Origin of the sequence: Flavobacterium sp. FlaQc-30, from assembly GCF_044005885.1 — a bacterium.
Classification (GTDB): domain Bacteria; phylum Bacteroidota; class Bacteroidia; order Flavobacteriales; family Flavobacteriaceae; genus Flavobacterium.
In genome coordinates, this window is the sequence record NZ_JBIPCO010000005.1 from 173,015 (window position 1) to 230,685 (window position 57,671).

General features: G+C 32.4%; 47 protein-coding genes and 1 tRNA gene (2 of these 48 running past the window's edge). 28 read left to right on the top strand and 20 right to left on the bottom strand.

The genetic code is table 11. From position 1 onward, the window contains the following. A protein-coding gene (locus tag ACHRV0_RS12990) for a SusC/RagA family TonB-linked outer membrane protein (protein WP_395441126.1) crosses the window boundary here: on the bottom strand, positions 1-240 show its start. Its footprint begins 2,787 nt before the window's first position; only the first 240 of its 3,027 coding nucleotides appear in the window; its start codon is at positions 238-240; its stop codon lies beyond the left edge, outside the window. Between the two features lie 575 nt (positions 241-815). On the opposite strand from ACHRV0_RS12990, the gene ACHRV0_RS12995 reads away from it, so the two are divergent. The 7 genes from ACHRV0_RS12995 to ACHRV0_RS13025 all read left to right on the top strand — a co-directional run bounded on the left by ACHRV0_RS12995 (position 816) and on the right by ACHRV0_RS13025 (position 12,503). Next, positions 816-1,142, top strand: a complete 327-nt coding sequence (locus ACHRV0_RS12995; protein WP_395441127.1) for a hypothetical protein — start codon at positions 816-818, stop codon at positions 1,140-1,142. A gap of 138 nt (positions 1,143-1,280) precedes the next feature. Continuing rightward, positions 1,281-3,026: a DNA phosphorothioation-dependent restriction protein DptF gene (dptF, locus tag ACHRV0_RS13000; RefSeq protein ID WP_395441128.1), complete on the top strand. Its 1,746-nt coding sequence runs from the start codon at positions 1,281-1,283 to the stop codon at positions 3,024-3,026. Continuing rightward, positions 3,023-4,492: a DNA phosphorothioation-dependent restriction protein DptG gene (gene dptG / locus ACHRV0_RS13005; RefSeq protein WP_395441129.1), complete on the top strand. Its 1,470-nt coding sequence runs from the start codon at positions 3,023-3,025 to the stop codon at positions 4,490-4,492. The genes dptF and dptG overlap by 4 nt, the downstream gene beginning before the upstream one ends. Continuing rightward, on the top strand, positions 4,473-9,638 hold the full coding sequence (dptH, locus tag ACHRV0_RS13010) for a DNA phosphorothioation-dependent restriction protein DptH (RefSeq protein ID WP_395441130.1): 5,166 nt from the start codon (positions 4,473-4,475) through the stop codon (positions 9,636-9,638). Before dptG ends, dptH begins: the two co-directional genes overlap by 20 nt. A 23-nt stretch (positions 9,639-9,661) precedes the next feature. Continuing rightward, complete coding sequence (locus tag ACHRV0_RS13015) at positions 9,662-10,087, top strand: hypothetical protein (RefSeq protein WP_395441131.1); 426 nt, start codon at positions 9,662-9,664, stop codon at positions 10,085-10,087. Between the two features lie 12 nt (positions 10,088-10,099). After that, the gene (locus tag ACHRV0_RS13020) at positions 10,100-11,302 is read left to right on the top strand and encodes a DGQHR domain-containing protein (RefSeq protein ID WP_395441132.1); all 1,203 of its coding nucleotides are present in this window, start codon (positions 10,100-10,102) and stop codon (positions 11,300-11,302) included. A gap of 112 nt (positions 11,303-11,414) precedes the next feature. Beyond that, complete coding sequence (locus ACHRV0_RS13025) at positions 11,415-12,503, top strand: HNH endonuclease domain-containing protein (protein ID WP_395441133.1); 1,089 nt, start codon at positions 11,415-11,417, stop codon at positions 12,501-12,503. Here the strand turns inward: ACHRV0_RS13025 and ACHRV0_RS13030 are convergent. The 4 genes from ACHRV0_RS13030 to ACHRV0_RS13045 all read right to left on the bottom strand — a co-directional run bounded on the left by ACHRV0_RS13030 (position 12,475) and on the right by ACHRV0_RS13045 (position 16,751). After that, complete coding sequence (locus ACHRV0_RS13030; RefSeq protein ID WP_395441134.1) at positions 12,475-12,870, bottom strand: DndE family protein; 396 nt, start codon at positions 12,868-12,870, stop codon at positions 12,475-12,477. The two genes, ACHRV0_RS13025 and ACHRV0_RS13030, sit on opposite strands and share 29 nt — an antisense overlap. Then, entirely contained in the window at positions 12,854-14,956 is a 2,103-nt protein-coding gene (gene dndD, locus ACHRV0_RS13035) for a DNA sulfur modification protein DndD (protein ID WP_395441135.1), read from the bottom strand. Before dndD ends, ACHRV0_RS13030 begins: the two co-directional genes overlap by 17 nt. After that, on the bottom strand, positions 14,953-16,317 hold the full coding sequence (dndC, locus tag ACHRV0_RS13040) for a DNA phosphorothioation system sulfurtransferase DndC (RefSeq protein ID WP_395441136.1): 1,365 nt from the start codon (positions 16,315-16,317) through the stop codon (positions 14,953-14,955). Before dndC ends, dndD begins: the two co-directional genes overlap by 4 nt. Before the next feature lie 257 nt (positions 16,318-16,574). After that, positions 16,575-16,751: a histone H1 gene (locus ACHRV0_RS13045; RefSeq protein ID WP_395441137.1), complete on the bottom strand. Its 177-nt coding sequence runs from the start codon at positions 16,749-16,751 to the stop codon at positions 16,575-16,577. 419 nt (positions 16,752-17,170) lie between these two features. On the opposite strand from ACHRV0_RS13045, the gene ACHRV0_RS13050 reads away from it, so the two are divergent. Next, positions 17,171-17,341 carry a hypothetical protein gene (locus tag ACHRV0_RS13050; RefSeq protein WP_395441138.1) on the top strand — a complete coding sequence of 57 codons (171 nt, stop codon included), beginning with the start codon at positions 17,171-17,173 and terminating at the stop codon, positions 17,339-17,341. Then, positions 17,338-18,888 carry a recombinase family protein gene (locus ACHRV0_RS13055; RefSeq protein WP_395441139.1) on the top strand — a complete coding sequence of 517 codons (1,551 nt, stop codon included), beginning with the start codon at positions 17,338-17,340 and terminating at the stop codon, positions 18,886-18,888. The genes ACHRV0_RS13050 and ACHRV0_RS13055 overlap by 4 nt, the downstream gene beginning before the upstream one ends. Here ACHRV0_RS13055 and ACHRV0_RS13060 read toward each other — a convergent pair. Beyond that, positions 18,854-18,927, bottom strand: a tRNA-Arg gene (locus ACHRV0_RS13060). The genes ACHRV0_RS13055 and ACHRV0_RS13060 overlap by 35 nt on opposite strands. Positions 18,928-19,042: 115 nt before the next feature. On the opposite strand from ACHRV0_RS13060, the gene ACHRV0_RS13065 reads away from it, so the two are divergent. After that, positions 19,043-19,555 carry an adenine phosphoribosyltransferase gene (locus tag ACHRV0_RS13065; protein ID WP_370432043.1) on the top strand — a complete coding sequence of 171 codons (513 nt, stop codon included), beginning with the start codon at positions 19,043-19,045 and terminating at the stop codon, positions 19,553-19,555. An 81-nt stretch (positions 19,556-19,636) separates the two neighbouring features. On the opposite strand, the gene pheT is transcribed toward ACHRV0_RS13065, so the two are convergent. After that, complete coding sequence (gene pheT, locus ACHRV0_RS13070; RefSeq protein ID WP_395441140.1) at positions 19,637-22,057, bottom strand: phenylalanine--tRNA ligase subunit beta; 2,421 nt, start codon at positions 22,055-22,057, stop codon at positions 19,637-19,639. 275 nt (positions 22,058-22,332) lie between these two features. On the opposite strand from pheT, the gene ACHRV0_RS13075 reads away from it, so the two are divergent. The 3 genes from ACHRV0_RS13075 (at position 22,333) to ACHRV0_RS13085 (ending at position 25,392) form a co-directional block, all read left to right on the top strand. Further along, entirely contained in the window at positions 22,333-23,838 is a 1,506-nt protein-coding gene (locus ACHRV0_RS13075; protein ID WP_395412214.1) for an aldehyde dehydrogenase family protein, read from the top strand. A gap of 78 nt (positions 23,839-23,916) precedes the next feature. Next, positions 23,917-24,951 carry an alcohol dehydrogenase AdhP gene (gene adhP / locus ACHRV0_RS13080; RefSeq protein ID WP_089055647.1) on the top strand — a complete coding sequence of 345 codons (1,035 nt, stop codon included), beginning with the start codon at positions 23,917-23,919 and terminating at the stop codon, positions 24,949-24,951. Between the two features lie 66 nt (positions 24,952-25,017). Further along, positions 25,018-25,392 carry a DUF779 domain-containing protein gene (locus ACHRV0_RS13085; protein ID WP_089055648.1) on the top strand — a complete coding sequence of 125 codons (375 nt, stop codon included), beginning with the start codon at positions 25,018-25,020 and terminating at the stop codon, positions 25,390-25,392. A gap of 126 nt (positions 25,393-25,518) precedes the next feature. On the opposite strand, the gene ACHRV0_RS13090 is transcribed toward ACHRV0_RS13085, so the two are convergent. The 5 genes from ACHRV0_RS13090 to ACHRV0_RS13110 form a co-directional block, all read right to left on the bottom strand. Beyond that, positions 25,519-26,442: an AraC family transcriptional regulator N-terminal domain-containing protein gene (locus ACHRV0_RS13090; protein ID WP_395441141.1), complete on the bottom strand. Its 924-nt coding sequence runs from the start codon at positions 26,440-26,442 to the stop codon at positions 25,519-25,521. A 71-nt stretch (positions 26,443-26,513) separates the two neighbouring features. Further along, a complete protein-coding gene (locus ACHRV0_RS13095; RefSeq protein ID WP_129022491.1) occupies positions 26,514-27,377 on the bottom strand; it encodes a bestrophin family protein in 864 nt (287 codons plus the stop codon). Between the two features lie 25 nt (positions 27,378-27,402). Continuing rightward, positions 27,403-28,713 carry a TolC family protein gene (locus ACHRV0_RS13100; protein ID WP_395441142.1) on the bottom strand — a complete coding sequence of 437 codons (1,311 nt, stop codon included), beginning with the start codon at positions 28,711-28,713 and terminating at the stop codon, positions 27,403-27,405. 67 nt (positions 28,714-28,780) lie between these two features. Then, entirely contained in the window at positions 28,781-31,879 is a 3,099-nt protein-coding gene (locus ACHRV0_RS13105) for an efflux RND transporter permease subunit (protein WP_395441143.1), read from the bottom strand. A 121-nt stretch (positions 31,880-32,000) separates the two neighbouring features. Next, on the bottom strand, positions 32,001-33,059 hold the full coding sequence (locus tag ACHRV0_RS13110) for an efflux RND transporter periplasmic adaptor subunit (RefSeq protein WP_129022488.1): 1,059 nt from the start codon (positions 33,057-33,059) through the stop codon (positions 32,001-32,003). A 576-nt stretch (positions 33,060-33,635) separates the two neighbouring features. On the opposite strand from ACHRV0_RS13110, the gene ACHRV0_RS13115 reads away from it, so the two are divergent. The 3 genes from ACHRV0_RS13115 (at position 33,636) to ACHRV0_RS13125 (ending at position 35,845) form a co-directional block, all read left to right on the top strand. Further along, a complete protein-coding gene (locus tag ACHRV0_RS13115) occupies positions 33,636-34,235 on the top strand; it encodes an AhpC/TSA family protein (protein ID WP_395441144.1) in 600 nt (199 codons plus the stop codon). A 28-nt stretch (positions 34,236-34,263) separates the two neighbouring features. Further along, positions 34,264-35,118 (top strand): hypothetical protein, encoded by an 855-nt coding sequence (locus tag ACHRV0_RS13120; RefSeq protein ID WP_395441145.1) that lies wholly within the window; start codon positions 34,264-34,266, stop codon positions 35,116-35,118. A 124-nt stretch (positions 35,119-35,242) separates the two neighbouring features. Continuing rightward, positions 35,243-35,845: a PAS domain-containing protein gene (locus tag ACHRV0_RS13125; protein ID WP_089055655.1), complete on the top strand. Its 603-nt coding sequence runs from the start codon at positions 35,243-35,245 to the stop codon at positions 35,843-35,845. Positions 35,846-36,081: 236 nt separating this feature from the next. Here ACHRV0_RS13125 and recG read toward each other — a convergent pair whose 3' ends face one another. Then, positions 36,082-38,190, bottom strand: a complete 2,109-nt coding sequence (gene recG / locus ACHRV0_RS13130) for an ATP-dependent DNA helicase RecG (protein ID WP_129022485.1) — start codon at positions 38,188-38,190, stop codon at positions 36,082-36,084. Between the two features lie 235 nt (positions 38,191-38,425). On the opposite strand from recG, the gene ACHRV0_RS13135 reads away from it, so the two are divergent. Together ACHRV0_RS13135 and ACHRV0_RS13140 are read left to right on the top strand one after the other, a co-directional pair. Continuing rightward, a complete protein-coding gene (locus ACHRV0_RS13135) occupies positions 38,426-38,860 on the top strand; it encodes a hypothetical protein (protein WP_395441146.1) in 435 nt (144 codons plus the stop codon). A 157-nt stretch (positions 38,861-39,017) separates the two neighbouring features. Beyond that, positions 39,018-39,560, top strand: coding sequence for a DUF1697 domain-containing protein (locus tag ACHRV0_RS13140; protein ID WP_395441147.1), 543 nt, complete (start codon positions 39,018-39,020; stop codon positions 39,558-39,560). Between the two features lie 114 nt (positions 39,561-39,674). Here the strand turns inward: ACHRV0_RS13140 and ACHRV0_RS13145 are convergent, their stop codons facing one another. Then, a complete protein-coding gene (locus tag ACHRV0_RS13145; RefSeq protein ID WP_395441148.1) occupies positions 39,675-40,418 on the bottom strand; it encodes a diphthine--ammonia ligase in 744 nt (247 codons plus the stop codon). 95 nt (positions 40,419-40,513) lie between these two features. Between ACHRV0_RS13145 and ACHRV0_RS13150 the strand changes: the two genes are divergently transcribed. The 3 genes from ACHRV0_RS13150 to ACHRV0_RS13160 all read left to right on the top strand — a co-directional run bounded on the left by ACHRV0_RS13150 (position 40,514) and on the right by ACHRV0_RS13160 (position 44,350). After that, positions 40,514-42,574: a M1 family aminopeptidase gene (locus ACHRV0_RS13150; RefSeq protein ID WP_395441149.1), complete on the top strand. Its 2,061-nt coding sequence runs from the start codon at positions 40,514-40,516 to the stop codon at positions 42,572-42,574. A 100-nt stretch (positions 42,575-42,674) separates the two neighbouring features. Continuing rightward, positions 42,675-43,574 carry a patatin family protein gene (locus ACHRV0_RS13155; RefSeq protein WP_089057842.1) on the top strand — a complete coding sequence of 300 codons (900 nt, stop codon included), beginning with the start codon at positions 42,675-42,677 and terminating at the stop codon, positions 43,572-43,574. A gap of 47 nt (positions 43,575-43,621) precedes the next feature. Beyond that, positions 43,622-44,350: an SIMPL domain-containing protein gene (locus tag ACHRV0_RS13160; protein ID WP_395441150.1), complete on the top strand. Its 729-nt coding sequence runs from the start codon at positions 43,622-43,624 to the stop codon at positions 44,348-44,350. 71 nt (positions 44,351-44,421) lie between these two features. On the opposite strand, the gene ACHRV0_RS13165 is transcribed toward ACHRV0_RS13160, so the two are convergent. Beyond that, on the bottom strand, positions 44,422-44,943 hold the full coding sequence (locus ACHRV0_RS13165; protein ID WP_089057840.1) for a hypothetical protein: 522 nt from the start codon (positions 44,941-44,943) through the stop codon (positions 44,422-44,424). A gap of 126 nt (positions 44,944-45,069) precedes the next feature. Between ACHRV0_RS13165 and ACHRV0_RS13170 the strand changes: the two genes are divergently transcribed. The 4 genes from ACHRV0_RS13170 to ACHRV0_RS13185 all read left to right on the top strand — a co-directional run bounded on the left by ACHRV0_RS13170 (position 45,070) and on the right by ACHRV0_RS13185 (position 50,426). Continuing rightward, positions 45,070-45,837, top strand: coding sequence for a sulfite exporter TauE/SafE family protein (locus ACHRV0_RS13170; RefSeq protein WP_395441151.1), 768 nt, complete (start codon positions 45,070-45,072; stop codon positions 45,835-45,837). Positions 45,838-46,208: 371 nt separating this feature from the next. Continuing rightward, positions 46,209-48,545 (top strand): ATP-dependent helicase, encoded by a 2,337-nt coding sequence (locus ACHRV0_RS13175; protein ID WP_395441152.1) that lies wholly within the window; start codon positions 46,209-46,211, stop codon positions 48,543-48,545. 142 nt (positions 48,546-48,687) lie between these two features. Then, on the top strand, positions 48,688-49,308 hold the full coding sequence (locus tag ACHRV0_RS13180; RefSeq protein ID WP_089055666.1) for an L-threonylcarbamoyladenylate synthase: 621 nt from the start codon (positions 48,688-48,690) through the stop codon (positions 49,306-49,308). An 80-nt stretch (positions 49,309-49,388) separates the two neighbouring features. After that, entirely contained in the window at positions 49,389-50,426 is a 1,038-nt protein-coding gene (locus ACHRV0_RS13185; RefSeq protein ID WP_395441153.1) for a carboxypeptidase-like regulatory domain-containing protein, read from the top strand. 243 nt (positions 50,427-50,669) lie between these two features. Here the strand turns inward: ACHRV0_RS13185 and ACHRV0_RS13190 are convergent, their stop codons facing one another. The 3 genes from ACHRV0_RS13190 to ACHRV0_RS13200 are packed head-to-tail and all read right to left on the bottom strand — an operon-like array spanning position 50,670 to position 53,033. Next, positions 50,670-51,503, bottom strand: a complete 834-nt coding sequence (locus ACHRV0_RS13190; RefSeq protein WP_129022476.1) for a flagellar motor protein MotB — start codon at positions 51,501-51,503, stop codon at positions 50,670-50,672. 34 nt (positions 51,504-51,537) lie between these two features. After that, positions 51,538-52,557 carry a glycosyltransferase family 2 protein gene (locus tag ACHRV0_RS13195; protein ID WP_395441154.1) on the bottom strand — a complete coding sequence of 340 codons (1,020 nt, stop codon included), beginning with the start codon at positions 52,555-52,557 and terminating at the stop codon, positions 51,538-51,540. Positions 52,558-52,586: 29 nt separating this feature from the next. Then, positions 52,587-53,033, bottom strand: a complete 447-nt coding sequence (locus ACHRV0_RS13200) for a type I restriction enzyme HsdR N-terminal domain-containing protein (protein ID WP_089055670.1) — start codon at positions 53,031-53,033, stop codon at positions 52,587-52,589. Positions 53,034-53,133: 100 nt separating this feature from the next. Between ACHRV0_RS13200 and holA the strand changes: the two genes are divergently transcribed. The 3 genes from holA to ettA all read left to right on the top strand — a co-directional run bounded on the left by holA (position 53,134) and on the right by ettA (position 56,145). After that, on the top strand, positions 53,134-54,138 hold the full coding sequence (holA, locus tag ACHRV0_RS13205) for a DNA polymerase III subunit delta (protein WP_395441155.1): 1,005 nt from the start codon (positions 53,134-53,136) through the stop codon (positions 54,136-54,138). Positions 54,139-54,204: 66 nt separating this feature from the next. Continuing rightward, positions 54,205-54,387: a CAL67264 family membrane protein gene (locus tag ACHRV0_RS13210; RefSeq protein ID WP_071637907.1), complete on the top strand. Its 183-nt coding sequence runs from the start codon at positions 54,205-54,207 to the stop codon at positions 54,385-54,387. Between the two features lie 66 nt (positions 54,388-54,453). Beyond that, the gene (ettA, locus tag ACHRV0_RS13215) at positions 54,454-56,145 is read left to right on the top strand and encodes an energy-dependent translational throttle protein EttA (protein WP_089055672.1); all 1,692 of its coding nucleotides are present in this window, start codon (positions 54,454-54,456) and stop codon (positions 56,143-56,145) included. Positions 56,146-56,226: 81 nt separating this feature from the next. On the opposite strand, the gene ACHRV0_RS13220 is transcribed toward ettA, so the two are convergent. Together ACHRV0_RS13220 and ACHRV0_RS13225 are read right to left on the bottom strand one after the other, a co-directional pair. Next, positions 56,227-57,486: a mechanosensitive ion channel family protein gene (locus ACHRV0_RS13220; RefSeq protein WP_395441156.1), complete on the bottom strand. Its 1,260-nt coding sequence runs from the start codon at positions 57,484-57,486 to the stop codon at positions 56,227-56,229. Beyond that, a protein-coding gene (locus ACHRV0_RS13225; protein ID WP_089055674.1) for a DUF3817 domain-containing protein crosses the window boundary here: on the bottom strand, positions 57,479-57,671 show its 3' portion. The gene runs 95 nt beyond the window's last position; only the last 193 of its 288 coding nucleotides appear in the window; its start codon lies off the right edge, out of view — the gene reads right to left on this strand; it ends in the stop codon at positions 57,479-57,481. The genes ACHRV0_RS13220 and ACHRV0_RS13225 overlap by 8 nt, the downstream gene beginning before the upstream one ends.

Below are 57,671 nucleotides of genomic sequence, written 5' to 3' on the forward strand. Positions count from 1 at the left end.
GTACTGTCCGTTGTAGTCTGAAATAGCCGCATTATTTTTTTTGCTTTTAATTGCAAGTGTTACACCGGGCAGGGGGTTGGTGCCATCGGTGACAGTGCCCTGAACCTGATGCTGTTGGGAAATAGATTTGAAATGCCGTTTTAGATTTCCAGCAATTGAATGGGAGAAAGACAGCAGAAAGCCAGTAAATAATAGGCAATAAACCGCTTTCCCATCCTTGTAAAATGAAAAATAATTCATAATATTGGGATTGGTTAGTTAAATGGATGTTTGATTAGCTAAGGTCCTCTGCTAAAGTTTAGTCGCTACTGCAGAGGGCCATTTTTTTATAAAATTGAGATCTTAAATGTGACTCAATTTGATTGTTTCATAGGCATTTGTTTTAAAAGATAAAGGATTGGAAGTAATATTTCTGTTTCTATGATAGGAACGGTCAATCCTTTTTCTATGTAATTAAATTTAAAGTTGTTGCTATATGCAAATCTTTATAAAAACCAGAAGTAGCTTTGAGAAGTTGAGATATATCCAAAAAAGGAGGCGTGGGGTGTTCTCAACTTATACACTAGAAGGATTTACTGGACGACCTTGCGCGCATAAGTGAGCCCACGCCATTTATGGCGTGAGCATTTACACTTATCTTCTTGCGCGCGTTTGAAAAAGTGTCCAGTTTTTTCTAGTGCAAGATTCAAAGCGAATGCTTCAAAAATTTTGTATGAAGTATCGCAAATATATATAATCAATTGCAAATATACTAAAATATCACAAAACTGTCACTATCGTGACAAAAATATTTGTAAATAATTTCTTTTTTTGTTATGATGGCTAAGAAAAGCAGAGATAGGGAAATAATACAAGAAGCAAGTAAGGTATTTTTACTTGATAAGTTTGTATGCAATTTTATTTCTAGTAATTGGATTGACAATAAAAAATCAATTAATAAACAGAGTAAAGAATTGGGAGTCCACAGGCATATATTAACCAAAATAAAAGATGTGGATGGATATAGAATTCCTATGTCAACTTTGGCGATAATGTGTTTTTATAAGAAGATTTCTCTCTCAGATTTTTTTAGACTAATTGAAGAAAAGCATGGTTCAAAAATCAATGATGATTTTGTAGCGAAATCTAAGGATATAGTATAGTTTATAAAATGTCATTTCCAGAAGGATTTTGAAATGCTAACCCCAAAATTAAATTACAATAACTTAATGATTTTTTTCTACTCTCCAAGAAATTCATGGTGAAAAATGAATTTGTTGTTTGATTGAAAACTTGCTACAATGATAAATAACCCATTTATAAAAGAGCTTAGAAAGCTTAAGGAATCTTCCCGCCACGCAATTGCACAGGGAGACAAACGTGATTTAGACAGCTTTAAAAAATATTTGCATATCGAGAGGGATGTCGAAAAAAAACTAAAAGATAGAATCATTTTAAGCAACACATGCAATCACGCACAGTTAGTCTTGGTTTGCGGGAATGTTGGTGATGGGAAATCGCATGTTTTGTCCTATCTGCATGATGAATTAAATGATATCATTTCTAATTTTACAATTCATAATGATGCAACAGAGTCCCATAACCCTAATGAATCATCCAATGAAACATTGTATAAATTATTGCAAGGGTTTAAAGATGATACAATCGCTGAGTCGAAAGATAAAATCATCCTTGCAATCAATTTGGGTACTTTGAGCAAGTTTATAGAAGAGTTTGGAGATGAGTTTAACAGCCTAAAAGCATATATTATCTCAAGTAAAATTTTGGACTCTGATATAATTCATGATGATGAATTTGATAACAAAAGTAATTTTCATCATGTGAATTTTACAGATTATCATATGTATTCATTAACTGAAAACGGACCAGTTTCTAAGATCATATCTACTCTTTTTGAAAAAATAATTTCTAATGATGAAGCAAACACCATATACAAGGCATACTTAGAATATAAAGCTTCAAGTGCAACTACCTTTTACTGCCCAATACTATATAACTATGAATTTCTTTTTAAAGAAAATAATAGAAATATTATAACACAGCTTATTATCAAGGCAATAATCAAGGGAAAAGAAATTATCTCAATTCGTACATTATTAAATTATGTCTATGATATTATTGTTCCTGTTGATCTTTCAGTTTTTGTAGAAACGGATTATCTAAAAAAAATGGAAAGGATAAATTGTTCTGAGTATTTATCCAATTTAATTCCAAACTATTTATTTGAGCATCCGGAATTATCCAGCTTGTTTGAAAAAATTGAACATTTAGATCCTTGCAACAATAGGGATGTAAAAACTGATAATGTTTTATTGACTTTAATAAATGCAGAGAATACATTTGATGTTTTCTCGAAGCATATTGAAGATGACTATTTTGAAAAAATAATGACAAAACTAAATACGGCCGCAATTTCAAAGCTCGAATTGTCTCGCTTTTTTATTAGATTAAATTACTTCAGCAATTTCTTCGAAAATGATTATTTAAAAGATTTTGATTATGATGAATATCTAATTTGGCTGTTTCATTACAATAATCACAATGTTAATTGTTTGAAAAAGATATATAGTCTTGTCGAAAACGCAGTTAGGAATTGGAATGGAGACCCGAAAACTAATGGGAAAGTTATTATTAATGTAGGCAAAAAACAGACTCAGTTTAGAGTATTTAAAGATTTTGAAGTAATTCCAAATGTGAAGCCAATAAAAGAAAAGAAGGAAGAGCTAATTAATAAATTTACTCAAGAATTTTCATTGTCTTTTAAAATTAACAATGAGACAGACTTTGTAAAAATACATGTGGATTTCAGTTTGTTTAAAATACTGAGAATGATTTCACAGGGCTATAGGCCTAATAAAAAGGATAATAATAATTATGTTTATTTTGTTAATTCTATTAATACCTTAATCAATCAAAACAACAATAAAGCCTCATTATATATTGATGAAGTAAATATAGGAAAACCAGTTGACTACAAGTTTTCAAAAGATACATTTGGTGGTTATAAATTTCAATTAACAAAATGAAGATAGAGTTAAAGAAAAGCGGAAGCAATGGCTTGGATTCTATATATCTCACTAAGAATAAAGAATTCAGAGGACATTATACAGGGAATCAAATAAAATTATTGCCATTCAAAACTAATCCAAGTGGCGACAATTTCACTGATGATTTTAAATCGTTTCAAGGAGTGATAGGAGAATTGTTTCGAATTTTTAATTCCAAACATCAAATTAGTGCAGACAAAACCGATGGCTCATTTAAAGTTGGACTTAAAGAAAGCATCTTAAAAAATGCGATCGAGATGGTTGAAACTGAAAATGTCGCCGAGTTTAAAAATATGCTGAGCAAACTTTTTTTTGATGAAGAATCCGGTTTGGTAAAATTTAATATCAAGACCTTATCTTATATGAATTTTATCAATTCGGATAATGCTATTAAAGAGGTTTCAAAGTTTATTTTTGATGTCTTTTTAAGTGATGATTTTAATCATGCCGATTTGCTTGAAGCTACTGACGGTGAAAACTTATTGCATCAGTTAATACTTCAAAGCCTCCCAGAATTGCCAGATTCAGTTAATAAATCAAAAGTTTCATCATATTGTAATTTATTTCCCGAACTGAAAGATCTATTTTTAAGAGATTTTGATTTTTTAAAAACCAATAATACGTACTTATTAAAACATATTGAAGATTTTTTTAAATACTACTATTTTCAGTATTTAAGCCAATTGGTAATCAATTTTAACAGCTATGGCAATGGATTAAAAAAAATCAAGCCCATTTATTTTACAATGGATTGGGAGACTTTATCAGAGTCAAGATTATCAAACCACACCATTGGCTGGAAACAGTTAAAGAACTATTCGCCATTCATATTTGCACATGTAAATACTTTAGAGTTTTTAAATTATATACATATTGATGATAAGCCTCTTGGCAGCTATAATGATATTGTAACTGTTTATGACGCATTAAATAATGAGGAAAAAGAAAGGTTTGACGATTGTTTAAATGAACTAGTTTTATTTTATAGGACCAATATTTCTCTAAAAACCGGCAGTTGGGAAGAGTGCGAAAAACATTTAAGCCTAAGTACTGCAACAAAGATTTTTGATAGTCCAGTAAGCAAAGAAATCTATAGGCTTTGGTATACCATAAATTATCAATTTATGAATACTGATCGTAAAAATGCAGATGTAAAATATGGGAAATGGTTTTATCAATTAGGAAGTTTAAATTATACTAAGAATAGGGGCCGAATGGGAAATACAACAGTTTTGTCTCAAGAACTCTTACTGTTTTTAACAAGAGTGTGCATTGGCACGGAAGAGAAAATCACGCTAAAAACATTATGGGATAAATTTAGAGATCGCGGTATTTTATTTGATGAGATGACGAAACTTGAAATTACCAAATTGTTTGAAAAAATTAATTTAATAGAGAAAAAAAGTGATAGCGGAGATGCCCAATATGTCAAGTCAACTATATAAGTATGTTTCGAATTTAATAATAGCATATTTTAAAACTAATAAAATTCAGCCTGGAGATCGTTTCAATATATATCTAGAGGAAAACAAGGATATTGAATTCCTATATGAGGCCTTAAAGTCCAGTTCAGCAGTTTCTATTGAACCGTTTTTCTATGTGCATCCAGAAGGTGGCCAAGAATACAGTACCTTTAGTATGGTGTTTGAAGAAACCAGAGTAATCATTGCTTCAAGCGTTTTTGCCTCTGAAGATTATTTTACAATGCTCAGAAATAAAGTAGCAGATCAAAATGATATTTTTGAAGGAACGGCAATATTGATTTTATTTAGCGGAAAACTGGATAGCTTATTAGGAGGCAGTGGGAGTTTGATAAAGGAAGGAATGCCATTGCATAATTCAAGATTTAAAAATCAAATAGAGCTGGATATCGAACACAATACGACTTTAAAAAAATTTGAGAAATCAATATTAAGGGCGGTATTAGATAGAAAAAACAAAAGTGTTGTTGAAGACAATAATTCCATTTTTGATTATGAACAAGTTATCAATTCATTAGAAAAAGGTACTATCAATGAAAAGGATTATCGCCTTTTAGGGCTCTTTCATCAGCAAGAATTAAGTAGTAAGAATGGGGATATTTCAAAAGACTTGATAAGTAATTTTAATCTTTTTGAAAAATTTGAAAACATTTTTTTAAATGGAAATCCTGTTTCTGATTTGGAGCAAGATTTGCCAGAAGCTGCCCTAGCGAGAATTATAAAGGAAGACTGGCGCGATTTTGATTATTCTGAAATCGTAAAGTGGATGGATAAGGAAAGGCAAAAAACACCACCTGTATTTCAGAATATAGAAGGAGATAATCTACTTCAAACTGTCTGGTTGAAAGCAGATGGTGATTCGGTGTCTAAAAAACGCAGTCTAAATCTAATAGTATTCAATCCATCTTTGGAGCTTCCTTTCAAAATAAGCGTAAAATATGACCAGTTTATAAAAAAGGATGGGATTAATATTAAAGAAGGTTCTAAAAATATTGCCGTTACCAATAGTGGATACAGTATAGTAATTGAATTTAAGGAATTTGATGCCAGCAATTTATTTAGTTTAGTTGAATATAGAGATTCGGAAACAGAGAAAAGGTACGTTATCAAAATTTTGCATCTGCCATTTAAATCAAATATCCTTTCCCAATTTGAAGGTTATTTTCAACTTAACATTCAAAAATCAAATTCTTATCTTCAAATAAAGGAGAGTTCATCTTTAATTTTTAATCCTGAAGCAGAAATGCCTCAGGTAGAGACCTTAAGTTTAAATACAACATTCAAATCGGCAAAAGATCAAAAATTGATCCTAAACTATGACTATTCACTGGCTCAGGAAGATCTGATTCATTTCAACGTTGATTTGTTTGATATTGTAATTCCAATTGCTATAAAAACAGATTTTGAGGTGCCTAAGCCAATTACGGGACTGGATGTTTGGAAGGAAAAAAGGGTTAATGGCCTTGATTTTAAATATATAAAGGAAGGTGCTACAATAAAGTTATTGTTTAAAAATAACGAAAAAACAGTAAGCGGCGAATTTAGAAATAACTTGATTCAGGAAGAGCAAATAATAAATTCTGGAGGTTATTCGTGGTTTTTAGGAACTGAAAATGCCATTTATAATAATGAAATAGAATTAAATGATGATGTAAAGTCCGCTTTTGACAAGCTTAGATCTTATTACAAATCGAAACAAACCCAGCCTAGTTTAGCTTATCTGAATAAAGAGGTTAGACAAATAGCATTAGAATATATAAATTGTTTTATAAAACAGTTAGAGCAATTGGAAGAAAACAAATCTCTATCCCTTAGAGAAAAGAATCTCTTGTGGCTTGGTGTTGTCAAAGAACAGAATGGAGAGGAAAAAATCAAGTTCAGCCCTTTGCATCCGCTTAATGTAGCTTATCAGCTTCAATTAAACGAGGATTTAAATAATGAAGAGATTTATAATGCTGTTTTAAAGCGTTTAAGTCCTTATAATTTGATTCCTTACATTGAAGGAAAAAGAAATGAAATTTATATACCGATTGAATCAAGTCATTCTCCAGAATGGCTGTATTATACAGTGTATTTAAATTCTGAACAAGCAGTTCCGAAAAGTTTTGTGTCGAGTCTGGTCAATGATAAAATAAAAGATTTTACCACTAATTTTGGAATCCTTTTTGATCAGTCAAAAAAATCTCCAATAAAAATCAATGTGATAAACCTTGGTGATTGCAGAGAAGTTGTAAATGGCATATTCGAATATTACAGAAAATACCTAAATAATGATTTAAGTAAAAAGCTAAATGATCTTCTGCCTGTTGAAGTCAGTATTTATGGATCAGAAAAATTGGTTACCAAGTTTGAAGAGCTAACTTTTTATGAAAGTGTCGATGACATTGAAAAGCATCTACAGATAGAATTAAAAACAAAAAACTTTGAAAAAGAGGATCTTTTAAATATTTTTCTTGATCGAGTAAAGTTTTATACCAAAAAGCAACCTAAAAAATCAGAGAAGTATGAATATGCACATATTACGTTTTATCAGTTTGATGTGACTAAAACTGAAAGGTCTTATGATGAAATGAGTATGGTAAAAACAGGCATTTCCTTTAATGGATTAATGGCTGATGTCTCTTCAACACCTCGAGCTCAAAACTACAGGACCGGCTTTGGAATTTTAGATTTTCCAGACAATCCAACTCCTTTGATTAATCTTTCCCTTTTGTTCAATGCTTTTGTGAGAGTAGCCTCTAATGGGGACCCTTATGAACATAATAAAGCGCTTTGTACAACCATCAATTATGATGTAAAAGAACAATTAGAACAATTATATATTGATTCACAGTGGGTAACTTATATTGATCCTAAGGTTGATTTGGACTTTTTCAAGGAAAATCAGGATTTGGTAATTATTCATTACAGCGATCAATATAATAATTCCAATGGATACGATGCTATTACAGTCAGTAGAAAAACTAGCCAGTATGAATTTGTAGTCAAAGAATTTTTAGAAAAGCATGCTGTTGATTTTGATGCGTCTACCGACACCATTAATATTATTAATTTTTTCAATGCAATCAATGGAGAATGGTTATTAAAATTAATTCGCCAGCATAGCCAATTTCCTAGAGAAAAATTAAGCCTTTTATCAGGGATTAAAACTTCATTGGCATTTCTCTATCATCCCAATATTGTTTGGATTCCAATCTCTTTGGAAGAAATTTTAAGAGTTTCAGGGAATGCAGGGCTAAATATGGGGGAAGGGCTGTTTTCAGCTAAAAATCTTGGCGCGGTGGGATCCTTCAGCGATGATTTGTTATTTGTTGGTTTAGAGGAACTCGAAGGCGAGCTATTGATGCATTTATACCCTATTGAACTTAAAATAGGAGGACTGGGAATTGTCAAAAAAGGCATGGATCAAGGGAAAAAAACTTTCCACCTGCTCTATGAACATCTCAATAAAGGAGGTTTTTTAAGTAAGTTTTATAAAAATTTCTTTGCAAAAATAGCATTGACAAACGCTGAGAAAATGCAGCTATTTCATGTTTGGGATAATCAAAATTGGAATTTAATCACTGAAAATTACCGTAGCAATCTTTTAAACAACAATTTTACTATCAGCAACCGATTAAATTCAGCTATTGGAACTTTCGGATTAATCCACTTCGGGAATGATGTTTTCAAGCGACAAATAACCATTACGGATGAATATATGAAAGTTGATTTTCAAGAAGCTGATGGATATAACTTTCTTGTAGAATCTATTGATGATCTAATCCATCTTTTTCACGAAACAGAGACAACTATTGATAAAAATAGCCTATTAGCCAATACTTTTTCCAATGCCAGCCTGGAGGTGTTTACAGCTGTGAAACCCTTTATTCAAGAGAATGTTGAATTAGACAAAAATGATCCTATTGAAGATGAGTCTGTAGAAACTCATGAGTATAATGATCAAGCAGATGACTTAATTTCATATTACAATAGTGGAGAAGGGATTGAAATTATTTTTGGCACTGATCTCAATAGTGGAAAAAGCGTAATCTGGGAGCCGAACAACACTGATAAGGTGATGCACACCAATACAGGCATTATTGGTACGATGGGTACAGGAAAGACACAGTTTACAAAATCCCTTATTGCGCAATTAAACGATAATTCAAACAGGAATATAGGACGTGAAAAACTCGGCATTTTAATTTTTGACTATAAGGGAGATTACATAAAAGAAGATTTTGTAAGCAAAACTAATGCAAAGGTATTTGAACCGTATCATCTGCCATATAATCCATTGTCTTTAGAAGCTGGAGAGCACTCAAAACCAATGCTTCCGCTTCATACAGCCAATGATTTAAAAGAAACTATTTCCAGCGCTTTTAATCTGGGTAATGTCCAAAAGCAAAGATTGAGAGATGTAATTGTTGAAGCGTATGAAGATAAAGGAATACAAAAAGCAAGTAAACAGACTTGGACAAGAATCCCGCCAACATTAGCCGATGTTTGCAATGTATACTTACGCAGCGAGAATTATTCACAAGATAGCTTGTATTCTGCCATTTCTAATCTCTCGGAGTTTGAAATATTTGAGCCTGATTCAGCCAAGACAAAATCGCTCTATTCTTTAGTTGAAGGTGTCGTAGTCATCAATTTATCCGGATATGATGAATCTATCCAGAATTTAATTGTTGCAATAACCTTGGATGCTTTCTACACGCAAATGCAGCGTCACGGGCATAGTGCTATAAATGGGCATAGTCGTGAGATTAAGAAAATGATACTAGTAGATGAAGCGGATAATTTCTTAAGCAAAAATTTTACCTCCATTCGAAAAATATTGAAAGAAGGTCGAGAATTTGGGGTTGGAACCATTCTTTCGACACAATTCTTAAATCATTTTGCTACTAGTGAAAATGAGTACTCAAATTATATTTTGACCTGGGTAATTCATCGAGTAAATGAAATAAAAATTAAAGAAATAGATTCACTGTTTTCGCTGGAAACCAAGCAACAGCGTGAAAACCTTGTCAAAACTATTAAAGGATTAGAGAAACATCAAAGTATTGTAAACTTAGCAGGTTCAGGGCCTATTCTCGTTAAAGACAAAGCGTTTTGGGAATTATAGAACATAATTAAAAATGAATTTTAATGAAAAAGACAATAAAAAATAAATATTTTTTCTGGGCGATAGTCTTCTTCGGAATGTTAGGGATTTATATGCCCATTATTGTTAGAATATTTCAGAAAAGCAACAATATACTAATTCTTGATGAAACGGTATTTAATATTGTTACCTATTCAATTTCGATTCTTGTTACCTCAATCTATACTTTAATAATTAATTCATCTGATGGTTCTGAAAATTTTATGAGTAAACTATTTGATCACATTGGTTATATAATTGGATCAATTGTTTATGTATTAGTCATAAATTATATAGTCACACTTGAATCAAAATTTTGGTGCTATTGGCTTCCGATTATTTTAAGTCTTATTGGATGTTTCGTTTCTTGGAGAATGTGGTTTTTAGCTAATAAAGATGAATTTTTCGGTACAGGTGCATTAGGTAATTAAATAAAAATAAAAATGGAAAAGATAAAATTAAGAGCTTTAAAAGTTTCCCAGCCTTTAGGTAATTTTTTTGTAATTAGTATAAAGGCAAGTATTTTAAAGACAATTTCATTCTCTGAGCCATTAACATATTTGTCTGAAGATGGCACTTTAAAAGGGAATCAAAGGCCAATTAATGAGAAAAGGCTGAGCGAGATAGGTAAATATATAGATACCGCAGAAATGACATTTCCTAATAGTATAATACTTTCTGTTAATAATAATGAAGATGGCTCTATAATTGAAGATATAAATAATCGTTGGGAATTGATAAGTGAAGATGGTGAATATTTTTTAGAATTTCCTGGAAATATAAAATCAGCATCAATTATCGATGGACAACATAGATTAAATGGATTTAACTATATAAAAGATGAATCAAGACTAGAAATGGAATTATTATGTTCAATATTTTTCGATTTACCAAATCCATATCAAGCGTACTTATTTGCAACCATAAATGGAAATCAAAAAAAGGTTGACAAAAGTTTAGCTTTGGAACAATTTGGCTATTTTATTGAGAAAGAAGACAAAGAGTCTTGGACACCAGAAAAGTTGGCAGCGAATATAGTAAGGAAATTAAATTTTGATAAAAAGTCGCCTTTGTATTCTTTAATAAAGTTGGCTCCAATTTATGATAACGAAGATTTTATAAAATTAAACAAATCAAATTGGTTAATTTCTACTTCTGCAATGATTGAAGGAATCTTAAGTTTGATTTCTTCTAATTATAAAAGAGACAGAATAGAAATGATGAACAAAAAAATTTTTTATGGTAGAGATAGAAAAATGCTGAAAAATATAAAAGACAATAGTCCTCTTAGAGATGAGTTTTTAAATTATAAGGATGATTTTATTGAGAATGTGGTTTCAAGCTTTTTTAGTGTTGTTGATGAAAAAATTTGGTCAAAAACTGGAAGTAATTCTTATTTAAAAAAAACAATCGGGATTCAGGTTTTATTTGACGTTTTAAAAGAATCTTTAAAAGTAAATAAAAAATGGAGTAGAGAGATTATTGATTCGATATCTCACGTTGATTTTACTGATAACTACTTTCAAGTTTCAGGAATAGGAAAAACACGAATGAGAAATGTTATTTTTATATTAAACAAATTAAAATCAATTGATCAAATACAAAATGAAAATGATAAAAAAGAAATTTTAAGATTAATTAAATAATTTTTTTGATATTTTAAAAACAAGTTTGATTGGGATTAGAATCGGTGCGAATTAATATAATAATGAAGGTTAAATAGTTTGAAGATTTGACATGTAAAATATTTGCGATATAATGAATAGTGTTTCTTATGAAAATGAAATAATAAAAGCTTTTCAAAGTACTACAAATAGTTATAAATATTATTGGTGGTTCTCCATTTTGCAATTAATTAAAGGAAAAGAAAAGCAAGTTTTCATGTTCGATGAAATAGTACTACAGATGATTGTGCTTGCATGGTATCCTGTAAATTTTTATAAAATATCTTTAGGTAAACAAGATCAATTAGCTTCATATATTAAAGAAATTAAAAGCCATTTTGATAGTTTAAATGATGATATTAAAGAAGAAGAACTATTATTATTTCTTACGTTAAACAAAGAGCATTATTTAATTAAGGGAATAATTAATAAATTAGTTAGATATGTGCCTTATAGATTTATTAGACCTTGGTTTAATGAAATTATTGGTTATGAAGATGCAAAAGTAAACAATCAGATTGGTTTGTTTCAGAATAATTCAGACAAGCAAATTCCGTACGAGATAAAACGAGAAACAAAAGAGATTTTTTTTAATTTGCATTGGTATGAATGGATATATTCAAACTTAAAATTATTAGAGGCTTTTACCTTATATGAATTGTTTAAATATATTGAAAAAAATAACTCTTATATAACAAATATATCTTTAAAATTATTTAGACCTAAAGTTAGAAAATTAACAGAGGCGACTAAATTATGGAAAAATTTTATTAAATCTGAGGGAGGTAAGTTTAATTCAGTTTTTGAAAATAAGCCTTTAATAGAATTAAATAAATTATCAATTGATCATTATTTACCGTGGTCCTTAGTGACACATGATAAGCTGTGGAATTTACACCCAATAGAACAAAATGTAAATAGCTTGAAGAGTAATAAAGTTGCTCACATAAAATATCTAATTAATTTTGCAAATCTTCAATATTGGTTTATTCATTACATTGCCTCTATCGATTCGAAATACTTGGAAGATTATATCATATTATTTTCAGTGAGTAAAAATGAATTATTAAATATCACGAGATATAAATTTATAGAATTACTTTCTGAAAAAATTACTATTGAAACTGAATTAGCTGCCAATTTAGGATATTATACTAAATGGTCATACTTAATCCAAGAGTGATTTTTTCTGTTAAATAGTCAAATCCATCAATATTTGAACGCTTATTTACTTCTTCATATAGAAGTCGCAAGCCATCGTCCACATGCATTTTAATGTATCGTCCAATATCTTTGTCAGTTTTATACAAACCATAATGAACACAAATTAATCCAAGATAAATATCATAATACTCTCCAAAAAGCACTGATTTTGAATATTCTTTTCCACCGGAATCTTTAATGTCATTAAGATCTAGTTTTATATTTTGTGATAATGAATAAGTATATGCAATTCTGGCAATAACGTTCTCTGTGCCTAAACCCAACTTTCGTGTTAAGTAAACCACAATATCTTTATTGTCTCTACTAGTTTTAATTTGCGTAAACATCCTGCTCTTGTTTTAAATGACTAAATAATTGATCCACGGCAAACGGTTTGAAGCTAGAGCCACTGTTGTCATTCTCGATAACAAAAACTTTATTAACATTCGGTTTCAAATAGTTAAATTCAAATTCAGACAGCTCTTTTTCTAATAATGGGAATAACACAACCTGCTCCGAAATAGCAGGGTAAAACTCTTTGATTATATTTTTTGAATGGTATTTGTCGAATTTCTGCAATGGACTGTCTATAAATACAGGGAATCTAATTCCAGATTCATCGACCAAAGCTTTTAATAAAGCTGTTGCGTATAGCTGCTGTTCACCTTTCGACAAAGAATCTTTGTCTATTATTTCGTCGTTTTTATCCAACAAATCAATATCCATGACATCATCAACAACGTTTACTCTAACATTGTGAATAAAGTCATTTTTGTGCATAATTTTTTTGAGCCCCAAAATAATTGATTTCTGCAATGAATATTTTTTGTCTTCTTTAATCTTTTGAATTATCTCATTGATCTTTACCAGAAGCTTTTCTGTTACTTCAAATTTCTTTTGGTCAGTTTCTACAAGTTTAAAGTTCTTTTCATATTCTGAAAGCACCTTTTTGGTTGAACTTAACCTGTTATTTAAATTATCCAATTCTTCAAGAAGTTTTCCTTTGTTGATATTCAAAACAGTTATTTTATTTTCTGCTTCTTTTTTCTCTTCACGCAATTTTTTTGCCAAAGGATTGTCTTTCCTAGCTTCTGCCTGCTTAATTTGATGGTAAACTTTGAAAAGGTAAATTCTATTATTTTTCTCCTGTTTTACAATAGAGGTGAATTGGCTTGAAAAAGTGCTTTTAATGTTATCGAATACCGCTTCAAAATTTCTAAACTGCTCAGTAGTATAATCTAAAAGTATTTTTTCAGAATTATTTTTAGATAGTTTTAAAGCTCCTCTTTCTAAAATGGTTTCCTTAAGCGTTTCTTCTATCTTAATTTTTTCTTTAGAATCTAAATTTAAATTTTCTAGCTTTTTCAATAAAATAGTTGAGAAGGAATTTAATTCTTCCGTTAAGGCTTCTTGATCCATCGAGCTGTTTTTCGAATTCTGCTCAGAAACCAATTGCTCTCTCAGTTGCACCAATTTTTTTCCTGCGATTACCAACGGAGCAATGTCCATCAGTTTTTTCAGTTTGTTTTTTATCTCTGCAGATTCTACTTTTAAGATTTCTCTTTCCGATTTCATTTTTTGAAGCTCTTCAAGAGTAATTCCATTTCCTTCACGTATCAGTTTTTCCTGGATGCTATCGTTATTTGTTTTGTGATTAGCTATTTCGCGATCAATATTGGCCTGTTTTTCCTGATTGAACTCAATTAATTCCAGCAATTCAGATTCTGTTTCGGTAAGTTCAAAAAGCTTGGTCTGCTGAAGAGGAGAGGCTCCTTGTCTGCGCAGTTTAGTCAATAAAGTTTCAAGATTTTTCTTTAAATCTTCATATTTTTTTATTCCTAATACTTCAGAATACGCCTTGCTTAAATTTTTTAGTTCAGACTTTGATTTGGCCTCTGCTAGGGAAACAATTTTTTCAGCATCGAAAAAGAAAAATTTCGCAATTTCGCGGGGCAGAATAAAATCATTGATAAAAACTTCGTAACCGACTTCCTTTGTCAACTCATTTTCTAAGCCATCGATAAATATTCTTAAATCTTCTGAATCAGATTTTAGATTGTATGATCTTTTTATTACAACTGATCGGCAGGGGATGGAAGGTATCAAGATGTCCGTTAATTCAATTTCTACTGAGAATACGGGATTGATTTTGCCATTATTTTCATAATCGCTTCTAACTTCTCTGTTTAAAAGAGATTTGATAAATTTTTCATAACCTCCCGCATTCTTAATGTCCTTTTTGTATTTATCTTCTACTTCGCTCATCATTTTTCCATAAAAGACCCAGATTAGGGAAGTCAAAAATGTAGTTTTTCCAAACCCATTTTTTCCAGCAACAATGCTTATGTTTTTAGAAGAATCAGGGGCAAACAATATTTCATTATCGCCTTTATAAATTCGAAAGTTTTGGAATTTTATTTTGTTTATTTTCATAATCCATTGTCATTTACAAAGCTTTCAATTCTGTTTTCAACATCATTATGAAGACCATATTTGCTAATCATTAAGGTTTTAGTTTCCTGCAGAGCTATCAAGTTATCAATCAGATGATAATATTCTGGATCTTCTTGGCATACATCACGAAGTATTCTGCGCTCGGTATCGTCAAGCGATTTAATATTATTAGTGCTAATTTCTTTGTTATAAATTTCTTTGTACAGATCACCAACAGTGTGATCAAAATATCCATCACGGTTCCAGGTTACCTGTATGGCAATAAGTTCCTGATTATTTATCAGTGTTATATGTGGCCTATCTTTCTGGATTTCTTTTTGAACGATTAATAAATCTTTTAATATCTGGTATCTATATTCCCAAGTATAGTTTCCGTTAAAAGTTCCGTCTTCACGAACGGCTTCCTGTCCATTTCGCCTAGTATCAGAACGATTTTCTGAAATATTTCTACCTTCAACTAGTCTGTTTCTGAAATCTAATAATGGCTGCATCCAATTTTGCCCATTGTCTACCAAGGCGGTCATTGACTTATCGCTTTTGACTACCGTACATGTCCAACAGCCAAATCTGCTCTGACCGCATGAAGTATGTTCCCTGTTAACTACTACAGTAGGGCACTCGTAATCATCAGCACTAGCATCGGCATAAATTTTAAATAGGATTGAATTATCAAATCCCCATGGAGATTTGACAGCATTTATGATGTACCAAACTTCTTCCAACATCAGATCTCTGATAGGAGGATAGACATAAGTATTTGGGGTGCTATTATGTTTGGATAATCTATTTCCTGTCACCTCATGTTTTTTCATTGAGCGTTCACGAGCAGCACTTTCTTCATAACGCGTACCCAGCAATACTATGGCTTCACCCTTCTCGTCGATCTGCTCTAAAAGAAAACTTGAGGTTGGTCTTATTTTGAGTTTGTCAGTACACCATCGAAAAGCATTGTTCGGCACAGGATATCCCTTTCCAACCACATTGATCCAGAAGGTTTCTTCTAACTTAGGAACTGTCTTTTTAACAAAAATAGGAAGATTTTGGTTTCTCGCTTCTTCGGTAATCTTCGCTAATACATCATCTACATAGCTTGCTATAATCGGATTTTCCACCATAGTGTCATTGCATACCACATATACTGGCCTTTTCAGCTGAAAAGGAAAAGGAAGATTTTCTCGGATTCTCAATAAAGCGATCCAGACAAGAGTCAGCAAAACGGTAGAGTCTTTTCCACCGCTGAAACCAATGATCCAAGGTCTGTCTGATTGATCGGCATAAGCATACTGATCGATAATTTCATCGATCACGGCTTCAATTCTTTTACTTCTTATTGGAGTCATATGTATTTTATTATCCTTTAAAATTAGAAAAATTTTAAAATAGAATTTCTGCAAATTTAGGCTTAATATAAACAATTTTATCTAGTTGTTTGTTTTTTATTTAAACGTGAAAGCCCAATGGATTACTCGTTTTTATAACTTCCTAGAATTCTGCCTGTTGAAAACTTCAAACAATGGAATTTTGGAAAAAGGCATCTTTTCTGCATAAAAAAAAGCCTTTCAGATTTCTAAAAGGCCTTCATTGAAAGTAAGAGATATTATTTTTTAGACTCTTCAATAGAAACTTTTCTGAATTCCTTCAAAAGTTTTTCGATTTCAAGAGAAGATTTTCTCGCTCTTGCTCCAGCAGCTTTAACTCCTTTTTCAGCTAATGAATCAGATTCTGTCGTGAATGTTTCTATTTCGGCATAGATTTTTGCTATTAAATCTTTCATATTTCATTTTTTTGATATTAAGTCTGCAAAAATAAAAGTTTAACTTCGAGTAGCAAATAATTTATAGTATTTATTCGAATTTGCTTTTCATATAAAAGTGTATCAAGGCTTTTGATGTGAATGCTTATATATTAATATTAAATTTATGTTTGAAGCTATGTTACTGCCATCTATTAGGATTTTACCTATTAATTGGGTAGTTGTTAAATCAACTAAAAGTTTATGAAAATCCAAAAATATTATTATTTCGCCCCTAATAAACTTTTTCTAATAAATTTTTGAAATTTTCCGATTATAGTGCTATTTATTAAACTGCAAATTAGGAAAAACACTTCCATGTAGTGACAAGTTGACATGTTGTCCGTCTTTTCGAAATTTATGGATTTAAATTACTTTTTTATGAAGTTAATATTGTAATTATGGAGAGAGATGTTGAGTATACCAATTCAAAGTTGACACCTGAAAAAGCCTTTCAAATGCTTAAATCGGAAGGGTTAGATATAACTATTGAGCAAGCTGAAGAAATTTTGTATTTTTTGAGAATAATCGCTAATATCGCCGTGTTGAAATATTTAAACAAAACAAAATGAGTAAGATAGCTGATCTATATATCAGAGTGAGTACGGATGAGCAGGCAGAGAAAGGCTTCTCACAGCGCAGTCAGGAGGAAATGCTGAGAAAATATTGTAGCATTAACCAGATACAGATACGCAATGTAATTTATGAAGATCATTCGGCAAAGACCTTCAACAGGCCTCAATGGAAAAAATTTCTTGCTGATTTGAAAAAATACAAGAATAAAATCAACATGGTGCTTTTTATGAAGTGGGACAGGTTTAGCCGTAATGCGGGTGATGCTTACCAAATGATCAATGTTTTAAGAAAATTGGGTGTAGAGCCGCAGGCTATAGAGCAGCCCCTTGATCTAAGTGTTCCCGAAAATAAAATGATGCTTGCATTTTATCTGGCTGCGCCAGAGGTTGAAAATGACCGCAGGGCATTAAATACTTTTCAAGGTCTTAGGCGCGGGAAGAAGGAGGGGAGGCATATGGGGATGGCACCTTATGGATATGCAAATAAGGTTACTGAGGATGGAAAGAAATATATTGCCATTGTACCGGAGAAAGCGGCAAAACTTATTTGGATATTCGAACAGGTTGCAAGAAATGTTTTTAGCACCGAGTCCATTTACCAGATGGCGAAAGATAAAGGGCTTGTCTTATCTAAGAGCAATTTATGGGTGATTCTTAGAAATCCGCTTTACTGCGGAAAAATAGTTGTTCCCAAATACAAGGATGAAGAAGAAAAATGGGTCAACGGACAGCATGAGCCGATTATCAGCGAGGGATTGTTTTACAGGGTGCAGGATGTCCTTGACAGCAAAGCTCGTACATACAGACCGAAAATTAAGACTATTGAGAATTTTCCCTTGCGGGGCTTTTTTCTTTGTCCAAAGTGCGGTCAGAAACTGACAGGAAGCAAATGCAAAGGAAGGAGTAAATATTATTACTATTATCATTGCGATAAAGATTGCAGATGGAGAATAAATTCAGAGGTAGTCAATAAAATATTCAAAGAACATTTAAATAAATTAAAACCTTTGGCAGAAGTAAAGAAATTATACACGGCAGTTCTGCTTGAAGCTTACAGAGAGCATACAGGTGTGGTCGCCAATGAAAAGAAGAAGTCCCTTGAGCAGATTGCGATTTACGAAAAGAAATTATCAGTTGCTAGAAATTTGCTGGTTACAGAGAAAATAGATCCTGAGGATTATAATCTTATGAAAGCGGAATACAATGCTGTAATCAGTAAGCTGGAAAAAGAGATGGGAAATGTAGAGGATGACAGGGCCAATATAGAGCAGTTAACGAACTCAGGACTGGAAAACCTTATTAAACTCGGCGAGACCTTTGAAAATGGGACTTTAGCTGATTCTAGGGAGATGATTGGTTTAATTTTTCCTGAAAATTTCACATTTGAAGAAAAGAAAATCCGCACCGCCCGAATCAATGAAATGGTCAACTGCATCTATTTGGTAAACAATAGATTACGGGCAAAAAAAAACGGGACAAAAGATGATATTTTTCTTTTGTCCCGAGTAGTGACCTCGACTGGATTCAAACCAGTAACCTTCTGAGCCGTAATCAGATGCGCTATTCAGTTGCGCCACGAGGCCTTTTTTATTATCAATTAGCTAATTTTTTGTAGCTTTGTTGATTGCTTATTGCGGGTGCAAAGATAGACATAAATGTGAGATATACAAGAGAAAAATAACATAAAAATAAAAAAAAATGCAGATTAAAAATTATATACGTGATATTCAAGACTTTCCAAAAAAAGGAATTTTATTTAAAGATATCACTCCACTGCTAAATGACCCAATTGCACGAAAAGAATGCCTTGAAATTTTAGTAAAATCATTAAAAGATCAAAAAATTGACAAAGTAGTAGGAGCAGAGAGCCGCGGGTTTTTCTTCGGGATGTTATTAGCGCAGGAATTAAACGCTGGCTTTATTCCGGTTAGAAAGCCAAATAAACTGCCATATGAGACGATTTCTGCTTCGTATGAACTCGAATATGGTTCTGATAACTTAGAGATGCATACAGACGCTATAAAGAAGGGAGAACGTATTTTGATTCACGATGATGTTTTAGCAACTGGTGGAACCGCAAAAGCAGTTTGTGAACTTGTAGAGAAACTTGGCGGTGAAATTGTACAATGCAATTTTTTAATGGAGTTGTCTTTTCTAAACGGTCGTGAAAAAATTAAAGACTATCCAATCTTTTCTGCGATTACTTATTAAGTGCTAAAAGGTATTGAATAAAAAAAATCCCAATTCTAAAGTTAATTCAGAATTGGGATTTATTATTTCTAATACTTTTTTTTATCTTAAACTTGCTCCAAGCTCAGTTTCAAAAGTCTGTTGCAACTTAGACATGATTTTATCAATCTGAGCATCAGTAAGCGTTTTAGTATTGTCTTGAATTGTAAAACTCAAAGCATACGATTTTTTGCCTTCTGGAAGTTTTGCACCTTCGTATACATCAAATAAATTAATGTCTTTTAAAAGAGTTTTTTCCGTTTGCTTAGCCAAGTTAAAAATACTTTCGTACGTTGTATTTTTATCAATCAATAAGGCTAAATCTCTACGTACTTCAGGGTATTTAGGGATCTCAGTGTATTTGATTTTACCTGTAATAATTTTTAAAATTAAATTCCAGTTAAAATCCGCATAATATACATCTTGTTTTATTCCAAAATGCTTTAAAATAGATTTCTTAATTACTCCGGCTTCTACTAATACATCATTATTGTAAGTAATCGCAGTTCCTTCAGAAAACACATCTGATTGTACTGGTGCATTAGAGATTTTTTCAATTCCTAAACGAGCCAAAATACCTTTTACATATCCTTTCAATAAGAAAAAGTCAGTTCCTTTTTGTGGGTTTGTCCAAGATTCTTTGTTTCTGTTTCCAGAGATTAATAAAGTTAAATGTTTGTGCTCTTCGTAACCGCTTAAAAATTTATGGTATGTTTTTCCGAATTCAAATAATTTTAAATCAGAATTACGTCTGTTAATATTGTATGAAACAGCTTCAAGCCCAGAAAACAACAAAGATTGGCGTAATGCCGCTAAATCACTGCTCAATGGGTTTAACATTAATACATTGTGCTCTTCTTTTAAAACAGTCGATAATTTTGCATATGAAGCTGTTGTTAAAGAGTTTGCCATCATTTCATGGAAACCTTGTGAATTCAATTGTGAAGCAATTGTATTTTGTACTTTATAATCTTCGGTTCTTGGTGAATTTGCAACCGTCGCATTAAATTTCTTAGAGAAATTAATATTGTTGTAACCGTAAACTCTTAGAATTTCTTCGATTACATCAATTTCACGCTGTACATCAACACGGTAAGCAGGAATTGTAAGTCCTAAACCAGAATCAGAAACACTATTTACTTTAATATCTAAAGAAACTAATATCTTTTTGATAGTATCTTTTGGAATTTCCTGTCCAATAATTTTAGAAACATGGCTGAAATTCAACAAAACAGCAAAATCTTCTACTTTTTTAGGATAAACTTCTATAACATCCGAAGTTATTTTTCCGCCCGCCACTTCTTGAATTAAAAGCGCAGCACGTTTCAGAGCATATTCAGTAATAGTTGGGTCAATACCTCTTTCAAATCTAAAAGAAGCATCTGTATTCAATTGATGTCTTTTTGCCGTTTTACGAACACTTACAGCATCAAAATAAGCACTTTCTAGGAATATAGTTGTTGTACCTTCAGATACACCCGATTTTTTACCTCCAAAAACTCCTGCGATACAAAGCGGTCCTTTTTCGTCGCAAATCATCAAATCCTCTTTATGCAATGTTCTTTCAACATCGTCTAAAGTTGTAAATTTTGTTCCCTCAGGAAGTGTTTTTACAATAACTTTTCCGTTAATTTTTGCGGCATCAAAAGCATGCAGAGGTTGTCCTAATTCATGTAATACATAATTAGTAACGTCAACAATATTGTTTTTTGGAGTTAAACCAATCGCTTTCAAACGATCTTGCAGCCAGCTTGGAGATTCTTGCACCGTAATTCCAGAAATGGTTACACCGCAATATCTAGGAGCCAAAAGAGGTTCTTCAACATTAACATCTATTTTAAGCGTACGCATGTCTACTCTAAAATTACTTACAGAAGGTGTAATCAATTCTATATTTACACCACGCTGCAGCATTCCCGCTCTTAAATCACGCGCAGTACCAAAATGACTCATCGCATCAGCACGGTTTGGTGTCAATCCAATTTCAAAAACTTCATCATTTGTAATTTGAAAAACTTCAGCAGCTGGAGTTCCCGGAACTAATTTGTCGTCTAAAACCATAATACCGTCATGACCAGTACCAAGACCTAACTCATCTTCGGCACAAATCATTCCGTGACTTTCCTGTCCGCGAATCTTACCTTTTTTAATAGTAAAATCACCGCCGTCTTTATCGTATAAAACAGTTCCAATAGTTGCAACCGGAACTTTTTGTCCTGCAGCAACATTTGCAGCACCGCAAACAATTTGTATAGGTGTTTCTAAACCAATATTTACAGTTGTAACTTTTAATCTGTCGGCATCAGGGTGTTTTTCGCAAGTAAGTACGTGTCCTACAACAACCCCTTCTAAACCGCCTTTAATAGATTGGTATTTTTCGACAACTTCAACCTCAAGACCTAAATCTGTCAGTAATTCTGAAGTTTCTGCAGATGTCCAATCTGTTTTAATGAATTGTTTTAACCAGTTGTAAGATATTTTCATGTTAGCTTTATTATTCTTGTATGAGGTTACAAATATAAGAATTGCGTATTGTAGTAAGAAACAATTTATTTGGTTTTTTCGAGTAAGACTTTTTTTAAACTAAATAGCTAGTGATCAATATATAATCATATTTAGTATTAATTTTTTAATAAAAATTCATTAAAAATTAGATAAAAAAATGAATGTGTAATTTTTGTGCTATTAGATGAATGAATAATGCTATTCTGTTTCTAATTATGAAACTAAATTTGATACAAATCAAAAATTTACTAATTATGAGCACTACCACACAAAGACCTGAATTTAAGGCAAAATACGACAATTACATAAACGGAAAATTTACAGCTCCTATTTCAGGAGAATATTTTGACGTAGTTTCTCCAATAGATGGAAAAGTGTTTACCAAAGCGGCTCACTCAGGTAAAGGAGATTTAGAAAAAGCAGTAGACGCAGCCCATGAAGCATTTAAAACTTGGGGAAAAACATCGGTAACAGAACGAAGCATTTTACTTAATAAAATTGCACAAAAAATTGAAGATAATCTAGAGTATATAGCTACTGTTGAGACTATAGATAACGGAAAACCTATTCGTGAAACTCTTGCTGCCGATATTCCGCTGGCAATAGATCATTTTAGATATTTTGCAGGTGTAATTCGTGCCGAAGAAAGCTCGATTGCCGAATTGGATTCGCAGACAGTTTCAATAGCTTTAAGCGAACCATTAGGCGTTGTTGCTCAGATTATTCCGTGGAATTTCCCAATTTTAATGGCTGTTTGGAAAATAGCTCCAGCTCTTGCAGCAGGAAATACAATAGTTTTAAAACCTGCCGAAAGTACACCTATATCTATTATGGTGTTAATGGAACTTATTGGAGATATTCTTCCTCCGGGAGTTTTAAATATTGTAAATGGTTTTGGGGCTGAACTTGGGCGCCCATTGGTTACTAATAAAAAAGTTTCAAAAGCCGCATTTACGGGATCTACAACTACAGGTCGTTTGGTAATGCAATATGCAACCGAAAATATTATTCCAGTTACTTTAGAATTGGGAGGAAAATCGCCTAATATTTTCTTTCCATCAGTAGCAGATCACGATGATGATTTCTTTGATAAAGCCATTGAAGGTGCAGTTTTATTCGCTTTAAACCAAGGTGAAATTTGTACTTGTCCGTCAAGATTATTAGTTCATGAAGATATTTATGACAAGTTTATTGCCAAAGTAATTGAAAGAACTGAAGCTATAATCGCTGGAAATCCATTAGACAAATCCACTATGATTGGAGCACAGACATCATTAGTTCAGAAAGAAAAAATTATGTCCTATATAAAATTAGGTAAAGAAGAAGGTGCAGAATTATTAACAGGAGGTGATGCAAATCATTTAGGCGGAGATCTTGAAGGCGGTTATTACATAAAACCAACTCTATTTAAAGGTCATAACAAAATGAGAATTTTTCAGGAAGAGATTTTTGGACCTGTGTTAGCGGTAACAACTTTTAAAACTACAGAGGAAGCCATTGAAATTGCTAACGATACAATGTACGGATTGGGAGCAGGAGTATGGACGCGTGATGCACATGAAATCTACCAAGTTCCAAGAGCGATTCAATCTGGACGTGTATGGATTAATCAATATCATTCGTATCCAGCAGGAGCACCATTTGGAGGTTACAAACAATCAGGAATTGGTCGTGAGAATCATAAAATGATGCTGAGTCAATACCGTCAAACAAAAAACATGCTTATTTCTTATGATAAAAAGAAATTAGGTTTCTTCTAGAAAACATTATCCCTATTAATATAAACCTGAGCATAATAAGTTAATCTATTTATTATGCTCATTAAATCAATCTTTGTTATGTTACCAAAAACAATGAAAGCAGCAGTTATTAGAGAATTTGGTTCTCTTTTAAAAATTGAAGAAGTTGAAGTAAAACGACCGGGAAGAAATGAAATTCTTGTAAAAGTAATTGCAAGTGGTGTTTGTCATACCGATTTGCATGCCGTTGAAGGCGATTGGCCGGTAAAACCAAAAATGCCGCTGATTCCCGGACACGAAGCTGTAGGTTATGTAGCAGCAGTAGGTCAAGATGTGAAAAATGTTAAGGAAGGTGATGCTGTAGGAGTGCCTTGGCTTTACAGCGCTTGTGGAGGCTGTGATCAATGTATTACGGGATGGGAAACTTTATGTGACAGTCAGCAAAATGGCGGTTACAGTGTAGACGGCGGTTTTGCCGAATTTGTAATTGCTGATGCAAGATATGTTGGAATTTTACCTTCAAATGTAAATTTTATGGAAATGGCTCCAATACTTTGTGCAGGAGTTACTGTTTATAAAGGTCTAAAAGAAACTGAAGTAAAACCTGGAGAATGGGTTGCGATTTCTGGAATTGGCGGATTAGGCCACGTTGCTGTACAATACGCTAAGGCAATGGGAATGCATGTTGCAGCAATTGATGTTGCCGATGATAAACTTAATCTAGCAAAAAAACTGGGTGCAGACTTAGTAGTTAATGCAAAAAATCAAAATCCTGGTGAATATTTAAAAAAGGAAGTCGGTGGAATGCATGGGGCATTGGTAACTGCAGTTTCCCCTATAGCTTTCAAGCAAGGTCTTGAAACCTTAAGGAGAAAAGGTACAATGGCACTCAACGGACTTCCGCCAGGTAATTTTGATTTATCTATTTTTGATACGGTTTTAAACCGAATTACAATTCGAGGCTCGATCGTTGGTACTCGTAAGGATATGAAAGAAGCAATAGAGTTTGCTACCGAAGGAAAGGTAAAAGCTACTGTAACTGCCGAAAAACTGGAAAACATTAATACCGTTTTTGATAAAATGAAAAAAGGTCAGATTGAAGGACGAGTCGTTCTTGATATCGCAAATATTTAATTGGTAATGCAAAAAGCAGTAAATTTATAACAATAAGTTTACTGCTTTTTTTAAATAGTAAAAGTCATGGTTAAGAGAATTGAAGCCACACAAGAAGCTGTCGAATTAATTAAAATTCTAAAGGAAAAACATGGAGATTTAATGTTTTACCAAGCCGGAGGATGTTGTGAAGGCACGCAGCCGCAATGTTTTGAAAAAGGCGGTTACTATCAGCGAATAGGTGATGTTTGCATCGGAACTATTGAAGATACTGAATTTTGGGTCGATAATGATCTGTACGAATATTGGAAACATTCGCATTTTACGCTTAAAGTTATTGATGCATTTGGTGTTGGTGGTTTTTCTTTGGAAACACCTCTGAAAAAGACATTTCAAATTGAGTATAGAATCTTTACTGAGGAGGAGGAAAAAGATTTAGAACCGGTAAAGATTTTTGAGTAAGTTTTTAAAAAAGGGACAGAGGTTAAAAGGGGCAAAGAGACAAAGGTTTTGCAGAGGTTTGTGATTTCTCGTTCCTCGAAATGACAAGATGGCTTAGTATCTTAGAACCTTAGTACCTTAGCATCTTTAATTAACATAAAGCAACTGATACTGTTTCGGTGTAATTCCTTCGTGTTTTTTAAACAATCTGATAAAATAATTAGCATCTTCAAAACCTGATAAATAACAAACTTCGTTTATTTGGATGCTTGGATTTTTAAGTAGTTTTTTCGCATATTTAATTTTCTCATTCAAAACATATTCTATAGGACTCATGCCTAATTCTCTCTTGAAAAAACGATAAAAGGAAGCTGTGCTCATACAGGCTTTTTCGCTTAAGCTTTTTAGATTGATGTTTTCCTTCAAATTAAGTTTGATAAATTCCGTAACTTCAAAAATTGGATTGTTGGATTGTAGAACAGCTCCATCATCAAGAGATTTTGCTGTTTGAGTTTGAATGATTCTGATTAATAATTCCTGCAATGTCAAATCTGCAATAACATCTTTTGTAATCGATGTGCTTGTACACTCTTTAATTAATTTACTAATTGTCGAGGCAAGATCAACATTGTTGTAAAAAAAGTAATTTTGATAGTTTAACTGCCAATAGCTGTCGCTTCCTTTCTTCGGATAACGCTCATTTAAGAAATCAAGAGTCTCGGTAATTTTTGTTGTGTCGATAGCTAAAGCAAGACATTGCGTTGGATTTTCTTTTGAAGCTTCTGGAAAATCAATTTTCATTTCAATATTCGAAGGAATAACAACTGTTTCCCCAGGCAGATAATCAAATCCGGGTTCGTCAAACAAATGCATTACTTTTTTTCCTCGAAGCATACTCGTAACTACAAAATCGTTGAATTTTAAAGGTACTAGTTTTGAAGATTCGTAAGTCTCAAAAATGTTCAGTTCGCAATGGTTTAGAGTGTAAACACTCCTGTTTTCAACAAGTGTTTTTAATGATTTTTCATTAGATAAATCTGGCGGAGTAATTAAAACACGTTGATTTTGCATTGTATTAAATTTTCGAGTGGAACTCTAAATTTAATAAAAATAAGTTTAGCAATTTAAGATTTAACGTTTCATTAAATCAGTTCTTCAACATGTTTCTTAATATTTTCTGCCATTTTTCTTGTCGGAAGGTCATTTTCGTCATCACCAAAAGGGTCTTCAATTTCTTCTGCGATAAGCTCTAAACTCGCTAAAACATAAAAAATAAAAACAACGACAGGAATTACATAATAGCCTAATGTAAATACATAACTAAAAGGGAGTGTAAGGACAAAAATAAATATAAATTTCTTGATAAAAGCGCTGTAAGAGTAGGGAATAGGTGTGTTCTTAATTCTCTCGCAGGCTCCACAAATATCTGTAAACGCTGTTACTTCATTATTTAAGGTAATGAGTTGTTCGCCTGAAATTTTATTAGTTGCATAAAGATCGTGTATTTTTTTGAACATTATTTTGGCAACCTGATTGGGTCTGTGCTTGTGATGATCCAGTTCTAAATCTACATTATCAAACAATTGCATTCCGGTTTCTTCATCCTTTAAATGTTTATTTAAGATAGAAGCATATCCCGGAATCATCTTTCTAAAAAAGGCTTTATCTTTTTCGTCTTCTAAAATAACCGAAAGTTTCATGGCAAAATTACGACTGTTATTTACCAGACTTCCCCACATCCTGCGTCCTTCCCACCAACGATCATAGGCTGTATTGGTACGATATGCCAGTAATAATGAAATTACAAAACCCAACATGCTGTGCATCGTTGAGATGTTTTTAACCTTACTGTCTTCTGGTAAATCCCAATATTCAAGTTCAAGATAAGCAATTCCGCCGCAATATATTGCCATAAAAAACATTACGGGAATTAATTTACGGAAAGTATCGGCTTTGCTAAAATGAAAAATAAAACTAAACCAGTCTTTTGGATTATACGAAGTCATTACTTTTTTTTGCAGTAAATTTACTTTAAAAATTAATATTTCCTGCTAATTCTTTTAAGGCAATTTCAGATAATTTCGCCTCATATTGTGCATTGCTGTAACGTACTTTTGCATTTACATAATTAAGCTGAGCCGTTCTAAAATCAAGAGTTGTAATAGTTCCGATTCTAAATTTATCTAAGGTAATATCAAGATTTTGCTTTGCAATAGCTTCATTATCTTCTTCTAAATCGATCAATTCCAGATTGGTTAAATAAGTTTGAAAAGCAGTGCTTAACTGTGTATTCAAAATCATATTTTGCTGTTCGATAGCTATTTGAGAGTTTTCAATTTGAAGTTTGGCAACCTTTTCATTTCGATGCTGATTAAAACCGTCAAAAATATTTAAAGTGGCATTAAAACCATAATTTAAACCGCGTGACGATGCTTGACTCGTAAAACCTAAACTCGACTGACTTTCGTTAAAATTATAACCAGATGTTAAGTTTACAACAGGATATCGATCTGCTTTTACTTGTTTTAGCTGCAGTTCGGCTATACGTTTATTGATAATTTGAGCTTCTAAAGCTGGATTTTGTTTTTGTGCTAAATCCATAAGATCAGCCAAAATCAATTTATTATCAACCGTAACTAAATCTGTAACGGTAAAATTTATTTTAGGATCTCTGGCTAAATATTGATTCAATAAAATTTTAGCATTTGCATACGATTCTTTTTGTCTCAATAATGCAACTTGATCTGAATTTAAATCAACTTGCGCATTCAAAACCTCCAATTTTGAAGCTTTTCCAATACTGAAACGGTTTTGAGCTAAAGTTAATCTTTGTTTCGAAATTACGATTGTCGTATCTAAAGCGGCTAATTGCTGTTGTTGCTGAACCAAATCATAATAGGCAGAGTTTACCTGACCAATTTTGATCAAAATAGTTCTTTTTAATTCAGCGTCTCCCAATTTTTGAAGTTCTTTTAATTGATCTAGTTTTGCAAACATTTTCAATCCATCAAAAACAGTCCAGCCTAAACTTACTCCATAATTTAAGCTGTTATTTTTAGCGTTATCCAATGAAGTTGTTGTTCCATCCTGACGTGTCTGCGAAGAATTTGTTACGCTGTTATTGTCTGTTATCGAAGCGCCTGCATTCGGAAGCATTCCTGCATTTCCTAAAGTTACATTCGTTTCGCTTATTTTTGAGTTATTCTTGGCTATTTTAATCTCAAAATTGTTTTCTAAAGCAATTTTCATAGCATCTTCAATAGTCAAAACCTCTTGCGCACTCGTTTTTGTAATGCTTAAAAAGAGTAATAACAAACTGCTAATTAAAATTTTAATATTCATATTGTTTTTCTTTTGCCTTGAATTCCTGAATTAATCAAATGCAATTCAGAAATTCAAGGCTAATAAATTATTTACTTACTTCTTTTTCGTATTCTTCGATATGATCAAATTCAGGGTAATGTTTACGCGCTTTAGACCACATCATGTAGATCGCAGGAATAACAAAAAGTGTTAATGCTAATGAAAATATAGTTCCGCCAACAATTACAACTCCCATACCAATTCTACTGGTTGATGCAGCTCCAAGCGACATTGCAATTGGTAATGCTCCTAAAGCAATCGCTAAACTGGTCATTAAAATTGGACGTAAACGTGCTTCTGAAGCTTCCAGAATTGCTTCTAGTTTTGGTTTTCCTTGTTCTCGTAATTGATTGGCAAATTCTACAATCAAAATACCATTTTTAGTCACTAGACCAATAAGCATTACCGTTCCAATTTGACTGAAAATATTCCAAGTCTGATTGAATAACCATAATGAAAATAAGGCTCCAGCAACCGCCATTGGTACAGTCAAGATAATAATAAAAGGATCTATAAAACTTTCGAACTGAGCCGCAAGAATTAAAAATATTAATAATAAAGCCAATCCAAAAGCAAAAGATGTATTCGAGCTGCTTTCCACAAAATCTCTCGATTCTCCGCTCAAATCTGTAGTAAAACTATCATTTAGAACTTTAGCTTTAATTCTATCCATTTCGGCAATTCCGTCACTGATACTTTTTCCTGGAGCTAAACCTGCAGAAACGGTTGCCGACATATAACGGTTGTTGTGGTACAATTGCGGAGGATTACTTTGTTCTTCCACATTTACAACGTTATCCATCTGAATTAATTCTCCTTTTTTGTTCTTCACAAACATCGACGTTAAATCCAATGGTTTTGATCTGTCTTTTTGATCAAATTGACCAATAACCTGATATTGTTTTCCGTTTTTGATAAAATAGCCAAAACGCTGTCCGCTTAAAGAAAGTTGTAAAGTTTGCGCAATATCAATAATTGAGATTCCTAAACTTTCGGCTTTTTCACGATTAATACTAACGTTTATTTCAGGTTTGTTGAATTTTAAATTAACATCGCTGATAGAGAAAACATCGCTTTTGCCAACTTCATCCATAAAAACAGGAATTTTTTCTCTTAATTTTTCAAAATTTGGAGCCTGAATAATGTATTGAATTGGTAATCCGCCACGTCTGTTTACAGCAATTGTAGGTTGTTGAATCACAGATGTTTTTGCGTCAGGATATTGCTTTGTCCATTTTGTTAATTGATCGGCAATTTCTTTTTGGGATCTCTTTCTTTCATGAGGTTCTTTTAAAGAAAGCCTGATAAAACCAGTATTTGTAGCCGAAGCTCCAAAACCGGGTGCGGTAATCACCAAACTTACTTTTTTCTCCGGAATTGAATCGTCAACCAATCTTGAGATTTCCTGCATAAAACGATCTGTATATTCATATGATGATCCTTCTGGAGTTGTCATACGCATGGTTACAGAACTTCGATCATCATAAGGAGCTGTTTCTTTTGGTAATATGGTAAAAAACAAATAAATTAATCCAAAACAAGCAATAAGAATAGGAAAACTAATCCATTTTCTTTCCATAAATTTTGAAAGAGCTTCAGCATAACTGCTGTTCATTTTTTCAAAGAAAGGCTCCGTTCTTACGTAGAATTTAGATTTTTTCTGTTCTCCGCCTTTCATTAAATAGGCATTTAACATTGGCGTTAAGGTAAGGGAAACAAATGCCGAAATTAATACCGCAGCACCAATTACAACCCCAAATTCCCTAAAGAGTCGACCTACGAAACCTTCTAAGAAAATTACAGGCAGGAATACAGCCGCCAATGTTACCGAAATCGAAATTACAGCATAAAAAATCTCGTTTGATCCTTTAATAGCAGCTTCAATAGGCGACATTCCTTCTTCGACTTTCTTAAAGATATTTTCGGTTACGACAATTCCATCATCCACAACCAGACCCGTAGCTAAAACAATTGCTAATAAAGTCAATACATTAATAGAAAAACCAAAAAGCCACATTATAAAAAACGTTGCAATTAAGGAAACGGGAATATCTATTAAAGGTCTAAAAGCAATTGCCCAGTCTCTAAAAAACAGATAAATAATAATGATTACTAAGATTACTGATATTCCAAGTGTTTCAGCAACTTCAAGTACCGATTTTTTTACAAATATGGTATTATCAAGTGCAATATTTAGTTTAATATCTTTCGGAAGATCCTTTTTTAAAGCATCGTATTTTTTATAAAATTCAGCCGAAATATCTAGGTAGTTTGCACCAGGCATTGGCACGATTGCCAGTCCAATCATTGGTAATCCAGACTGGCTTAATTTGGTTTCGATATTTTCTGGACCCAATTCTGCACCACCAACATCACTTAAGCGTACAATTTTGTCTCCATCTGTACGAATAATGATATTATTGAATTCTTCAGGTTTCGAAAGATTTCCAACTGTTTTTACTGTTAATTCGGTGTTGTTTCCTGTAAGTTTACCAGAAGGCAATTCGACATTTTGAGCGTTAAGGGCATTACGAACATCTGAAACAGTACAGCCGTAAGCCGTTAACTTTACAGGATCAATCCATAAACGCATGGCGTAGCGCTTTTGTCCCCAAATTTGAACACCGCTGACTCCCGGAATTGTTTCTAAACGCTGCGAAATAACATTTTCGGCATAATCACTTAATTCTAATGAATTTCGGCTGTCGCTTTGTACCGTCATCGAAATAATAGCATCACTATCAGCATCAGCTTTTGATACAACAGGCGGCGCATCGATATCTTGCGGTAAACTTCTGATGGCTTGAGAAACCTTATCACGTACATCATTGGCAGCTTCTTCTAGATCTTTATCTAAATTAAACTCGATGGTAATGTTACTGCTTCCTTGATTACTTGATGAAGTTATATTTCGGATTCCGTCAATCGCATTTACTGCTTTTTCAAGCGGCTCCGTAATTTGCGATTCAATAATATCAGCATTAGCTCCTGTATAATTGGTTCTAATGGAAACCTGTGCGGGATCTATCGAGGGAAATTCGCGGACACCCAAAAAAGTATAACCAATGAAACCGAATAATATAATTAATAGATTCAGTACAATGGTTAAAACAGGTCTTTTTATACTTGTAGTTGATAAACTCATTTGCAATTTTAGATTTTAGATTATTGATTTTAGATATTAGATTTAGTACTAAATCTTACTGCATCTTCAAATCTATATTTAAGCCTTAATAATTTGAGACTTTAAAACTTTCGACTTTGGACTATTTTACTTTAACTATTATTGGTGCTTCATTTTTTAATGACATAACACCGCTTGTAATTAAAGTATCTCCTGCTTTTAATCCTGATAAAATCAAAATCGAAGAATCTGTTCTTGTTGTTGCATCAACCATAACTTCTTTTGCCTTGCCCATATCGGCTACATACACTTTTTTACCACTTTGCACAGGAACTATAGCTTCTGATGGAACTACGATTGCATCTTTAATAATGTTTAACGGCAGTTTTATATCGGCAAAAGTTCCAGGGAAAAGTTTTCCATCTGTATTATCAGCAATGGCACGAATTTGCAGTGTACGAGTAGCAACGGCAACTTCTGGCTCAATAGCATAAATTTTTCCATTATATGTTTTATCTGATCCAGAAACGGTAAAATCGATTATAGAACCTGTTTTTACTTGTGAAGCATATTTTTCTGGAATCGAAAATGTAATTTTCAATTTTCCTGTATTTACCAATTTTGCTACTACAACTGTTGGAGTAATATAGGTACCTGGAGAAATCGAACGTAAACCAATTTTTCCTGAAAAAGGCGCTTTTACAGAAGTTTTAGCAATTTGCGCTCTGATTAACTGGCTTTGAGCTTGCGCCGAAGCATGATCTGCTCTGGCAACATCTGCTTCTTCTTGACTGATTGCTTCTTTTTGCAACAATAATTTTGCTCTTCTTTCATTTTCAGCGGCTAAGCCTTCTCTTGTAACTGCTTGTCTTAATTGTGCTTTTAGTTCAAGATCATTTACTTTAAAAAGAACTTGTCCTTTATTTACATAACTACCTTCATTAAAATAAATTCCTTCTACAATTCCTGATACTTCACTGTGAATCTCAATTTGCTCGTTTGCTTCAATAGAGCCAGATAAAGACAAATTGTTGTCAAACGTTGAAGTTTTAACTACTATTCCTGTAACTGTAGTTGGTTTGTCTTTATCGCCAAACTTCTTCGAGTCTTCATTTTTACCTTTGTTAGATACTATCCTATAAGTGATAAATCCTCCAAAAATAATGATAATCAAGGCGTAGATTAGGTGTTTAATTTTCATAAAATTTAGGTGAATGTGTTTTTTTTGGTGTATGTTTTTTGCAACTCACAAATTTAACTTTTTGTACTGAAATCAATTGACGTTAGGTTTTATTTAACACTTGGAGTACAATATACTTCAAAGTACTGTTTTTCTTAGCCGTAGCTGCAAAACTTTGCAGCTTAGATGTTGGTTTTTACAAAAGGTTTAATGATGTTGGTATTTTTTGTTGGGTAATTTTTAACACTGGAGGGTAATTTATGTGTAAAAATCTATTAATCAGTAGGTTATTTGTTTTCTGGTTTTTGAAAATTAATTGATTTTAAAGTCTAAAAGAGTTGTTGGAAGATTATTATTTATGGAATTGAAAAAAAATATGCAGTTTGTCGAATTTATATTGTATTTCATCGATTTTATTTGTAACATTGATACGTTAGACAAAATAATTAATACAGCAGTATAATCAGTACCTTTTTACATAATTAAATGTTAAAAGATAGATTTAGCAGCAGTTTTTTGATCATTAAAGCGAAATTTAGTATTAATTATTTTAACAAGTGTTTATGTTTTTTGTTCCAAATTATAAAATAATAATAGATGAAGAAAAAATTACTCCTAGCATTATGGTTTTCATTTTTACTTGCTGCAATTGGTTTTCTTTTTTGGCAGAATGAGTTTAAGTATAGCCTGCCGACACCTATTCCAAAAAATTACCACAGCATTTCCATGGGAGCCAAGATTGATTTGTCTCAATGCTGTCCTTTTGATAGTAAACCTGTTTTTTTTCATTTTTTTAATCCAGATTGTCCCTGCTCACGATTCAATGTGCCGCACGTGGCTGGTTTGATTAAAAAATACGGTGACAGGGTTAATTTTAAAATTGTGGTTTTAAACAAGCAAAAGACTTTTACAATAGAAGAAATACAGAAAAAGTTTGACGCACAAATTCCTGTTTATTTTGATCAAAATATTGCTAAAAAATGCGGTGTTATTTCGACTCCGCAAGCGGTTTTGTTAGACGCATCGCATAATCTATATTTTCGCGGCAATTATAACAAAACAAGATATTGTACTGATGCCGACAGTAATTATGCTCAAATGGCTATTGACTCATTGTTAAAGCAGACTAATTCGCCCTCTTTTAATGCTTTAGCTCTTAGAGCTTATGGATGTTCGTTACCAAATTGCACTAAATAAATCTATCCCTAACTAAAATTTTTAACCTATGAAAAGAAAAGCCAGTTTGAATGAGCAAGACTACTTGCACAGTTTTATGTCTACAATGACGCAAAAGTCTGATACTATTATTAATTATGTTCTCGCAGTTTATTTTCTCCTTGGAATTGCATTGTCTTTTAAGTACGATACCTTTGAAATTGGAGTAGGAGTAGGAACCTTGAATCTTCTGATGTATTATTCGGCTAAGTTTTTTATTAAAAATTCAAAATTCTATCAGTACGTTTTGTCTGTTGTTCTGGCTATATTTATGGCGCAGTACATTTATCAAATACATGGAATGTTCGAAATGCATTTTACCGTTTTTATTGCCAGTACAATTTTAATTATTTATCAAAACTGGAAACTTCAAATTCCGCTTACACTTTTGGTAGTGCTCCATCACGCTGGTTTGGCATACTTGCAAAACTATATTTATAATGATGCAAACGGGCTTCAGGTTTATTTTTCGCAGGTAAATTTTGATCTTGAAACTTTAATTATTCATACTGTTTTAGCGGCAGTTGTATTTTTTATGAATGGTTATTGGGCTTATTATTTTAAGGAACACAGCGAAAATCATATTTCTAAAATTTCTGACGAGTATGAACTGGAAAATATGAAGCTTGCATCGGCTAAATACAGTTCATTAACAGCAACTAAAGAATACAATGATTTTATTCACAGAACAACTTTAGATTTAAAACTCCCAGTAACTTCAGTGCTAAAATTAATTGATGTTTCAAAAGGACATACAGACAATGATCAAATTTTGACTTATCTGGATATGATGAGAGAAAGTGCGAAAAAAATTGACGATCTCGTAAACGATATTCATGTAAAATCAACTAACACTAGAAAGTAAAAATTACAAAACAACTTCCAAAAATGAAAAAACTCTCGAAAGAAACTTCAAAAACAGGTTTTTAGAGAGTTTATTCTAAAAGCAAAAAAAAACTCATGCCAATTAATTTTTAATATAAAATTTTATGGAGACCAGAACTACACGTCCGACTCCTTCTGACAGAGAAGTCGATTGGAATAAAAGCAAAGTACTGCTTAGTAAAACAGATAAAAACGGAACTATTTTGTATGCCAATGAAGATTTTATCGATGTTTCTGGCTATGATGAGTTTGAATTAATAGGGCAGCCTCACAATATTGTGAGGCATCCTGATATGCCTAAGGTGATTTTTAAATTTTTATGGGACAGTATTAAGTCCAGTCAAAACATTCATGTTGTTTTAAAAAACATGGCAAAAACAGGTCGCTATTATTGGGTTGTAACCGAATTTAAAATCATTGCAGATACTGACGGCGAGATCGTTGGTTTTTTTGGAACAAGAAAATCGGTTCCCGAAAATATCATCGTAAAATTCATAGAACCATTGTACAAAAAACTTTTACAAATAGAAGAAGCAAGCGGTTTAACAGCTTCTGAAGAATATTTGGTTGGTTTTCTGGAAGAGCGTAAAAAAACGTATATGGAATATATCGATCATTTAATCGCTACAGGAAAAGATGATAAAAACAAAGTTAGTAAAGGCTTGTTCAGCGGTCTTTTTGAAAAGAAAACTCCACCAAAGAAATAATAAAGCTGGTTGTAGAATTATGTATAACACATAGAAATATTGGTTTTGTTGCTTTTGAAAGACATTTCACTTGCATCAACAAACATGACTATGTCTCTATGTGTTTAATTTTTTTCAACATTTAGCCATATTTAGGTTGAAAGATTTATTGCATCAGATATGATGTAATTGAATCTTTTTTAATTCAATAAACCTTTGAACCTTTGTATCTATGCACCTTTGAGGCTAAAAAAAAACTAACTAATATAATTCCAGATGCTTTTCTTTTTAGTTAATTCAATAAAAACTGCTTTTAGAATTGCATGTTCTGGTTTATTTAAAGGACCGTCTTCTTTCAGGATTTTCATAGCGTAATTTCTAGCTAATCCAAGAATATCTCGATCACGAACAATATCTGCAATTTGCAGGTTTAATACACCGCTTTGCTGTGTTCCCATTAAGTCACCTGGACCGCGAAGTTTTAAGTCAACTTCGGCAATTTCAAAACCATCATTTGTCTGAACCATTGTTTCCATACGGGTTTTACTGTCAGAACTTAATTTATGTCCCGTCATCAAGATACAATAACTCTGTTCGGCACCACGACCAACACGACCACGTAATTGGTGTAATTGCGACAAACCAAAACGTTCGGCGCTTTCGATAATCATAACACTGGCATTTGGTACATTTACACCAACCTCAATTACTGTTGTTGCCACCATAATATTGGTTTTTCCTTCAGAGAAACGCTTCATTTCGGCATCTTTATCAGCGGGTTTCATTTTTCCGTGCAAAATCGAAATCGAATATTGAGGCAATGGAAAATCACGAGAAATACTTTCGTAACCGTCCATTAAATCTTTGTAATCCATTTTTTCCGATTCCTGAATTAGCGGATATACAATATAAATTTGTCTTCCAAGTGCAATTTCATCACGTAGAAACTTCCAGACTTTTAATCGGTTAGAATCAAAACGGTGAACCGTTTGTATTGGTTTTCGTCCCGGCGGAAGTTCATCAATTACAGAAATATCAAGATCTCCGTACAAACTCATTGCTAAAGTTCTCGGAATTGGTGTTGCTGTCATAACCAAAACGTGCGGAGGAATTTCATTTTTCTTCCACAATTTGGAGCGCTGCTCTACACCAAAACGATGCTGTTCGTCAATAACAGCCAATCCAAGATTTTGAAACTTCACTTTATCTTCCAATAAAGCATGTGTGCCTATTAAAATTTGTAAAGTGCCATTTTCAAGTTCTTCGTGAATAACTTTTCGAGCTGCAGTTTTTGTTGAACCAGTTAATATTTTTATATTAATATTCAGAGTGTTAGCAAATTCTGATAAGCCAATAAAATGTTGATTAGCAAGAATTTCTGTTGGCGCCATTAAGCAGGCCTGAAAACCATTATCCATTGCCAAAAGCATGCTCATAAAAGCCACAATTGTTTTTCCAGAACCAACGTCTCCCTGCAATAATCGGTTCATTTGAGCATTGCTTCCCATATCTGAACGAATTTCTTTAACTACTCTTTTTTGAGCATTAGTAAGTTCAAAAGGGAGATGGTTTTGATAAAATTCAGTAAAAAAATCACCTACTTTGGTAAAGGGATGTCCTTTTATTTTATGCTTTCTAATTAGATTTTTTGTAATTAACTGCAACTGAATAAAAAACAATTCCTCAAACTTCAATCTAAATTGCGCTTTCGCCAAAGCATCGGTGCTTTTTGGAAAATGTATATTAAATAAAGCGGCTCTTTTTGAGATTAACTTTAATTCTTCAATTAAATATAATGGAAAAGTTTCGGTAAACAAAGCTTGAGTTTCGATAAACAATTGTTCCATTAATTTGTTAATCGTTCTATTTGAAATACCTCTATTTGTTAATGTTTCGGTAGATGGATAAACGGGCTGCATGGCAGAACGCAGACTTTTTTCATGTTCTTTCAGCAGCTCAATTTCGGGGTGTGCCATACTGAATTGGCTTCCGTACAAAGAACATTTTCCAAAGATTACACAAGGTTCGTTTAGTTTTAAACTTTCACGAATCCATTTATGTCCTTGAAACCAATTCAGGTCTAATTGTCCTGTATCATCTACAAATGTGGCGACTAAACGCTTTTTATTCTTAGCAAATTCAACTGTTTTTATATTGATGATTTTGCCAATAATCTGAACCTCAGAACCTGTATTTTGAAGTTCGTTTATCTTGTAATAACGAGTTCTGTCAATGTATCTATTTGGAAAAAAGTTCACCAAATCTCCATACTTATGAATTCCTAATTCCTTGCGAAGCAGCTGACCGCGACTTGGGCCAACACCTTTTAAGTATTCGATTGGAGTTTCTAGAAGATTATTAGACATTTAAACTATTTCAGATTTTAAGATTGATGTTTGTAGATTTGAAAGAATTGGAATTTGGAATTTTTAAATTGAAATTTATTTCAAAAGCGAAGATAGATTTTAATTAGGAAATTTGGAAATGAATTAACTTCTTAGGATTTTGAATATTAAGTTATCGTTAAGCTGTAAAAATAAACGCAACCATTTTAAGGACGATTAATCTTAATAATAATTAACCTTTAAAACTTTAAAAAAAATGAAAAAAATTGGACTTTTAATAGTTTTGTTTATTTCTCTTGTTTCTTGTTCTAATGATGACAATGACAATAAACCAACTGAAGATTATCTTGGAAAATGGAAATTAACGAGCATGAATAGAAATAAAAACCCAGCAGCAAATTCTATTGGTGTTATGGAATGGGAGGAAAGCTATGTTTTTAGCTCTGACGGGAAGTTTACTAAAACAAGAATTAGAGACAGCAAAACTTCTAGTGTATCAGGAACTTATTCTGTTGTAGAAACTTTAGAGCAAACTCAGTTAAAATTAATGTATAGCACTAAAAATGATATAATAGGAACTTGTACTGAGGATTTAATAGAAAATCTATATATAATTTATGCTACTGGAAAATTGTACAGTACTTGGGCTGCATGTGATGGACCTTTACTTACATATGATAAATTAAAGTAATATTTCAAACAATGCTTACTAATTCAAATTGTTTGGCTCCGTCGGTTTTCTGGCGGAGTTTTTATTTTAATAAGCCAGCCTTTTTTAATAAAGTTTGATTGGGTGGAATAGTCATATAAACTAAAATGAATTTTTATCTTTGAATAAAATTTTAAAAATGGCAACACACTTAGCGCTTTTACGAGGAATCAATGTTTCTGGGCATAATATGATGAAAATGGATGCTTTGAAAACAATGTTAGAAAATATTGGTTTTCAGAATATTAGAACTTATCTGCAAACAGGAAATGTTTTTGTAGACAGCGAAGAAGATGCTTCGAAAGTTGGTTTTATGATCAAACAGGAAATATTTAAAGTTTTTGGACATGAAGTTCCAACGATTGTAATAACAAAAGAAGATCTGGAATTATGCTTTAAGAATAATCCTTTTTTGAAGGAAAAGGATATTGACACCAAAAAATTATATGTAGCTTTTGTCTCAACTCAATTGAAAAAGGAAAACATAAACGACTTAAAAATCAGCCAGTTTAAACCTGACGAAGCAAGTATTGATGGAAATAGAATTTTTATTAAATACGCTGTTGGTGCAGGAAAAACTCGTTTTGACCAAAAATACATTGAGAAAAAACTAAATGTTACATCAACAATTAGAAACTGGAATACAGTTACAAATTTATTGGCAATGTATTCTGAAGAGTAAAAGAATCTAATGATGTAAAATTGAGCAAAGTCGAAGTGTCGCCGCGAATTTCACGAATTTTCACCAATTGATTTGTGTTAATTCTTGAAATTCGTGGCAAACTTTTTTTAGAAACTATTTAGGGATTAAATCACAATACCAAAATCCAAAATCGAAAGCATCAGAAGCACTGGTATCGCAGGCAGTATCTGATGAATCTTCTTTCTCAGGTTTTTCATATTTGCGATAAACAATTTCTCCTATTTCAAAATCTATTGGCTTCGAAAAAATTGGACCGTCAAAAGCAAAAGTGTGAAACTCTCCATTTTCTCCGCAAACATCAACATTTTCAGGTAAATCGTTTATGAAATCCTGATCTATAATTCGGCCGACAAAACTTTTGTCTAAGTAACGCTCGTTTACACAAACCACAATAGTTTTAAATCCCAATGAAATAAACTCTTGAATTAAATCTTTTGTTGGTATTTTCCAAAGGGGGAAAACACCTTGAAAATCCATTTTTGCCAATTGATTTTCGCGATACTTTCGTAAATCCTCCAGAAAAATATCTCCAAAAACAGAATGTGTAATGCTGTTATCCTTTAATTCCGTTAAAGTTTTAGTCATTACATCTTCATAGACTTCCATAGTGGGCATTTCTGGAATTTGCATGACTTTTAATGGCAGTCCAATGCTTTTTGCTTGTGCATTCAGCAGTTCAACACGAACGCCGTGCATTGAAATTCGCTGATATTGTTGATTCACGCTCGTTAATAAGCAGTCAATTTTGTACTCGGGATCTTGAAGGATTTTGTATAATGCAAGAGCCGAATCTTTTCCGCTGCTCCAGTTAAATAAGGCTTTTTTTGGTGTAAACACGATTTGGAATTTTTGTGCGGTAAACTTACAAATTTGATTCGATTTGTTGATGAAACCTTTGTAACTTTGGAATTTTCGCCTTCAAATTTATTTCAATGAAATATATATTCTTATTATTTACCACTTTCCTTTTTGCACAGCAAACTAAATTTGTCGATTTTAAATCGGTTAATGCACAATTGACTATCGATAATGCACAAAAAACAATTGCAGGAAAAGTCGTTTACGATTTTAGCGTTTTGCAGTCTGTTGATACAATAAAAATTGACGCTAAAAACATGGAATTCTCTAATGTTCAAATAAATGGAGTGAATGCTGTTTTTCTAAATACCGGTAAAGAATTACAAATTATCAGTCATTTTGAAAAAGGAAATAAGCAGCTGACATTCAATTATACTGCAAAGCCAAAACAAGCATTGTACTTTGTTGAAATTGAAAATGATGACGTTCAAATCTGGACGCAAGGTCAGGGAAGATACACCAGTAATTGGTTCCCGAGTTTTGATGATGTCAACGAGAAATTGATTTTTAATTTAGGTATTACTTACAATAGTCAGTATCAGGTAATTTCAAACGGTATTTTAAAAGAAAAAACAAGCAAAGGCGATTTGTTTCACTGGCAATACGAAATGGAGAAACCAATGAGTTCTTATTTATTGATGCTTGCAATTGGTAAATATGATAAAACGGAAATGCTTTCAAAATCTAGAATTCCGTTAGAATATTATCTAGAACCAAAGGATAAAAAACGTTTTGAACCAACGTATCGTTATTCTAAACGTATTTTTGATTTTTTAGAGAAAGAAATCGGAGTAAAATATCCTTGGAAAATCTATAGACAAATTCCTGTTCGCGACTTTTTGTATGCAGGAATGGAAAACACAACTTCGACACTTTTGGCAACTCGCTATGTAGTAGATTCTATTGGTTTTGAAGATCGAAATTATACTAATGTTGATGCACATGAGCTGGCTCATCATTGGTTTGGAGATTTAATTACAGCCGAAAGCAGTAAACATCATTGGCTTCAAGAAGGTTTTGCAACTTATTTTGCTGCTTTGGCAGAAAGAGAAATTTATGGAGACGATTTTTTCTATTCTAAATTATACAATACGGCGCAGCAAATAAAATTTGCCTCACGAACAGATTCTATTCCGGTTTTAAATGCAAAAGCAAGTTCACTTACTTTTTATGAAAAAGGAGCTTGGGCATTGTTTGTATTGCATGAATCAATTGGAGATAAAGCTTTTAAAAAAGCAATAAAAAGCTATTTGAAAAAGTTTGCTTATCAAACCGTAACAACTCAAGATTTCTTTGACGAAATAAAAAAAGTATCTGATTTTGATCTTGAGAAATTTCAAAAAACATGGTTAGAATCAACTGTTTTTGATACGTCGACAGCAAATGCATTACTCAGTAAAAACAAAGCGATTCAAACTCGTTTAGAAATTGATAAGCTTAAAAAAACACCATTATCCGAGAAAGAAGATTTTTTAAGAAAAACTTTAGAATCTAATATTTATGAATCTGTAAAAGAAGCAATTGTAGATCAATTAGAAAATGAAAAATATGAAGCAAAGAAAACGCTTTTACAAACTGCACTAAAAACAAATAATACTCAAGTCAGACAAGCCGTTGCAAGTTCATTGGCTAAAATTCCAGAAGATTTTAGAGTAGAATATGAAACTTTGCTTGATGATAAATCCTATCAAACACAAGAAGCTGCTCTGTTTTATTTGTGGAGAAACTTCCCAAATCATAGAACAGATTATTTGAATAAATCTAAAAACTGGATTGGGTTTAACGACTTTAATCTTCGAACATTATGGCTTTCTCTGGCTTTATCAACACCTGATTACAGTACAAATCCAGAAGAATTAATAAGCGAACTAATTGCTTTTTCTTCAACTAAATATGAAGCTCCAACACGCCAGAATGCACTTGAAAAACTGATTGCTTTTAAAATTATAAACGATCAGGTTTTAACTAATTTGGTAAGTGCAACAACACATCATATGTGGCAGTTTTCAAAATTTGGAAGAGATTCGATTCGAGTTTTATTAAAAAATTCAGAAATGCGTGCTTCGTTTAATAGAATTTTACCTAATTTAAACCCCGATGAACAATATCAATTGAATCGTTTGCTGAAAGAGTAGAAGAGAATCAAGATCAAAGATTTACTACTTTCAAAGGTGTCTTTGCTCTTGCTTATTTGTTCTGTTCTCTAAAAAAAATATAAAACCTACAATACCATATATGAAAGCATTAGTTATTTCTGGCGGTGGAAGTAAAGGCGCATTTGCCGGCGGAGTTGCACAATATTTGATTGAAGAAAAAAGAAATGAATATGATTTATTTATCGGAACATCTACAGGAAGTCTTCTAATTCCGCATTTGGCACTTGGTCATATTAAAAAAATTCATTCCGTTTATACTAATGTCACCATGGCAAGTATTTTTAATATTTGCCCGTTTGTAGTTAAAGTAAAAGAAGGGATAGATATTGTTACCATTAATCACTTCAATGTATTACGTCAATTCTTTAAAGGAAAAAGAACTTTTGGCGAAAGTAAAGGTTTAAGAAAATATATTCAGAATAATTTCTCACTGTCCGATTTTAATAAATTAAAGAAATTAGATACTGATGTTGTTATAACAGTAACCAATTTTACCAAAAACGAATCGGAGTACAAATCGGTTAAAGACTGCAGTTACGAAGAGTTTTGCGAATGGTCGTGGATTTCTAGTAATTATGTTCCGTTTATGAGTTTGGTTACTAAAAACAATTCAGAATATGGCGACGGAGGATTTTCAAGTTTAGTTCCTATTCGTGAAGCTATTAATCGCGGTGCAACCGAAATTGATGTTATTATTTTAGAAACCGAAGTTAATACAACAAAAACAGTAATTGGTAAAAACCCTTTTTCATTGATGATTGATTTGTTTCGAATTGCCTTAGATCAAGTCGAAAAACACGATATCGCTATAGGAAAGCTTATGGCAAACAATAAAGATGTGAAGCTTAATTTGTATTACACACCAACCAAACTGACAGATAATGCTTTGATTTTTAATAAAGAAGTAATGAAAGAATGGTGGGAGCAAGGCTATGAATATGCTCAGAATAAATCTGAGGTTATGAGTGATAATAGGTGATTTACGAATTTACATTATGAAATAAAAACATTTAAATAGCATTGATAATGAGAAAAATAATTACAGTTTTAATTTTTTTAAGTTTTGTAATTCCAGTATTTTCACAAGTAAACGTAGGTAGTGAAATAACCGCTGAAGGAAATTCTAAAATCAAAGTTAAACCTGATTGTGCACGATTTAAAGTTACAATTGAGAAGCAAAATTTAATTGAAAAAACAGCTATTAAGGAGTTAAACGAAGAAATTGAAAAACTTCAAAAAGGGCTATTTAATATTGGTTTTACTGAAAAAAATATTAAAATTTCTGAATACAGAATATCCAGTAGTGAGAATAATGATAACAAAAAGGAATATAGGGTTACCAATTCCTTGTCTATAAATTTTGCTTTGGATAATAAGATAATCGAAGCATTTTATCAGGAAATACAAAGTGAAGATATTAAGGATTTGGACGTTGAATTTGAAACTTTTCTTTCAGAAGAATTAGAAAAAACTTCGAGATTGAAATTAGTTCAAAATGCAATTAATGATGCTAAGAATAATGCTGATAATATCGCAAAAGCATTAGACGTGAAAATTGTAAATGTAAAGCAAGTATCGAAATATGCTTTACGAGATATGGTTGCTTATGAGAGAGTAAATGAAGTGAAATCAGGTCGAGTCATGGCCGCTGCAGCTTCAAGTCCTAAAACGTCATTTGATAAATTTGAAGTTGAAGAGAAAGAATTAGAGGAAACTATAAATGTTATTTATTGGATTACTAAAAACAAAAAATAATATAAAAATTTAGATTTTAGATTGAATTATTCAAAATCTGAACTCTTCAATCTAAAATCTAAAATGTTTTTCTACCAAAGTTCAGCAACCTCATTTTTAATATATCCTAAAGCTGCATTACTAGGAGATTGTTTTTCTAGCAAGTCATTCAGGATTACTTCACGCAATTTATCGGCATTTTCTACCTTATCGCTCATCGCAGCTTTACGAATCATTTGGATTGTAGCATTTTTGGCTGTAGTGATAATTGTCCAACATTCGTCAGACATATAAATTTGCTGCGTTAAATTATGTTCAAACTCTTGTTCAATTTGATCGATTACGTAATTTTCATAATCATGCTTATCGTTTGAAATAGGAGAAATTCTAATTAATAATTTCGTCAAATTAATACGTTCCAAAAACAAAGTCATACGCTCATAAGCTTGCAAACGTATAGGTAAAGATTGTTTTTGATATTCTCTATTCAATAAAAAAGCACGTTTTTTGTCGTTGTTTTTAATGTGCAGTTCAAAAAAACTGTACGCAACAAATCCAGTTACAATTGCAGGTAACGTATAACTGGCTAATTCTATAATTTTTGTAAAATCCATTTGGGTAATTTTTTAGCAAAAATATGCTTTTTGAGTAAAAATCAAGTTTAAATTTATCGCAATAAACAAAATGTAAACTTTACTTTTGCATTCAGATTCTCAAAATCTACCGAAAATATACTTTTAATGGATTCATATATAATACTTTTTCTTTGTTTGGCTGCATTCGCAGCAGGATTTATCGATGCTATAGTGGGCGGCGGCGGATTAATTCAAACTCCAATGGGGTTAATTTTATTGCCAAATCTTCCAGTTTCAACAGTTATTGGAAGTTTAAAAATTCCTGCTTTTACAGGCACCGCTTTTGCTGCATTTCAATATTTAAAAAAAGTAGTAATTCAATGGAAATTACTCTTAATTATGATGTGTTTGGCTGTTCCTTCGGCATTTTTAGGATCTACTATATTAACTATGGTGAGCAATGATTTTATGAAACCGCTTTTGCTTGTGGTTTTATCATTGCTGTTTATATATACGTATGCTAAGAAAAACTTTGGTCAGCATGCTGCTAAAGACCATTCAGGAACCACTCAGATAATTTATGCTGTTGTAATTAGTACAATTGTTGGCTTTTATGACGGTTTTATTGGTCCTGGAACAGGGAGCTTTTTTGTAGTAGCTTTTATTGCACTTTTGGGTTTTGACTTTTTGCACGCTTCAGCAAATGCTAAAATGGTAAATCTGGCGACAAATTTTGGTTCGATTTGTTTATTTATGATTAAAGGAAAAATCATTTGGGCAATTGCAATTCCAATGGCAATTAGTAACGGACTTGGCGGATGGCTTGGCGCAAAATTAGCCATTAATAAAGGGAATGGCTTTATTAGAATTTTCTTTTTGGTTGTTGTGGTTGGAACGTTGATTCGATTTGCTTACGACGTTTTCTTCAAATAGTTTATTTAAACCATATAAGTGATATAAAAAATTATAAGCTTTATTTTTAATATGGTTTTTAAAATTGCAGTCAATATAAGCATTTGCAATGTTTTACTTAACAATAGAATTAAATGGACTTATATCTCTTATAGGTTTCAAAATATTTAAAGAAAGCCAATTGTTTAAATATAGCCCCGATAGAGGCGTTATCCTCGTAGTGCAACGGAGTGATAAAGCCGAAAGCGGGAAACCATGCCTAAAAAAAGCCTGTTCTTTGGCTTCAAAAAAAACTTAGCAACTCAGTATCTTAGCATCTTAGAACCTTTCTTTCGCATCTTAGGAACTTTCTCTTTAAATTCTTATTTTTGCATCATATGGAGAAAAATTTCATGCAAAAGTACATTGATCAACTCAATGAAGCGCAACGACAACCCGTTCTGAAGAAAGACGGGCCAATGATTATTATTGCAGGTGCAGGTTCGGGGAAAACCCGTGTTTTAACAATTAGAATTGCTTATTTGATGGCTCAAGGTATTGATGCCTTCAATATTTTATCGCTGACTTTTACCAATAAAGCAGCTCGTGAAATGAAGCACAGGATTTCAGATATCGTAGGAGCATCTGAAGCAAAAAACCTTTGGATGGGAACTTTTCACTCCATTTTTGCTCGTATCCTGCGTTCAGAATCAGATCATTTAGGTTATCCATCAAATTTTACTATTTATGATTCGCAGGATTCTGCCAGATTAATTTCTTCAATTATTAAGGAAATGCAGCTGGATCGTGATGTTTATAAACCAAAACAAATTTTAGGACGAATTTCAAGTTATAAAAACAGCTTGATTACGGTAAAAGCCTATTTCAACAATCCAGAATTGGTTGAAGCCGATGCAATGGCAAAAAGACCAAGATTAGGAGATATTTATCAGCAATATGTAGAGCGTTGTTTCAAAGCTGGCGCAATGGATTTTGATGATTTGTTATTGAAAACTAATGAATTACTGACTCGTTTTCCAGAGGTTCTGGCTAAATATCAAAACCGTTTTCGCTATATTCTGGTTGATGAGTACCAAGATACCAATCACTCGCAGTATTTGATTGTAAGAGCTTTATCAGATAAATTTCAGAATATTTGTGTGGTAGGAGATGATGCGCAGAGTATCTATGCGTTCCGTGGAGCAAATATCAATAACATTCTGAATTTCCAGAAAGATTACGAGGGTGTTATCATGTTTCGTTTAGAGCAAAATTACAGATCAACTCGTAATATTGTTGAAGCTGCAAATACGGTAATGGAGCATAACAAAACGAAATTGGATAAAGTAGTTTGGACAGCAAATGATTTTGGACCAAAGATTAAAGTCCACAGAAGTTTGACTGATGCCGAAGAAGGTCGTTTTGTAGCAAGCACAATTTTTGAACAAAAAATGCAAAATCAGCTTCATAATGGTTCTTTTGCAATTTTGTATCGTACCAATGCACAGTCACGTGCAATGGAAGATGCGTTAAGAAAACGTGATATTCCGTATAGAATTTATGGAGGACTATCGTTCTATCAACGTAAGGAAATAAAAGATGTTTTGTGTTATTTACGTTTAGTAATTAATCCAAAAGATGAAGAGGCCTTAATTCGTGTTATCAATTATCCTGCGCGTGGAATTGGAGATACAACTGTCGAAAAACTAACTATAGCAGCCAATCATTACAAACGTTCGATTTGGGAAGTAATGGTTAATATTGATAAAATTGACTTAAAGCTGAATGCTGGAACGAAGAATAAACTGAAGGATTTTGTAACAATGATTCAAAGTTTTCAGGTTATTGATCAAAATCAGGATGCTTTTTATATAACAGACCATGTTGCGAAAAAAACGGGTCTGGTTCAGGAATTAAAAAAAGATGCTACTCCAGAGGGAATGGCAAAAATTCAGAATATCGAAGAGCTTCTAAACGGTATTAAAGATTTTACTGAAGGACAAAAAGAAATTGATGGTGCAAGAGGTGCCTTGGCAGAGTTTATGGAAGATGTTGCACTGGCAACAGATTTAGATAAAGACACTAATGACGATGATCGTGTAGCATTGATGACGATTCACTTAGCAAAAGGACTTGAGTTTCCTCATGTTTTTGTTGTGGGTATGGAGGAAGATTTGTTTCCAAGTGCGATGAGTATGAGTACTAGAAGTGAATTAGAAGAAGAACGTCGATTATTTTACGTAGCTTTAACACGTGCAGAACATCAAGCTTATTTAACATATGCACAATCTCGTTATCGCTGGGGGAAATTGACAGATAGTGAGCCTTCTCGTTTTATTGAAGAAATTGACGGACAGTTTCTAGAGTATTTGACTCCTGCCGAAACTAACTATCGTTATAAGTCACCTATCGACGGAGATATTTTTGGAGATGTTGATAAATCGAAATTGAGATTAGCAAAACCAGTAGGAGGAACACCTCCAAAACACGTTACAGATAATAATCCGAAACCAGATTTAAATATTCGTAAACTAAAACCTATTGCTGGAAATGCGCCCGCAAGTTCAGGTGCTAATTTGTTTGATAATAAATTGACGATTGGAAATGTCGTAATGCACGAACGTTTTGGAAAAGGCGAAGTAATTAACCTTGAAGGTGTTGGTGGTGATAGAAAAGCAGAGATTAAATTTGAAGTAGGAGGTCTTAAAAAGCTTTTACTGAGATTTGCTAAATTAGATGTTGTTGGATAAATAAATTTTCAAGTTTTGAAAACATTTGTCACCCTGAGCGAAGTCGAAGGGCGCTTTAATTAGACGTGGGCTTCGACTTCGCTCAGCCTGACAGCAGAGACCTGAAAGTTAAAAATAAAATAAAAAACTTGAAACAAAAACTATGGCAGAATTTATAAAAATATACCCAGATAAACCTAGTGAAGCTGCGATTGCAAAGGTTGTAAAAGTGCTTCAAAATGGAGGTTTGGTAATTTATCCAACAGATACTGTTTATGGTTTAGGTTGTGATATTACAAATTCACGTGCTTTAGAAAAAATTGCAAAAATTAAAGGTGTTAAATTAGAGAAAGCAAATTTTTCGTTTATCTGTCATGATTTAAGTAATTTATCAGATTATGTACGTCAAATTAATACATCGACTTTTAAAATACTAAAAAGGGCTTTACCAGGGCCTTATACATTTATTTTACCAGGGAATAATAATTTACCTAAAGAGTTTAAAAAGAAAACTACTGTTGGTATTCGTGTTCCTGATAATAATATTATTTTAGAAATTGTTCGTCAGTTAGGAAATCCTGTAGTTTCAACCTCTATTCGAGATGAAGATGATGTAATTGAATATACTACTGATCCTGAGTTGATTTTTGAAAAATGGCAAAATATTGTAGACTTGGTTATTGATGGTGGTTATGGAGATAATGTAGGCTCAACTATTATTGACTTATCAGAACATGAGCCGGTTATTGTCAGAGAAGGAAAAGGAGATATTGATATTTTGTAAGAGTAATTTATTGATTGTTTAGGTTATTGTAAAATTTTGTGGTTAATTAGCTTATAATTTAACTAAACCATTTCTGTTTTATGAAAAACCTTTGTTTGCTTTTCTCTTTATTTTTTACTGTTACTCTGTTTTCGCAAAACATTCTGAAAGGAAAAGTTTCTAACAAAGAAAATGTTCCGCTCGATGGTGTCAATATTTATTTAGACGGAACAACTATTTCTACTATTTCTGATGCTAATGGAAATTTTGCCATAAAATACGAACCTAATGCAAATAATATTGTTGTAATAAGTTCTATGGGATATCAAACGGAATATCTTACTGGTATAGATGTCTCAAAGTCACTTAATGTTGTTATGAGAGTTTCAGAGAACGAACTCAAAGAAGTTGTTATTACTAAAAATGAATTGTTTACAAGAGCACAAAAATTAAAATTATTCAGAGAGTATTTTTTAGGAAAAACAGCAAATGGAAAATCATCAATAATACAAAATGAAAATGATCTTCAGTTTAAATATGATAAGGATAATTTAATTTTTACTGCGTCTTCAAAAAAACCTTTGATTATTGTAAACGCATTTTTAGGCTATAAAATAGATTTTGAGTTGGTTGTCTTTGAAATTGCGTTTAATAAGTTAAGTATAAACTCAAAAGATGTTATAAAGAATTTTTATGGCGGGGTAAGTCGATTTGAAGAAATTGATAATTCGCCTGTAATTTTAGAGCGAAGAGAGAAAACATTTGAAGGGTCACAAATTCAGTTTTTTAGAAACTTTGCTAAAAAAGATTGGGGAATCAAAAAGTTTATTTTATTGAATGATGATCATAGTGTCGATCCACTTAAAAGATTTAAAATCATTGAAGAAGAAGATTATGTAAAAGTAGAAATACTTCCGCAGCCAAAAGGCGAAGTTAAAATCGATAATTTAAAAGATGTTGTAGCTTCTTATAATATTGCTTACAATAGACATGAAGAATCTAAGATTACTTTTCAAACAGATAGTTTTTATATTTATAAGTATGGAAACAATTCTAATATTGAAAGCATATTGTTTTCAGGAAAAATCTCTGAGAAAAAAGTGGGAGATATGCTGCCTTTAAATTACGGTATAAAATAAGTTTTATATTTTTTTATTATCTTGTGCAAAGAAATGTGAAGAGGGGTATTTGTAAAAAAAAACTTAAATACTATAAAAGTTTAAAATAAATAACTAACTTTAATAAAGTTATAATTTAGTTAGTTAATTTAAAAATAATGCTATTCTTGATTTATATTTAATTGGTTATTAAAAAAATTAGGGATACATAAAAGCAGGTCAATTGACCTGCTTTTTCTGTATAATAAAGTATGTTACTTTAAATTATTTTGCTTGCTTTTTCATTTCTTTTTCAATCATGTCGTAGAACTGATCGATTTTTGGCATAACAACAATACGAGTTCTTCTGTTACGAGCTCTGTCATCTGGAGTATCATTAGACACTAAAGGAATATAAGAACTTCTACCAGCAGCAATTAATTTTGCAGGGTTAACACCAAGATCATTCGTTAATACACGTACAATAGAAGTTGAACGTTTAACACTTAAATCCCAGTTGTCTAACAAAATTCCGTTGCTTTTGTATGGTACATTATCTGTGTGACCTTCAACCATACATTCAAAATCAGGTTTGTCGTTTACTACTTTTGCAACTTTAGCCAAAACAGTTTTTGCTTTGTCAGTTACGTCGTAGCTTCCGCTTTTAAATAACAATTTGTCAGCGATAGAAATAAATACAACTCCTTTTTCTACATTAATTTCGATATCTGGATCATTGATTCCAACAGCACCTTTCAAGCTTGTAACTAAAGCTAAAGTTACACTGTCTTTTTTAGTAAGTGCATCTTGAAGTCTAGAGATTTTCAAATCTTTTTCTTTCAAGCTTTCTAAAGATTTTTCAAGGTTTTCAGCTCCTTTAGTAGTTAAAACAGTTAAGTCTTTAGAAGTACTGATTAAGTCTTGATTGTGTTGTTTATAGCTTTCAGCTGTAGCTGCTAATGCTGCTTTTTCTTCTAGGCAAGAATTTAACTTAACAGTACAAGAGTTTAGTAAGTCTTGAGTTTCTTTGTTCTTAGCTTCTAATGCTGCGTATTGCTTTTTCGATACACACGAAGTTAAGGCCATTAATACTGATAGTGCGATAACTATTTTTCTCATAGGTATTATATTTAATTAAACGTTGATTACAAATTTAGTTTTTAATATTTTGATTACTGTTAAAGATTTCTTTAAAAACCAGTAATTTCTTTATGTAATACAAGTAAACGATACTTTTTACGGTATAGTATTGTTGTATTTGAAAATCCTTGCGGTGTTTTAGATACTTTAAAGATATGCAATAAAATGAAAAATGTGCTTTTACAATGGCGAAAGTATGTTTGAACTTGCCTTGTGTAAGAAAACGGATACCCGCAATTCCGTCTAAAACCATTCTAAAGAAAATCACAAAAAACAATCCTTTTTTAGGCAGGTTTTTAACCAGCATTAATAGAGAGTTTCTAAAGTTTAAAAAAGTTTTCTTCGGATTTCCTTGTTGTAATGTAGCGCCGCCAACATGATACACTACAGATTTTGAATTGTACTTTATTATATGCCCTTCATTTGCGGCACGCCAGCACAAATCAATTTCTTCTTGATGTGCAAAAAAAGTTTCATCAAAACCGCCTAATTCGTGGTAGACTTTTTTTCTGATAAAAAAGCAAGCTCCTGAAGCCCAGAATAATTCACAATTATCATCGTACTGACCATTGTCTTTTTCTATGGTGTCAAAAATCCTTCCTCTGCAAAAAGGAAAGCCATATTTATCAATAAAACCTCCAGCAGCTCCAGCGTATTCAAAATACTCTTTGTTTTTGAAATCAAGAATTTTAGGCTGAATTATGGCTGTTTGTTTTTCTTTTTCAAAAGTCTCAATAATAGGCTGGAGCCAATTTTCTGTTACTTCAATATCAGAATTTACTAATGCATAAATTTCTGCATCTATATGCTGAAGTGCATCGTTGTAACCCTTTGCAAAACCATGGTTGCCACTATTTTGTACAATCCGTATAGTTGGGAAATTTTTCTTTACGAAATCAATAGAATCATCCGTCGAAGCATTATCTGCGACATATATAGTGGCCTCTTCTGAATACTGTAAAACAGACGGTAAAAATTGCTCTAACAATTTTACTCCGTTCCAGTTTAAAATGACAACAGCTATTTTATCCAAAAGTAATTTTTATTTATTTTAATATTATTTTATTCTCCGTAATTTGGCAGGCCTCTTAAAAACTGATATTTTTCATTTTCAAAATCCATTTGACAATAAAAATGACTCAGTCCGTTTGTTACATTCAAAAACCGTGCCTGCATTGTCATATTGTAACGTGCAATTTGATCAAAAGTTGTTTGCGATATCTTAACCTCTGGAGCTTTGCACTCTACTAATATATGTATAGTGCCGTCTGAATTAAAAACAACTACATCATATCTTTTTCGCAAACCATTGACTGTTAAAACTTTCTCTACGTTTATAAGCGATTTAGGATATTTTTTCTCGTTCATTAAATAATGAACTACATGCTGGCGAACCCATTCTTCTGGAGTAAGAATGATAAATTTTTTCCTGATTTCATCAAAAATAGACACTTTATTTTCGCTATTTTTGAATCGGAAAGTATAAGAAGGGAAATTTAGCTTTAACATAAGGCAAATATAATTTGAAAATTAGTCAATTTGAAAATTAGTCAATTATTTATTTGAATTAAACTGAATACTCAATACTGAACACTGAAAACTAAATTTAATGGACGAAGTTGTAAAAATTGTTAATGATATAAAGGCAGGGAATATAAAGCCTATTTACTTTTTAATGGGTGAAGAACCTTATTATATAGATAAGCTGTCTGAATATATAGAACAAAATGTACTGGCTGAAGAGGAGAGAGGATTTAATCAAACTGTTTTATACGGAAGAGATGTTTCTGTAGAAGATATTGTTTCAACGGCCAAGCGCTATCCTATGATGGCTGATCGTCAGGTTGTTATTGTAAAAGAAGCGCAGGATTTATCTAGAACAATAGATAAGATAGAATCGTATGTTAATAATCCGATGGAAACTTCGGTTTTGGTTTTTTGTTATAAGTACAAAACTCTAGATAAGCGAAAAAAAGTGACTAAACTTTTAGCTCAAAACGGAATTGTTTTCGAGAGTAAAAAATTATACGAAAATCAAGTTGGAGATTGGATAAAACGTATTCTTGCGGGGAAAAAATACACTATTGATCCAAAGGCAAATGCAATGCTTGTTGAGTTTTTAGGAACCGATTTGAGTAAAATCAATAACGAGTTAGAAAAACTGCAGATTATTTTGCCGCAAGGAACTATGATTACGCCTCAACATATTGAAGAGAATATTGGTTTTAGTAAAGATTATAATGTTTTTGAACTTCGAAAAGCCATTGGAGAACGCAATCAGTTAAAAGCCTATAAAATTGCCGAAAATTTTGCACATAATCCAAAAGAATATCCATTGGTTATGACCACAGGATTGGTTTTTGGATTTTTTATTCAACTTTTAAAATATCACGGTCTTAAAGATAAAAATCCTAAGAATGTTGCTGCGGCGATTGGTGTAAATCCTTATTTTTTAAAGGAATATGATTTGGCTGTGAAAAATTATCCAATGAGAAAAGTAAGTCAAATTGTTGGTGCATTGCGTGATATTGATGTGAAAAGTAAAGGAGTTGGAGCGAATGCTTTACCACAGTCAGATTTGCTAAAAGAAATGCTGTATAAAATATTTAATTAAGCCGTTAAAATTCACGATATTTGCCTTTCTAAAAAAAATACTACTTAAAATAATAATTACACAATTATGGGAATGAATAAAAATACCGTTTTAGGATGGGCTACTTTTATAATGGTACTTATGGGATTGTTGCTTATAGGTCTTGGTGCTTTTAGATACAGAGATGTTTCTGGCTGGGGATTTGCTGCAGCAGGTGTTGGTTTTTTTGCCAATGCTTGGGTTTTTAATGCATTAAAAGGTAGGGTTTAAATTAAGTTTGCCAGATAGAATTATGGCATAAAATCAATAGAAAATAAATAATTAAAAATAAATAGAATGTCAGACGATAAGAAAGTAATTTTCTCAATGCAGAAATTGAGTAAAACCTATCAAGGAGCAGACAAACCGGTACTTAAAAACATCTATTTGAGTTTCTTTTACGGAGCTAAAATTGGTATTTTAGGACTTAATGGTTCTGGAAAATCTTCTCTTTTAAAAATTATTGCAGGAGTTGATAAAAATTATCAAGGAGATGTAGTTTTTCAGCCTGGTTATACAGTAGGTTATTTAGAGCAAGAACCAATTCTTGATGATTCTAAAACGGTTATCGAAATTGTTCGTGAAGGAGCAGCTGAAACTATGGCTGTTCTAGAAGAATACAATCAAATTAATGATTTATTTGGTCTTGAAGAGAACTACTCAGATCCAGATAAAATGGATAAATTGATGGATCGTCAGGCAGCTTTACAAGACAAAATTGATGCTCTAGGTGCTTGGGAAATCGATACTAAATTAGAAATCGCAATGGATGCGTTACGTACGCCGGAAGGTGATACGCCTATTAAAAACCTTTCTGGAGGTGAGCGTCGTCGTGTAGCTTTATGTAGATTGTTGTTGCAACAACCTGATGTATTATTACTTGATGAGCCTACCAACCACCTTGACGCTGAGTCTGTACTTTGGTTAGAGCAGCATTTAGCACAATATTCAGGAACTGTTATTGCTGTAACGCACGACCGTTATTTCCTTGATAATGTTGCTGGATGGATTCTTGAGTTGGATAGAGGAGAAGGTATTCCGTGGAAAGGGAATTATTCTTCTTGGTTAGATCAAAAATCAAACCGTATGGCTCAAGAAGAAAAAGTAGCTTCTAAACGCAGAAAAACGTTAGAACGTGAGTTAGAATGGGTTCGTCAAGGAGCAAAAGGACGTCAAACCAAACAAAAAGCGCGTTTACAGAATTACGATAAATTATTAAATGAAGACCAAAAACAATTGGACGAAAACTTGGAAATCTACATTCCAAATGGACCTCGTTTAGGTACAAATGTTATCGAAGCCAAGAATGTTGCCAAAGCTTTTGGAGATAAATTGTTATACGATAATTTGAATTTTACTTTGCCGCAAGCTGGTATTGTTGGAATTATTGGGCCAAACGGTGCTGGTAAATCGACTATTTTCAAAATGATTATGGGAGAACAAGCTACAGACAGCGGGGAATTTTCTGTTGGAGATACTGTAAAAATCGCTTACGTAGATCAATCTCACTCAAACATCGATCCGAATAAATCTATTTGGGAAAACTTTGCTGATGGTCAGGAGTTGATTATGATGGGAGGAAAACAAGTAAATTCAAGAGCTTATTTATCTCGTTTCAATTTTGGCGGCGGTGAGCAAAACAAAAAAGTTTCAATGTTATCAGGTGGTGAGCGTAACCGTTTACACTTAGCAATGACTTTAAAAGAAGAAGGAAACGTACTTTTACTGGATGAGCCAACGAATGACTTGGATGTAAATACACTTCGTGCTCTTGAAGAAGGTTTAGAGAATTTTGCGGGTTGTGCGGTAATTATTTCTCACGACAGATGGTTCTTAGATAGAATTTGTACACACATCTTAGCTTTTGAAGGAGATTCTGAAGTTTATTTCTTCGAAGGAAGTTTCTCTGATTATGAAGAAAACAAAAAGAAACGTCTTGGTGGAGATTTAACTCCAAAACGTTTGAAATACAGAAAATTAATTAGATAATAACTAATTTCTAAAAATGTAAAAAGCCTCAAGTTCAATTGAATTTGAGGCTTTTTTAATGTCTAATTTTTATAAAATAAATTATCTGTCTAAATGACCAATCTGCGACGGCAGTTCAAATATTTCTAGGTCAAAATAAATAACCGATGCCATAATGTGGTCAAAAATATCAGACATAATGTATTCGTAATTTGCCCAGCGTTTATCACTCGAAAACGCATAGATTTCTAATGGTACGCCATGAGCACTAGATTGCAATTGTCGACACATAATATGCATATCCTTATTCAATCCCGGATGTGTTACAAGATACTGCATAATATATTTTCTAAATAAACCTAAGTTGGTCATATTGCGACCGTTAAGAGCAAGAGATTTATCAATTTCTCGAAGATCATTATACTTCTCAATTTCAGCTTGTCTTGTTTCTATATAAGAACTTATCAGCTGTACTTTTTTCATATGATTGAGATCATCGTTATTTAAAAAGCGAATACTGCTGCTTTTTATCAAAACGTGTCTTTTTATACGTCTTCCGTCAGATTTTTGCATTCCGCGCCAGTTCTGAAAAGAATCAGAACTTAAGGCATACGTTGGAATTGTTGTTATCGTATTATCAAAATTTCGAACTTTTACAGTTGTCAAATTAATTTCGATAACATCACCATCTGCACCAAATTTATCCATTGTAATCCAGTCACCAATACGAACCATGTCGTTAATAGCAACCTGAACGCTTGAAACAAATCCTAAAATGGTATCTCTAAAAATTAAAATAATAATTGCCGAAAGTGTTCCTAAAATAGTCAGCAATTCGCCTTTCTTAATTCCGAATAAAGTAGAAATAATCATGGCAACACCAAAAATCCAAAGCACGATCATAATAACCTGAACAAAACTGTCAATTGGTTTGTCGCTGTATTCTGGTTTTTGCTTTAAATAATCACGTAGCGCATTAAAAATAGTTCTGATGATCCATAAACTAATCAAAACAATATAAATTCCGACTATTTTTCCAAACATCAATTCCCAATATTCATACTTATCCAAAATAATTGGAACAGCTTTATAAATAAAGAAAAACGGAATTAAATAGGCGGTGTATTTGGTGGTTTTATTATGAATTAAATAATCATCAAATTTTGTTTTTGTGCGCTGTGCAAAAACAGCAGTTAAGGTAACCAGAACAAATTTTGCGGCATAATAAATGGCATATGCCAAAGCTATCATAACGGCAATATTAAAAATCAGGCTGATGTACGACGCAACATTGCGGTTCATTCCCCAATCTCTAAAAAGCGGATATAAAAAATTAAATATTTTATCCAAAAGTTTATGCATTACTTTCTAAATACTTTTTCTCAATATAGAATGTTCCAAAAGGAATTAATGATGCAACAAGAATAATTAAAAAGGTTTTAAAATCCCAATTTTGAGATTTTCTCAGTAATACCGCTAATATAATGTAACCAATAAATAAAACACCATGTGTCATTCCTAACGGGCGTAGTAAAGTATGATATAGT

Coding starts and splice junctions, on each gene's coding strand:
- ACHRV0_RS12995 (WP_395441127.1), top strand. CDS start 816: ATGATGGCTAAGAAAAGCAGAGATAGGGAAATAATACAAGAAGCAAGT.
- dptF (WP_395441128.1), top strand. CDS start 1,281: ATGATAAATAACCCATTTATAAAAGAGCTTAGAAAGCTTAAGGAATCT.
- dptG (WP_395441129.1), top strand. CDS start 3,023: ATGAAGATAGAGTTAAAGAAAAGCGGAAGCAATGGCTTGGATTCTATA.
- dptH (WP_395441130.1), top strand. CDS start 4,473: ATGTCAAGTCAACTATATAAGTATGTTTCGAATTTAATAATAGCATAT.
- ACHRV0_RS13015 (WP_395441131.1), top strand. CDS start 9,662: ATGAAAAAGACAATAAAAAATAAATATTTTTTCTGGGCGATAGTCTTC.
- ACHRV0_RS13020 (WP_395441132.1), top strand. CDS start 10,100: ATGGAAAAGATAAAATTAAGAGCTTTAAAAGTTTCCCAGCCTTTAGGT.
- ACHRV0_RS13025 (WP_395441133.1), top strand. CDS start 11,415: ATGAATAGTGTTTCTTATGAAAATGAAATAATAAAAGCTTTTCAAAGT.
- ACHRV0_RS13030 (WP_395441134.1), bottom strand. CDS start 12,870: ATGTTTACGCAAATTAAAACTAGTAGAGACAATAAAGATATTGTGGTT.
- dndD (WP_395441135.1), bottom strand. CDS start 14,956: ATGAAAATAAACAAAATAAAATTCCAAAACTTTCGAATTTATAAAGGC.
- dndC (WP_395441136.1), bottom strand. CDS start 16,317: ATGACTCCAATAAGAAGTAAAAGAATTGAAGCCGTGATCGATGAAATT.
- ACHRV0_RS13045 (WP_395441137.1), bottom strand. CDS start 16,751: ATGAAAGATTTAATAGCAAAAATCTATGCCGAAATAGAAACATTCACG.
- ACHRV0_RS13050 (WP_395441138.1), top strand. CDS start 17,171: ATGGAGAGAGATGTTGAGTATACCAATTCAAAGTTGACACCTGAAAAA.
- ACHRV0_RS13055 (WP_395441139.1), top strand. CDS start 17,338: ATGAGTAAGATAGCTGATCTATATATCAGAGTGAGTACGGATGAGCAG.
- ACHRV0_RS13065 (WP_370432043.1), top strand. CDS start 19,043: ATGCAGATTAAAAATTATATACGTGATATTCAAGACTTTCCAAAAAAA.
- pheT (WP_395441140.1), bottom strand. CDS start 22,057: ATGAAAATATCTTACAACTGGTTAAAACAATTCATTAAAACAGATTGG.
- ACHRV0_RS13075 (WP_395412214.1), top strand. CDS start 22,333: ATGAGCACTACCACACAAAGACCTGAATTTAAGGCAAAATACGACAAT.
- adhP (WP_089055647.1), top strand. CDS start 23,917: ATGTTACCAAAAACAATGAAAGCAGCAGTTATTAGAGAATTTGGTTCT.
- ACHRV0_RS13085 (WP_089055648.1), top strand. CDS start 25,018: ATGGTTAAGAGAATTGAAGCCACACAAGAAGCTGTCGAATTAATTAAA.
- ACHRV0_RS13090 (WP_395441141.1), bottom strand. CDS start 26,442: ATGCAAAATCAACGTGTTTTAATTACTCCGCCAGATTTATCTAATGAA.
- ACHRV0_RS13095 (WP_129022491.1), bottom strand. CDS start 27,377: ATGACTTCGTATAATCCAAAAGACTGGTTTAGTTTTATTTTTCATTTT.
- ACHRV0_RS13100 (WP_395441142.1), bottom strand. CDS start 28,713: ATGAATATTAAAATTTTAATTAGCAGTTTGTTATTACTCTTTTTAAGC.
- ACHRV0_RS13105 (WP_395441143.1), bottom strand. CDS start 31,879: ATGAGTTTATCAACTACAAGTATAAAAAGACCTGTTTTAACCATTGTA.
- ACHRV0_RS13110 (WP_129022488.1), bottom strand. CDS start 33,059: ATGAAAATTAAACACCTAATCTACGCCTTGATTATCATTATTTTTGGA.
- ACHRV0_RS13115 (WP_395441144.1), top strand. CDS start 33,636: ATGAAGAAAAAATTACTCCTAGCATTATGGTTTTCATTTTTACTTGCT.
- ACHRV0_RS13120 (WP_395441145.1), top strand. CDS start 34,264: ATGAAAAGAAAAGCCAGTTTGAATGAGCAAGACTACTTGCACAGTTTT.
- ACHRV0_RS13125 (WP_089055655.1), top strand. CDS start 35,243: ATGGAGACCAGAACTACACGTCCGACTCCTTCTGACAGAGAAGTCGAT.
- recG (WP_129022485.1), bottom strand. CDS start 38,190: ATGTCTAATAATCTTCTAGAAACTCCAATCGAATACTTAAAAGGTGTT.
- ACHRV0_RS13135 (WP_395441146.1), top strand. CDS start 38,426: ATGAAAAAAATTGGACTTTTAATAGTTTTGTTTATTTCTCTTGTTTCT.
- ACHRV0_RS13140 (WP_395441147.1), top strand. CDS start 39,018: ATGGCAACACACTTAGCGCTTTTACGAGGAATCAATGTTTCTGGGCAT.
- ACHRV0_RS13150 (WP_395441149.1), top strand. CDS start 40,514: ATGAAATATATATTCTTATTATTTACCACTTTCCTTTTTGCACAGCAA.
- ACHRV0_RS13155 (WP_089057842.1), top strand. CDS start 42,675: ATGAAAGCATTAGTTATTTCTGGCGGTGGAAGTAAAGGCGCATTTGCC.
- ACHRV0_RS13160 (WP_395441150.1), top strand. CDS start 43,622: ATGAGAAAAATAATTACAGTTTTAATTTTTTTAAGTTTTGTAATTCCA.
- ACHRV0_RS13165 (WP_089057840.1), bottom strand. CDS start 44,943: ATGGATTTTACAAAAATTATAGAATTAGCCAGTTATACGTTACCTGCA.
- ACHRV0_RS13170 (WP_395441151.1), top strand. CDS start 45,070: ATGGATTCATATATAATACTTTTTCTTTGTTTGGCTGCATTCGCAGCA.
- ACHRV0_RS13175 (WP_395441152.1), top strand. CDS start 46,209: ATGCAAAAGTACATTGATCAACTCAATGAAGCGCAACGACAACCCGTT.
- ACHRV0_RS13180 (WP_089055666.1), top strand. CDS start 48,688: ATGGCAGAATTTATAAAAATATACCCAGATAAACCTAGTGAAGCTGCG.
- ACHRV0_RS13185 (WP_395441153.1), top strand. CDS start 49,389: ATGAAAAACCTTTGTTTGCTTTTCTCTTTATTTTTTACTGTTACTCTG.
- ACHRV0_RS13190 (WP_129022476.1), bottom strand. CDS start 51,503: ATGAGAAAAATAGTTATCGCACTATCAGTATTAATGGCCTTAACTTCG.
- ACHRV0_RS13200 (WP_089055670.1), bottom strand. CDS start 53,033: ATGTTAAAGCTAAATTTCCCTTCTTATACTTTCCGATTCAAAAATAGC.
- holA (WP_395441155.1), top strand. CDS start 53,134: ATGGACGAAGTTGTAAAAATTGTTAATGATATAAAGGCAGGGAATATA.
- ACHRV0_RS13210 (WP_071637907.1), top strand. CDS start 54,205: ATGGGAATGAATAAAAATACCGTTTTAGGATGGGCTACTTTTATAATG.
- ettA (WP_089055672.1), top strand. CDS start 54,454: ATGTCAGACGATAAGAAAGTAATTTTCTCAATGCAGAAATTGAGTAAA.
- ACHRV0_RS13220 (WP_395441156.1), bottom strand. CDS start 57,486: ATGCATAAACTTTTGGATAAAATATTTAATTTTTTATATCCGCTTTTT.